We start from the raw sequence: 56,175 nt of genomic DNA, 5'->3' as shown, positions 1-56,175 counted from the left end.
TCATAGTGGATCGACAGGCCCTTAAAGAGGCCTGTGAGTTTGTTCGGCAAGCCGAGCAGCAGGACAACGCCGCGAAGAATCTCTGGGCCGAAGGCACGTCCAGCTTTCATACGGGGCTGGAAATCGCCGAGATCCTCGCGGACCTCAAGCTGGATCAGGATTCGCTGGTTGCGGCGGTTCTGTACCGAGGCGTGCGTGAAGGCAAGATTCCGTTGCCTGACGTCGAGCAGCGTTTCGGCGCGACCGTCGCCCGGTTGATTGACGGCGTGCTGCGCATGGCGGCAATCAGTGCCAGCCTCAGCCCTCGCCAGTCGTTGGTGCTGGGTACTCAGGTGCAGGTCGAAAACCTGCGCAAGATGCTGGTGGCCATGGTCGACGACGTTCGCGTGGCCTTGATCAAACTGGCAGAACGTACCTGCGCTATCCGTGCGGTGAAAAACGCCGCCGAAGAAAAGCGTAATCGCGTTGCCCGGGAAGTCTTTGATATCTATGCGCCGCTGGCCCATCGTCTGGGTATCGGCCATATCAAATGGGAGCTGGAGGATCTGTCCTTCCGTTACCTGGAGCCTGAGCAATACAAGCAGATCGCCAAGTTGCTGCATGAGCGTCGCCTTGACCGCGAACGCTTCATCAGCGATGTCATGTCGCAGCTGGACAACGAACTGCTGGCCACCGGCGTCAAAGCCGATATCAGCGGTCGCGCCAAACATATCTATTCGATCTGGCGCAAAATGCAGCGTAAAGGGCTGGATTTCAGCCAGATCTACGACGTTCGCGCCGTGCGCGTGCTGGTTCCGGAGATGCGCGACTGCTACACCGCGCTGGGGATCGTGCACACCTTGTGGCGGCACATTCCCAAGGAGTTTGACGATTACATCGCCAACCCCAAGGAAAACGGCTATCGCTCGTTGCACACCGCAGTTATCGGGCCGGAAGGCAAGGTGCTGGAAGTGCAGATCCGCACCCACGCGATGCACGAAGAGGCAGAGCTGGGCGTTTGCGCTCACTGGCGCTACAAGGGCACCGACGTCAAATCCGGCTCCAATCATTACGAAGAGAAAATTTCCTGGCTGCGTCAGGTCCTGGAGTGGCACGAAGAATTGGGCGACATCGGCGGGCTGGCTGAACAGCTGCGCGTCGATATCGAACCTGATCGTGTCTACGTCTTCACCCCAGACGGTCACGCGATTGACTTGCCCAAGGGCGCTACGCCGCTGGACTTCGCTTATCGGGTGCACACCGAGATCGGTCATAACTGCCGGGGCGCGAAGATCAACGGCCGTATCGTGCCGCTCAACTACAGCCTGCAGACCGGTGAGCAGGTCGAGATAATCACCAGCAAGCAAGGTACGCCGAGCCGCGACTGGCTGAACTCGAACCTGGGCTACATCACGACGTCGCGGGCGCGGGCGAAGATTGTTCACTGGTTCAAATTGCAGGCCCGCGATCAGAACGTTGCTGCAGGTCGAACCCTGCTCGAGCGCGAACTGGCTCGTCTGGCATTGCCTGCGGTGGACTTCGAGCGTCTCGCAGACAAAGCCAACATGAAGACCGCCGACGACATGTATGCGGCCTTGGGTGCTGGCGATCTGCGCCTGACTCAGCTGGTCAATCTGGCGCAACAACTGGTCGAACCAGAGCGCGGCAACGAGCAACTGGAACTGATCCCGCGCAAGGCCACCGGCTACAAGCCAGGCAAGCGCGGCGATATTCAGATCCAGGGCGTCGGCAACCTGATGACGCAGATGGCGGGCTGCTGCCAGCCGCTGCCGGGCGATGCCATCGTCGGCTATATCACCCAAGGCCGTGGCGTGAGTATTCACCGTCAGGACTGCGCCTCGGTACTGCAGTTGGGCGGTCGCGAGCCGGAGCGGATTATTCAGGTCAGCTGGGGCCCGGTGCCGGTGCTCACCTATCCGGTGGACATCATCATCCGTGCTTACGACCGCTCGGGCTTGCTGCGGGATGTCTCGCAGATCCTGCTCAACGAGCGGATCAACGTGCTGGCGGTCAACACCCGCTCTAACAAAGAGGACAACACGGCGTTGATGTCTCTGACCATCGAGATCCCGGGGCTGGATGCGTTGGGCCGGTTGCTGGGGCGCATCTCGCAATTGCCGAACATTATCGAGACGCGGCGTAACAGAACACCGTGATCGAGCTTGCACCGGTAGGAGCGAACTTGTTCGCGAGGCGATGGACCTGTGTATTCAGGAAGGTCGTCTCGCGAACAAGTTCGCTCCTACCGGTGGCAGTCTGACTGAACCAGGAACCCCATGTACTCTCTCCAAGACCTGCTCAACCTCATGGCCCGCCTGCGCGACCCTCAATACGGTTGCCCATGGGACGTGAAGCAGAATTACGCCAGCATCGTGCCGCACACCCTTGAAGAGGCATACGAAGTGGCCGACGCCATCGAGCGCGGTGACTTTGATGATCTCAAGGGAGAGCTGGGCGATTTGCTGTTTCAGGTGGTGTATTACAGCCAACTGGCCCGAGAAGAAGGGCGTTTCGAGTTTGACGGCGTCATCGATGGGATTACCCGCAAGCTGATTCGCCGTCACCCTCATGTTTTTCCTACCGGCGACTTGTACGCTCCTCTGGAAACCCCGCGCCTGACAGACGAGCAGGTCAAAGAGCGCTGGGATGAGATCAAGGCTCAGGAGCGCGCGGATAAAGCCAGTGCGCCCGAGCAATTGTCGCTGCTTGATGATGTGCCCGCCGTGCTGCCAGCCTTGTCCCGTGCGGTCAAGTTGCAGAAACGAGCCTCGCAGGTAGGTTTCGATTGGCCTTCAGCGCTGCCAGTAGTCGACAATGTTCGCGAAGAGCTGGATGAAGTGCTGGAGGCCATGGCCGACAACGACGCCGAGAGCATCGCCGAAGAAGTGGGTGATCTGTTGTTTGCTGCGGTCAATCTGGCCCGGCATCTCAAGGTTGATCCCGAAAATGCGCTGCGCGCCGCGAACAGTAAATTTGAACGCCGCTTCCGATTTATCGAACAGGCATTGCGCGACACCCAGCGTCCCATGGAAGATTGCACCCTCGAAGAAATGGACGCTCTGTGGGGCGAAGCCAAACGTCAGGAAAAGAAAGCGCCCAGCTGTGGCTGAGCTGCTGCCTCTGCATAAGTGAGTAGACAATGAGCATTTCCCTTCGCGATCAGTTACTCAAGGCAGGTCTGGTCAACCAGAAGCAGGCCAAACAGGTCGGCAAAGACAAGCAGAAAGAACAGCGTCTGGCGCACAAGGGCCAGATCGAAATCGATGACTCGCAGAAGCGTGCGGCTCAGGAAGCGGCGGCCGAGAAGGTCAAGCGCGACCAGGAGCTCAATCGTCAGCACCAGGAGAAGGTCGAGCAGAAGGCTCGGGCCGCTCAGGTCAAGCAGTTGATTGAAGGGTCACGTCTGCCAAAGCTGACGACCGAGGATTACTACAACTTCGTCGATGACAAGAAGGTCAAACGCCTGTCGGTCAACAACCTGATGCGCAGCAAACTGAGCAATGGCTCGCTGGCGATCGTCAGTCATGGCGGGGGTTATGAAGTCATCCCGCGTGAGGCGGCGTTGAAGATTCAGGAGCGCGATCCACGTCGCATCGTGATGCTCAGCGAGCCGACTGAAGAGAAAGCCGACGGCGATGATCCGTACGCGGCTTACAAGATCCCTGATGATCTGATGTGGTGATCTGACTCGTAACCAAACAAAACCCGCCAAGTGCGGGTTTTGTTTTTAAGGCGATTCTGATGTTGCGGATTACTGACTGCGTTGGTTTTCCTGCGCTTCGAGTTCCATCTTGTATCGCTGTGCATCGGACTCGATATGAAACATGCCGACCAGTTGATCCTGCTGGTAGACGTCCCAGATTTGAATGCCGTCGGCAATGCTTTCATGGGAGATATGGGCGTCGTCGCGTTCAGTTACTCTTACGGTCATCGTTCAAACTCCTGACGTGGACTGCGGCGATCTGTCGCAGGCCTCAGTTATAGAATTTGTTAGCTCGCTACGTAAATAGTTGGTTTTTTTCATGTTCGGTTGCAGCAGCGGGCGGGATGCTGGAGGCCTTGATTTATAAAGGCTACAGCGGGTCTGTCAGGTAAATGAAGATTATTTCATGTGGTTGTTTTCTGTAGGAGTGAGCTTGCTCGCGATAGTGTTTCATCAGGGGAAGTTTTTTGAATTGATGAATTTTTATCGCGAGCAAGCTCACTCCTACAGACAGAGCGCGATCTGACTGTCCGGGCTTTCACGAGCACAAAAAAGCCCCGCACGATGGCGGGGCTTTTTGATTGCGGTCAGGCGGCTATCAGCTGCCTTTGACCGCTTTGCCATTCACCGTGCCGTCCAGCAGCATGATGTTGTATTCCTTACCATCGGTTTCGACCTGTTGCAGGCGAACCAGCAGGTAGTCCCAGTCTTTGGCGAACCAGAGCACGGTAATACGCTTGCTTTGTGTCGGGTCACGTACGCGCTCGACCTTGATGGCGTCGATCTGGCCCGCTTTGGTAGCGACCTTCTCGGAGCCCAGCACGCGGAAGTCATAGGTATCAATCTCGTCACCGTCGACGACCTGATAGCTCATGCTCTTCTTGCCAGCCGCCACGTCGTGCTGCAAAGCCAGTTGATACGTGGATTTGTCCAGCACGCCGCGATTCAGAGGCAGTTTGACGGCGTCGCCGCGGTCACTGCCAGTGATGAACTTGTTGGACCAGTCGAACGCCAGATCAACCTTTTTCGACTTGCCCAGGCCGCCGCGCTCGAAGTTGTAGGTCTGCGGCAGCATGGTGTCTTTGTCGACTTTCAGCGTGCTGACTTCGGTCAGGCTGGCGATCATCATGGACGCCTTGAAATTCAGGGTCCAGACGCCGTTCGGGCCCGATTCCAGGCTGCGCGTAGCCGTGCCACTCATGGGCAATTGTTTCCAGTCGGCAGTGTAGCTGGCGGAGAATGGTTGCAGGTCTGCGGCCTGAGTGACAGGCAGTGCGAGCAGAGCGAAAGCGAACAGCAAAGCGCGACGCATAATATCTCCTAGGGTCGAATCAAGTGGCCATTGGCGGCGATCAACTGCCCGTCCAATAATGCGCCTTCTGTGCCAAGGCTCAAGCGGCCTTCGGCAAACCAGCGAATAGCCAATGGGTAAATATGGTGTTCCTGGACATGAACACGCTGGGCAAGAGAGCCAGGCGTATCGCCAGGCTCCACTGAAATCACTGATTGTACGACCAGTGGTCCGCCGTCGAGTTCCTCGGTGACGAAGTGCACGGTACAGCCGTGCTCGGCGTCGCCAGCATCCAGCACCCGCTGATGGGTGTGCAAGCCTTTATAGAGAGGAAGCAGGGAAGGGTGGATATTCAGCAGGCGCCCCTGATAGTGCCGGACGAAGCCAGCGGTCAGGATTCGCATGAAGCCCGCGAGGACAACCAGCCTGGGCTGGAAGGTGTCGATCAGCTCGATCAGCGCGGCATCAAAGGCCTCGCGACCATCGTAATCCTTGTGGTCAAGAACGCAGGTATCGATACCTGCGTCTCTGGCGCGCTGCAAACCGAACGCATCGGCGCGGTTGGAAATCACCGCGCGGATGCGGGCGGGGTGATCCCCGCCCTTGAAGCTGTCGATCATGGCTTGCAGGTTGCCGCCGGTGCCGGAAAGCAGCACCACTACATCGCAGGGTGCGGGCATCAGTGCGCCTTGAGGTTCTTCAGCTCGACTTGCGCAGCACCTTCGGCAGCGGTGGCGATCTGACCGATAACCCAAGGCTGCTCACCGGCTTCACGCAGAACGTTCAGCGCCGTTTCAACGTGCTCCTGAGCAACGCAGATCACCATGCCCACGCCGCAGTTCAGCACGCGATGCATTTCGTTTTCGGCAACGTTGCCTTGTTGCTGCAACCAGTCGAATACGGCTGGACGCTGCCAGCTTGCCACGTCGACTACCGCTTGGGCACCGGCCGGCAATACGCGAGGAATGTTGTCCAGCAGGCCGCCGCCAGTGATGTGGGCCATGGCTTTGACAGCGCCAGTGTCTTTGATCAGCTTGAGCAGAGGTTTGACGTAGATGCGGGTCGGTGCCATCAACAGTTCGGTCAGCGGCTTGCCGTCGAGCTGGATGTTTTCAATGTCTGCGCCTGCCACTTCGATGATCTTGCGGATCAGCGAGTAACCGTTGGAGTGCGGGCCCGAAGATGGCAGGGCGAGCAGGGCGTCACCGGCAGCGACTTTGGAGCCGTCGATGATGTCGGCCTTTTCCACTACGCCGACGCAGAAACCTGCCAGGTCGTAGTCTTCGCCTTCGTACATGCCTGGCATTTCAGCGGTTTCGCCGCCAACCAGCGAGCAACCCGCCAGCTCACAGCCAGCGCCGATGCCGGTAACCACGTCGGCAGCGGTGTCGACGTTGAGTTTGCCGGTAGCGTAGTAATCAAGGAAGAACAGCGGTTCTGCACCGCAGACCACCAGGTCGTTGACGCACATGGCGACCAGATCGATACCAATGGTGTCGTGCTTGTTCAGGTTCAGCGCCAGACGCAGCTTGGTGCCGACGCCGTCGGTACCGGAAACCAGAACGGGCTGCTTGTAGCCTGCCGGGATTTCGCAGAGGGCGCCGAAGCCACCCAGGCCGCCCATGACTTCTGGCCGCTTGGTGCGCTTGGCGACGCTCTTGATGCGTTCGACCAATGCTTCACCGGCGTCGATGTCTACACCGGCGTCTTTGTAGCTCAGGGAGGGTTGCTTGCTCATAATCCAGGCCTTTAGGGGGGATTCGGGGGATCGACCGTTACAGCGGGGCCTCTGAAAAGCTGCATGCAGTTTTTCGGGCCGCCACCATCGCCAGTCTGCGAAGGCGCGCGATTTTATCAGGCTTGGGCCTTAGCGGCCATCCTTAGGCCGACGGGCTGGCTCATTGAAAGCAAAAAAACTGTGTGTCAGTGTGCTGCCCCAGACTGTGTAAGGTGTAGCCTTCATCTTTAATGTGAATGTTTGGCTGCCTTTTGCGGTCTCACCCACGCCAGTCACTTCGACGCGGTTTCTTTTCTTGCCGCTTTTTTCCGTTCGGGAACTGTCCATGCGTCTTTCAAATCTGTTTTTTGCCGGCTGCCTGTCACTGCTCAGTCTGCCGAGCTTCGCTGAAACCGTGAACAATCTGTATCAAGTCCGTGAACCGGTCAGTGGCCAGTCTCCTGATGAGCGCAGCCGTGCCACTCAGGCTGCACTGGAAACCATGATCCTGCGTCTGACCGGCGACGCTCGTGCGCCAAAGGGCTCCTCGTTGGCCGAACTGCGCAAGGACCCGCAACAAGTCATCAGCCAGTACGGCTACGAAGCTGGCCCGCCGGAAACCTTGTTGGTGGATTTCGATCCGGCCAGCACTGACCGTGTGCTGCGTCAGGCCGGTTATTCATTGTGGGGTAGCAACCGGCCAACGATTCTTGGTTGGTGGCTGAACGATGCAACCGAAGGCTCCAACCTGGTGGGCGACGGTCAGAGCTCCGCCGAGCCACTGCGGCGTGCGGCCCAGCATCGCGCCTTGCCGCTGCGTCTGCCTCTGGCTGATCTTGAAGAGCAGGGCGTCGGCACCGCCAAGAACATCGAAGGCACTGATCCCACCGCATTGAAGCAAGCTTCGGAGCGGTATGGCGCGGACGCGTTGCTGGCAGTGCATGCCAAGGAAGACGCCGGGCAATGGCAGGGAAAATGGCGTTTGTGGATGGGCGATCAGCGCGAACAGGGTACTGCGACCGCGGCGACTTCCGAGGCGTTGGCTGACGCCGTGCTGCTGGCGGTCAGTGAACGCCTGGCACCGCGCTTTGTTGCCAAGCCTGGCGCCTCCAGCGGTTTGCTGATGCAGGTGCAGGGCATGACCCTTGAGCGTTATGCGCAACTGATGCAATTACTCGAACCGTTTGGCGCGCGTCTGAAACAGGTTGAGGGCGATCGCATCATTTATGAAGTCAATGGCACTGCCGAGCAACTGCGTTCGCAACTGTCGCTGGCCAAGCTGCAGGAAATCCCGGCATCCGAGGCTGCTCAGGCACCGACGGCTCCGGCTACACCTGAACAACCTGCTCCGGCACCGGTTGACGCTACAGCACCCGTTCAGGCGCCTGGGCCGACAATCGTTCCGGTGAGCGCGCCGCAAATTTACTTCCGCTGGTGACTTATCGCCGCGGCAAGCTGTCGGTTAAGAGCGCAAGACTGGATCTGTTGGAGCGAGCGGACGCCGCCCGCTCGCTCTTATCAAACAAAATATAACTACCTGATCTGAATGTTTTTCTGTAGGAGCTGCCGAAGGCTGCGAAGCATTTATCCTGACACACTGCGATCGCAGCCTTCGGCAGCTCCTAAAGGTCCTATGTTTGCCCCGAGACAGCGGTGTGTTATGGATGCTGGGTAGCTCCCTCAGGAAAACCCGTTTCATCTGTGGGACCGACCGGGAATTTTGTTTGCAGGCCAACGTAGATTCTCCAGCGGGCTTTTTATTTTAGTTGAGGGGCTTTGATGACTGACACACGGCGCTGGTTCTGGATTGGCGGAGTCGTTCTGCTGTTCCTGTTTGTGTTCTTGCTGCACGGGATCCTGACCCCCTTTCTGGTGGCGCTGTTGCTGGCCTACATGGGTGACCCGCTGACCGACAAACTGGAAAAACTGGGCTTGTCGCGGACCTTGAGTGTAGTGGCGGTATTCGGCCTCTTTACGCTGATCCTGATGGGCCTGCTGCTGATTCTGGTGCCGATGCTCGCCAAGCAACTGTTCCGCCTCTACGAGCTTGCCCCTCAGATGCTTGACTGGCTGCAGCACACGGCATTGCCGTGGGTGCAGACCAAATTTGGTCTGGCCGATGGTTTCTGGAAGTTCGACAAGGTCAAAGCGGCTATTTCGGAACACATGGGCCAGACCGGCGATATCGTTAGCGCTGTGCTGTCCAGGGCTACAGCTTCCAGCCTCGCACTGATCGGCTGGATCACTAATCTGGTGCTGATCCCGGTGGTGTGCTTCTACCTGCTGCGGGACTGGGACGTGATGATGGCCAAGATTCGTGGCCTGTTACCGCGCCACCGCGAAGAGCAGGTGGTCAAGCTTGCAGGCGAGTGCCATGAAGTACTGGGCGCATTCATTCGCGGGCAGTTGCTGGTGATGGTGGGCCTGGGCGTCATTTATGCGGCCGGGCTGATGCTGGTCGGGCTGGAGCTGGGGCTGTTGATCGGGGTTATCGCCGGTCTGGCCGCCATCGTGCCTTATATGGGTTTTGTGATCGGTATCGGCGCAGCGCTGGTGGCCGGGCTGTTCCAGTTTGGCGGTGATTTGTATCCGCTGTTGGGCATCGCCGCGGTGTTCATGGTGGGGCAGGCGCTTGAAGGCATGGTGCTCACGCCGTTGCTGGTGGGCGATCGCATCGGCCTGCATCCGGTTGCGGTGATTTTCGCGATCCTGGCAGGCGGTGAGTTGTTCGGCTTCACCGGTATTCTGCTGGCGCTGCCGGTGGCAGCGGTGATCATGGTTCTGGTACGCCATGCCCACGACCTCTATAAAGAGTCGGATGTTTACGGTGGCGCGGAAGATCCTGAGTTGTAGATCCCTTCTTTTGGATCCGTAGATACTTGTTGGAGCGGGCAAGCCTCGCTCCAACAAGGACAGCGCTCTACCATTGCGCCCAATTCACGCAAACCTTTGATTTTGCTTATGGTCTGGCGCATTGTGCCCCCAGCGTCACGGGTATAAACTTTGCGCACTTTACACAGAGGCCCCTTACGGTTCACTTGAGCCGTTCAGCCAGCATGAAACCTATTCAGCTGCCCCTGGGTGTGCGTCTGCGTGATGACGCCACCTTCATCAACTACTATCCCGGCGCCAATGCTGCGGCACTCGGCTACGTCGAGCGCCTGTGCGAAGCCGAGGCTGGCTGGACCGAGAGTCTCATCTATCTATGGGGCAAGGACGGGGTAGGGCGTACCCATCTGTTGCAGGCCGCGTGCCTGCGTTTCGAGCAAATGGGCGAACCGGCGGTTTATCTTCCGCTGGCCGAAGTGATCGATGAAGGCGTCGAACTGTTCGACAACCTTGAGCAGTACGAACTGGTCTGCCTTGATGACCTGCAAGCCATCGTCGGCAAGCCGGAATGGGAAGAAGCTCTGTTTCACCTGTTCAATCGCCTGCGTGACAGCGGCCGTCGTTTGCTGATTGCCGCCTCACAATCCCCGCGCGAACTCCCCGTCAAACTGCCTGACCTCAAATCTCGCCTGACCATGGCGCTGGTTTTCCAGATGCGTGGTCTGTCGGATGAAGACAAGTTGCGTGCTCTGCAGCTGCGTGCATCGCGACGCGGGCTGCACCTGACCGACGAGGTCGGGCATTTCATCCTGACCCGGGGCACTCGCAGCATGAGTGCTCTGTTCGATTTGCTGGAAACCCTCGATCAGGCTTCTTTGCAGGCTCAGCGTAAACTGACCATCCCTTTCCTTAAAGAGACGCTTGGGTGGTAGACCCCGCGTTGCTGCTGCAAACCGCATCGGCGCTGCGTGCCGCACAGCGCATTCTGATTATCACCGGGGCAGGACTTTCAGCCGATTCCGGGTTGCCAACCTATCGTGGCGTTGGCGGCTTGTATAACGGCGAGACTGATGATGGCGTGCCGATTGAAATGGCGCTGTCCGGGCCGATGCTGCGTCGTGACCCTACGCTGTGCTGGAAATACATCGCCGAACTGGGCAAAGCCTGCCTGGGTGGCCAGCCGAACGCTGCTCACTATGCGATTGCAGAGTTGCAACACAAGAAACCGGATTGTTGGGTACTGACGCAGAACGTCGACGGCTACCATCGCGCCGCAGGAAGCCCGCCAGATCGCCTGATTGAAATTCATGGCCAGATGGCGCCGCTGTTCTGTCAGTCATGTGCAGCCGAAGATCCGGAATTGAGTGTGCATTTGCAGCGGCCACTTCCTCCTCTTTGCCGATTGTGTGGTGGCGTTCTGCGACCACCCGTCGTTTTGTTTCAGGAGATGTTGCCTGAGCAAGCGATGCAAACACTCTATGATGAGATGGCAAAAGGCTTTGATGCAGTGCTGAGCATCGGTACCACGGCCAGCTTCCCCTACATCCATGAACCTGTAATCAGAACAAGGGTTTGCGGCGGTTTTACGGCGCAAATTAATTTGACGCCTACCGATCAGAGCGCACAAATGGACGCGTTTTTTGCCTGCCGGGCAGTACATGTCATGGGCGAACTGGTAAGTCACATTTAGTTCGATTGAATTTGCAAATCAGAATGATAGTGGGCATAGTCGCGGCTTCTTAATATTTATCAGCCACGGTCGTGCCCATGCTAGTTCGCTTCGCACCCCTCGTGCCTCTCGCACTTGTTACCCTGCTTATAGGTTGCGCCGCCAATTCACCGGTCTCGCAACAACAGCAAGTACAGCAGCAAACCGCCAAATCAGTCAGCGTTTCTAGCGCTAACATCCGTTCAGACCGCTCGGTCCTGCAGGAAGAGTTGGCGACTGAAGCTGAGCTGGCCCGTTTCTCTGACAACAAGCCTTACCAGCTGCCGGTTCTGGCTGACAGCATTCTTGAACGTGGCAAGTCTCTGATCGGTACCCGCTACCGTTTCGGTGGTACTTCTACCAAGTCTGGCTTTGATTGCAGCGGTTTCATCGGTTATCTGTTCCGCGAAGAGGCTGGCATGAGCCTGCCGCGTTCTTCCCGTGAAATGATCAACATTGATGCGCCTCTGGTTAAACGCACTGACCTTGAGCCTGGTGATCTGCTGTTCTTCAGCACTGCCGGTCGCGGTCGCGTCAGCCACGCTGCAATCTACCTGGGCGACAACCAGTTCATCCACTCCAGCAGCCGTCGCAGTGGTGGTGTTCGCGTCGATAGCCTGGATGATGTGTACTGGAGCAAGACGTTCATCGAAGCCAAACGCGCTTTGGCCATGGAGTCGCCGACGGCTGCTCCGGCCCAGACGACAGCGATGACCGCAACTACGCTCAAGACACCAGCGGTCAAGAAGCGCAAGCACAAATAATTAGCGTCCCGTACAAAGACAGGCTATAAGCCTGTCTTGTGCTTTTCGGGCTCCCGGCAAAGTAAGCCGCATCCACATCGGGTTGTTGTGTTTATGTCGATTACGCTACGCCTTGCGGTCATCTCTCTTGCAGCGTTACTGGGTGCTTGCGCCAGCGCGCCGCCGCCCCAGCCCCGGGTCGTTCAGCGCCCGGTCATCGTTGCTCCCGCCGAAAACCCCAACCCTGCTGCCGAAGATGTACTGTTCCGTGCGCTCGGGCTGGTGGGAACCCCTTATCGTTGGGGCGGCAACACGCCTGATTCGGGTTTTGACTGCAGCGGTCTGATCGGTTTTGTTTACCGTGACGCAGCGGGTATTGCGCTGCCACGTTCAACCCGCGACATGATTGTGATGCGCGCACCCAGCGTCGGGCGCGAGCAGCTGCAATCCGGTGATCTGGTGTTCTTCGCCACAGGCGGTGGTTCTCAGGTCAGCCATGCGGGTATTTACGTTGGCGAGGGTCGCTTCGTCCACGCACCTGCTACCGGCGGCACCGTGAAACTCGACAGCCTCGACAAGCCTTATTGGCAGAAGGCTTATCTGGATGCCAAACGGGTGATTCAACCTTCGAATCTGGCGCGTAATCAGTAATACAGGTCGCAGATCACGTTCTTCCGCTGGTTTCTCATCCCCTGAGTGTCAGCTGGATTTGCACTGACTCGTACATCGTCATCGCGAGCAAGCTCACTCCTACAGTTGGAATTCGATCTTCTGTAGGAGTGAGCTTGCTCGCGATGACGTCAGTGGATTCACCGTAATCTGAAGGCATGCCCCCGATCCAGCGATCCTTGGCGCTAAGGCTTCACACCCGCCTGTTGTGCCTTCGCTCCCGTCACCCGCCAGATCTTGTTGCCGACATCATCCGCCACCAGCAAACCACCCTGATGGTCATTCACCACCCCAACCGGGCGGCCCTGGGCTTTTTCATCGGCGTTGAGGAAGCCGCTCAGGAGGTCGATCGGCGTACCGGCTGGTTTGCCGTCTTTGAACGGCACGAATAGCACCTTGTAGCCACTGTGTGGCTTGCGGTTCCAGGAGCCGTGCTGGCCGATGAACAGCCCTTCATTAAACGGTGCAGGTAAGGTTTTGCCGTCTGCGAAGACCAGACCTAGCGAGGCTGTGTGCGGGCCCACGGCGAAGTCAGGCGCAATCGCCTTGGCCACCAGCTCCGGATTTTGTGGCTTCACGCGTTCGTCCACATGCTGGCCGTAATAGCTATAGGGCCAGCCATAGAAGCCGCCGTCCTGAACCGAGGTCACGTAGTCGGGCACCAGGTCGCTGCCGATTTCGTCACGCTCGTTGACTGCTGTCCACAACTTGCCGGTGGTCGGTTCCCAATCCATCCCATTAGGGTTGCGCAGGCCTGAGGCAAAGATGCGATGGGTCTTGGTGTTCGGATCAACTTCCCAGATGGCGGCACGGCCTTGCTCGGCCTCCATGCCGTTCTCCGCCACATTGCTGTTGGAGCCGACGGTGACGTACAGCTTGCTGCCGTCTTTGCTGGCGATGACGTTTTTGGTCCAGTGGTGATTCAACGTGCCGCCTGGCAAATCGACGACTTTGGTCGGCTGAGCGCTGATCGACGTTTGGCCAGGCTGATAAGGGAAGCTGATCAAGCGGTCGGTATCGGCAACATAAAGTGTGTTGCCGACCAGCGTCATGCCAAAAGGCGAGTTAAGGTTTTCCAGAAACACGGTGCGGGTTTCGGCGACGCCATCGTGATCCTTGTCACGCAGCAAGGTGATGCGATTGGCGCTGGGTACGCCAGCTCCGGCGCGGCCCATGACTTTCTTCATCACCCAGCCACGAATGCCTTTGTCATCGTCGGGCTTGGCGGGCGAGTTTGTTTCAGCAACCAGCACATCGCCATTGGGCAGTACATACAGCCAGCGCGGGTGGTCAAGGTTTTCAGCGAAGGCCGCGACTTGCGTGCCCGGGGCGGCAACCGGTTTGCCACCTTTCGGCCAGCCGACGGCCGGAGCGATGTTGACCGTCGGGATCAGCGTCTTGTTCGGCTCAGGCAGTTTAGGCGATGGGCCGGTGCCATCCGTGACTTGCAGGGTAGAGGACTCACCACAGCCCGCCAGGCCAGCGGCGAGCACGAGCAAGACGGCATAGTGCGGTTTGAGCTTGAACATGGTCGATCTCCGTAACGGGCAGTGGTGCAGTAAGTGGTAGAGGTGCGTAGACGGGTGAGGTTCAACCCCTGTGTTGATTGACGCTCCCACCCCAACGCTCTAACCTGCGCGCTTGTTTCAGGTGCTCGACGTCAGCAGCGTTTCTGCGGGCAGGTCGAGTGAAACAGGGAAGCCGGTGCATTCGCCTTCATGCGACCTATTCCGGCGCTGCCCCCGCAACGGTAAATGAGTGAAAGTTGTGCAATCTGCCACTGTGCTCCGGCATGGGAAGGCGCGCAATCGGGTTCGCCCGCTCATGAGCCCGGAGACCGGCCTGATCCATCCAACAGCATCACGGCGGGCGATGCTCTGCGCATGACCTGTGGTCGTGCTGTCAGTTTTTGCTAAGCCTTCCGTCTGCTTTCGCGTGCCCTCAAGCGGAGAGCTGAGATGAACGAATCCCCTGAACGTGACGAACGCCATCTGGCGCGCATGCTGCGCAAGAAAGCCGTCATGGACGAACGTATTGCCAGCGCCCCTAACGAATGCGGTTTGCTGCTGGTCCTCACCGGTAACGGCAAAGGCAAGAGCAGCTCTGCGTTCGGCATGCTCGCCCGAGCCATGGGCCACGGTATGCAATGTGGCGTGGTGCAGTTCATCAAAGGCAGCAACAGCACGGGCGAAGAATTCTTTTTTCGGCGTTTCCCGGAGCAGGTTCGCTATCACGTCATGGGCGAGGGCTACACTTGGGAAACTCAGGATCGCCAGCGTGATATCGCCGCTGCCGAAGCCGCCTGGGAAGTGTCTCTGGAAATGCTCCGCGATCCGTCCATTGGCCTTGTGGTACTGGACGAACTGAACATTGCCCTCAAACACGGCTACCTGGACATCGAGCGGGTACTCAGCGATCTGCAGGCGCGTCCACCCATGCAGCACGTGATTGTTACCGGGCGCGGCGCCAAACCGGAAATGATCGACATGGCTGACACGGTTTCCGAGATCACCGTGGTCAAGCACGCCTTCCAGGCGGGTATTCGCGCTCAGAAAGGCATCGAGCTGTGAGCAGACTTTCATGAGTGAGCCGCGTCATTGTCCAGCGGTATTGATTGCCGCACCTGCTTCGGGCCAGGGTAAAACCACGGTTACCGCTGCGTTGGCTCGCCTGCATCGCAATCAGGGCCGCAAGGTTCGCGTGTTCAAGTGCGGGCCGGATTTCCTTGATCCCATGATTCTCGAGCGAGCCAGCGGTGCGCCGGTGTATCAGCTCGATTTGTGGATGGTCGGTGCTGATGAAAGCCGTCGTCTGTTGTGGGAAGCCGCGGGCGAAGCTGACCTGATCCTGATTGAAGGCGTGATGGGCTTGTTTGACGGCACACCGTCCAGCGCTGATCTGGCACGTCACTTTGGCGTGCCGGTATTGGGTGTGATTGACGGTACGGCCATGGCTCAGACCTTTGGTGCGCTGGCCTTGGGCCTGGCGCGCTATCAGCCTGATTTGCCGTTCGCCGGTGTATTGGCTAACCGCGTCGGCACTGTGCGTCATGCGCAGTTGCTCGAAGGCAGCCTGACGGAGGGCCTGCGCTGGTACGGCGCGTTGTCCCGTGAAACCGGAATTGAACTGCCCAGCCGTCACCTCGGACTGGTGCAGGCCAGTGAATTGAACGACCTGGATTTGCGCCTCGACGCAGCTGCTCAGGCGTTGGCCAGTACCTGCGAAGTCGCCTTGCCGCCTGCCGTGACGTTCGCTGCACCGGACATCATCCCGGCCCAGCCTTTGCTTGAAGGCGTGCGTATAGCCGTGGCTCACGACGAAGCCTTTGCCTTCACTTATGGCGCGAGCCTGGACTTGCTGCGGGCGATGGGCGCAGAACTGATGTTCTTCTCGCCGATCCGCGACAGCGTTTTACCCGAGGCGGACAGTCTCTATTTGCCGGGTGGTTACCCCGAATTGCATCACGTTGCATTGAGCCAGAACACGCCCATGCTGACTGCAATCCGCGAACACCACCAAGCAGGCAAGCCGCTGCTGGCTGAATGCGGCGGCATGTTGTATCTGCTGGATGCCTTGACCGATGTTGACGGGCTGCGCGTTGAACTGGTCGGTTTACTCGCAGGTGAGGCCGTGATGCAGAAGCGTCTGGCGGCGCTGGCGCTACAAAACGTCGCATTGCCCGAGGGTGAGTTGCGCGGCCACACTTATCACCATTCCTTGACCAGCACCGAGCTGCAACCCATTGCACGGGGCCTGAGCCCTAATGGCGGGCGCGGCGCGGAGGCGGTCTATCGTGAGGGGCGCATGACGGCGTCCTATGTGCATTTCTATTTCCCTTCCAATCCCCAGGCGGTTGCGGCGCTTTTCAAACCATGAGTGATCAAGCGTACAGCGCCGAAGAACGTGCTGCGGTCTATCGTGCCATCGCTGAGCGGCGTGACATGCGGCATTTCAGCGGGGGCAGCGTGGCACCGGAGTTACTGACGCGCCTGCTCGAAGCAGCGCATCAGGCGCCCAGTGTGGGGTTGATGCAGCCGTGGCGCTTCATTCGCATCACCGACCGGGCGTTGCGTGCAAGCATTCAGGCTCAGGTCGAGAGCGAGCGGGTTCGTACCGCCGAGGCGCTGGGCGAGCGTGCCGATGACTTCATGAAACTCAAGGTCGAGGGCATCAACGACTGTGCGGAAGTGCTGGTGGCGGCGCTCATGGACGATCGCGAAAAGCACATCTTTGGTCGCCGTACGTTGCCGGAAATGGACCTGGCGTCATTGTCATGCGCCATTCAGAACATGTGGCTGGCTGCCCGCGCCGAAGGGCTGGGTATGGGCTGGGTATCGTTGTTCGAGCCACAGGCTCTGGCGGATCTGCTCGGCATGCCCGCAGGTGCCAAGCCGTTGGCGATCCTGTGCCTGGGGCCGGTGAGCGAGTTCTACCCGGTGCCGATGCTGGTGATGGAAGGCTGGGGCAAAGAGCGTCCGTTGAACGAAATGCTGTTTGAGAACCAATGGGGAGTCGGTCAATGAGTGTGGCGCTGTTGAGTGTTGCCGGGGTAGCGCTGGATGCGTTGCTGGGTGAGCCCAAACGCTCCCATCCGCTGGTTGCATTCGGGCGTTTCGCTGATCGCATCGAACAGCGCTTCAATTCTGCCGGGCGCGGTTGGCGCAGCCATGGTGTAACCGCCTGGGTGATTGCCGTCATCCCGTTGACCCTGTTGGCGACGCTGTTGAGCTGGCTGCCCTATATTGGCTGGCTGGTGGAAATTCTCGCGCTGTATTGCGCCCTCGGTTTACGCAGTCTGGGCGAACACGTCGAGCCTGTGGCTCAGGCGCTCCGTTCGGACGACCTTGAGGAGGCGCGACGTCGCGTCGGCTATCTGGTCAGCCGCCAGACCTCGGAGCTGGACGCCACTGAAGTCGCCCGTGCCGCCACCGAGTCGGTGCTGGAGAACGGCAGCGACGCCGTATTTGCTGCCTTGTTCTGGTTTGCCGTCGCGGGTGTGCCGGGCGTGGTGTTGTACCGCTTGAGTAATACGCTGGACGCCATGTGGGGGTATCGCAACGAACGTTTCGAACGGTTCGGCTGGGCGGCGGCAAAGATCGATGACGTGCTCAATTACATTCCTGCAAGGCTGGTGGCGTTAACTTACGCGCTGCTGGGCAAGACCCGTCTGGCCTTGCGCTGCTGGCGTACACAAGGCCCGACATGGGACAGCCCCAACGCCGGGCCAGTGATGGCCGCGGGTGCCGGTGCGCTGGGTGTCGAGCTGGGCGGTGCCGCGATTTATCACGGCGAATTGCATCAGCGTCCGCAGTTGGGTGAAGGCCTGCCCGCTGACGCAAACTCCATTGATCGCGGTTGGCAACTGGTGCAGCGCGGTGTGTGGTTATGGTTGCTGGTGTTGTGCGTGGGGGCTGAGTTTTATGCTTGAGCATGGCGGTCGCCTGCGCAAGGCAGCACGAGAGTACGGCATCGACGAAGCCGACTGGCTGGACCTCTCCACGGGTATCGCGCCGTGGGCCTTTCCAATTCCTGCTATCCCGGTAACGGCGTGGAACCGCCTGCCTGAAGCCGATGACGGTCTGGAACAAGCCGCCTGCACGTATTACGGTGCCGCGCGTGCGCTGCCGGTGTCGGGTTCTCAGGCAGCCATTCAGGCCCTTCCGCGCCTGCGCAGCACTGGCAAAGTCGGTGTACTGTCGCCCTGTTATGCCGAGCATGCCCATGCCTGGCGCAGCGCGGGCTTTCTGGTGCGCGAAGTACTTGAGCATGAAGTGGACTACTTTCTCGACAGCCTTGATGTGCTGGTGGTGGTCAACCCCAATAACCCCACGGGGCTGGTGCTGACTTCAGAGCGTCTGTTGAAGTGGCACGGGCGGCTGGCGCAGCGGGGCGGCTGGCTGGTGGTCGACGAAGCCTTCATGGATAACACGCCGGACCTGAGCCTTGCTGCTCATACGGGGATGGAGGGTTTGATTGTCCTGCGTTCATTCGGCAAGTTCTTCGGCCTTGCCGGTGTGCGGTTGGGGTTTGTGCTGGCTGAGCCACGCTTGCTCAAGTCCCTGGCTCAGGACATTGGCCCCTGGACTGTCAGCGGTCCCGCGCGGATTATCGGCCAGGCGTGCCTCAAGGATGTTCAACGGCACGCTGAACAACGCCTTCGAACTGATCAGGCCAGCCAGCGGCTTGCGCAATTGCTCACGCGCCATGGACTGAAACCAGCGGGTGGCTGTGCATTGTTTCAACGGTCGATCACTGCGAACGCTGGGTTGTTGCATGATTTCTGCGCCCGGCGCGGCATTCTGCTGCGCCTGTTTGTCAGTGATAACCCGCTCAATGGCAGCCTGCGCTTTGGTCTGCCTGACGATGACGTCCAATGGCAGCGCCTGGAAACAGCGCTACGCGAATTCAATCAGAGCCTATCCAGCCAGGAGCAGCCATGACGACCTTGATGGTGCAAGGCACTACGTCCGACGCGGGTAAAAGCACGCTGGTAACGGCACTGTGCCGCTGGTTGACCCGTCAGGGTGTTGCCGTTGTGCCGTTCAAACCACAGAACATGGCGCTCAACAGCGCGGTCACCGCCGATGGTGGTGAAATCGGGCGCGCTCAGGCGGTGCAGGCTCAGGCGTGCTTCCTTGAACCCCACACCGACATGAACCCGGTGCTGCTCAAGCCCAACAGCGATACCGGCGCGCAGGTGATTATTCACGGCCGCGCGGTGACGACCATGAATGCGGTGGCGTATCACGGCTATAAAGAGATCGCCATGAAAGCGGTGCTGGAGTCACATGAGCGTCTGGGCCGTACCTACCCGGTGATCATGGTCGAAGGCGCAGGCTCACCCGCCGAAATCAATCTGCGCGCCAATGACATTGCCAACATGGGCTTTGCCGAAGCGGTGGATTGCCCGGTGCTGCTGATCGCCGATATCAATCGTGGCGGGGTTTTTGCTCATCTGGTTGGCACACTGGAGTTGCTCTCGCCCAGCGAACAGGCGAGGGTCAAGGGTTTCATCATCAACCGCTTTCGCGGTGACATTGCTTTACTGCAACCGGGGCTGGACTGGCTCGAAGCGCGCACGGGCAAACCGGTGGTCGGCGTGCTGCCTTACGTGATGGACCTGCATCTGGAGGCCGAAGACGGTCTTGATCAGCGCCAGACCGACAAGGTCGAGCAAGTGCTCAACGTGGTGGTGCCGATTCTGCCGCGCATCAGTAACCACACCGATTTCGACCCACTGCGCCTGCACCCGCAGGTCAACCTGCAATTCATCGGGCCGGGGCAAACCATCCCTTCGGCCGACCTGATCATCCTGCCCGGCTCGAAAAGCGTGCGCAGCGATATGGCTTACCTGCGTGCCAACGGCTGGGATACCGCCATTGCCAGGCACCTGCGCTATGGCGGCAAGTTGCTGGGGATTTGCGGTGGTTTGCAGATGCTCGGCGAGCAGTTGCATGATCCTTTGGGCCTTGAGGGCGCGCCGGGTTCCAGCACAGGTCTTGGGTTGCTGGCGATGAGCACGGTGCTCGAAGAAGAGAAACAGCTACGGAACGTGAAAGGCCGTCTGTTGCTGGAAGGCGTGCAGATCAGCGGCTATGAAATTCATGCAGGGGTGACCACTGGCGCAGCGCTGGAGCGCCCGGCGGTGCAACTGGACGATGACCGTTGCGACGGTGCGCAAAGTGCTGATGGGCAGATTTTCGGCACTTACCTGCACGGGCTGTTCGAGACGCCCGAGGCGTGCAGTGCCCTGTTGCGCTGGGCCGGTTTGCAGGACGTGCAGCAAGTGGATTACCACGCCTTGCGCGAACGCGACATCGAGCGCCTGGCGGATCTGGTTGAGAACCATCTGGATGGCAAGCTGCTGCGCGAGTTGTGTGGGTTGGATGTGAGCCAGGTCAAACAAAACTCCGGCTCACTGAATTGAAATGCATTTCTGTAGGAGTGAGCTTGCTCGCGATTCGATTTTTTCTTTCGATAAATTATCGCCTGACCTGACGCTATCGCGAGCAAGCTCACTCCTACAGAAAATGCATTCCAAGTTAGATGGATGCATTTTTTCTTAAGAGAGACGCCCACACATGCAGCAACTAATCCTCGGTGGCGCACGCTCCGGCAAGAGTCGACTGGCTGAAGGTCTCGCCAGTGACTCGGGGCTGGAAGTGATTTACGTCGCCACCAGCCAGCCCGTGGACGGCGAATTGAATCAGCGTGTCGCACTGCATCGCGAGCGACGCCCCGACACATGGGGCCTGATTGAAGAGCCTCTCGAGCTGGCGCGGGTCCTGCGGGATAACGCCAGTGCCGACCACTGTTTGCTGGTGGATTGCCTGACCTTATGGTTGACCAATCTGCTGATGCTTGAAAACCCTGAGCGTCTGGCGCAAGAGCGCCAGGCGCTGCTCGACTGCCTCGCGCAATTGCCGGGCGAAATTATTTTTGTCAGCAACGAAACCGGGCTGGGCGTGGTGCCCCTCGGTGAGCTGACCCGTCGCTATGTCGATGAAGCCGGTTTACTGCACCAGGCTCTGGCCGAACGGTGCCAGCGCGTTGTGCTGACCGTGGCTGGCTTGCCTCTGACACTGAAAGGATCCGCATTATGAGTAACACCTGGTGGCTTGAACCTGCCCGGACGATTGACATTTCGGCGAGGGAAGAAGCCCTGGCGCGGCAACAACAATTGACCAAACCCACCGGTTCCCTCGGGCAACTGGAACGTGTTGCAGTGCAACTGGCCGGGTTGCAGGGGCGGGTAAAACCCAAGGTTGATGCCGTGTGGATCGCGATTTTTGCTGGAGATCACGGCGTAGTTGCGGAGGGTGTTTCGGCATATCCGCAGGAAGTGACCGGGCAAATGCTGCACAACTTCGTCACCGGCGGAGCGGCGATCAGCGTATTGGCGCAGCAGTTGTCGGCGCAACTGGACGTAGTGGACCTGGGCACGGTGACCCCTCTGGATCTGCCGGGTGTGCGTCATTTACGGATCGGTGCCGGTACGGCGAACTTCGCCAAAGGACCGGCCATGAGCCATGAGCAAGGCCTGCTGGCGTTGCAGGCCGGGCGCGACAGCGTGCTGCGCGCCAAGGCGGTGGGCATTGAACTGTTCGTCGGTGGCGAGATGGGGATCGGCAATACCGCTGCGGCCAGTGCGGTGGCCTGTTCGCTACTCGACTGTGCGGCGCAGCTGTTGGTCGGCCCGGGTACGGGGTTGAATGCTGCGGGCATCAGCCACAAGACCGAGGTCATCGAGCGTGCATTGGCATTGCATGCCGAGCACACCGGGGATCCGTTGCAAAGCCTGTTCTGCCTGGGTGGTTTCGAGATTGCCGCGCTGGTGGGCGCGTATCTGGCTTGCGCCCAGGAAGGTATTGCCGTGCTGGTCGACGGCTTTATCTGCAGTGTCGCGGCGCTGGTGGCAGTACGCTTGAACTCTTCGTGTCGTGACTGGCTGTTGTTCGGCCATCGTGGTGCTGAACCGGGCCATCGTTATTTGCTGGAAACCTTGCAGGCCGAGCCGCTTCTGGATCTGGGCCTGCGGCTTGGCGAAGGCAGCGGCGCAGCACTGGCGGTGCCGCTGGTGCGCCTGGCCTGTCAGTTGCACAACGGCATGGCGACTTTCGCTGAAGCGGCTGTAGCGGATCGTCCTGCATGATCTTGCATCTGGACATGCTGCGTCACGGCGAGACAGAGCTGGGCGGGGGTATGCGTGGCAGTCTGGACGATGCATTGACTGACACCGGTTGGACACAGATGCGCGCTGCGGTGGCTGAGTGCGGTCCATGGGACCGAATCATCAGTTCGCCGCTGCAACGTTGTGCCCGGTTTGCCGAAGAGCTGGCTGAACGTCTGGCGTTGCCGCTGAGCTTCGAGCCGGGTTTGCAGGAGTTGCATTTCGGCGATTGGGAAGGGCGTAGCGCTGCGCAGCTGATGGAAACCGATGCCGAGGGTCTAGGCCTGTTCTGGAACGATCCGTACGGCTTCACGCCACCCAACGGCGAGCCGGTAATCGAGTTTTCGTCACGGGTGTTGGCTGCTGTCGAAAAACTGCATCAAGCCTATGCGGGCGAACGTGTGTTGTTGATCAGCCATGGCGGAGTGATGCGCCTGTTGCTGGCAAAGGCTCGCGGCCTGCCTCGCGAGCAGTTGCTGCAAGTGACGGTTGGGCACGGCGCGCTGCTGGCGATTACTGTTGCCAGCGGCTGCGTATTGAACACGACCGGTGAGCTCCTACAGGATAGGGGGCCAAGTTGTGGGTATGAGACCGAGGAAACCTGACATGTTGCCGTTCTGGATTGCCCTGCAGTTCCTCAGCAGTTTGCCCGTCAGTTTGCCTGGCATGCCCAAGCCTCAGGAGCTGGGGCGTTCGCTGCTGTTTTATCCATTGGTTGGCGTTTTGTTCGGTACGATCCTGATGGGGCTGAATGCACTGCTCGACGGTGCCCCCGTTATGCTGCATGCGGCAATACTGTTGACTGTGTGGGTATTGCTCAGTGGCGGACTGCATCTGGATGGCCTGGCGGACAGCGCCGATGCCTGGCTGGGTGGTTTCGGAGATCGCGAACGCACCCTGAGTATCATGAAAGACCCTCGCAGCGGACCCATTGCTGTGGTCACGCTGATTCTGGTGCTGCTGCTCAAATTCACCGCACTGCTGGCGCTGATCGAAAGCGAGAACTCCATAGCGCTGCTGCTGGCTCCTGTTATCGGTCGAAGTGCCATGCTCGGTCTGTTTGTTTGCACGCCTTACGTCAGAGCTGGCGGGTTGGGACAGGCGCTGGCTGACCATTTGCCACGTTCGGCGGGTAAACAGGTGCTGTTGGTCTGCGCAATAGGCTGCGTGCTGGTTGCCGGTTTATCGGGTTTGTATGCTTTGGCGGCAGCGGCTGCCTGTTTCTTCTGGCTGCGACACCTCATGTTCAAGCGCCTGGGTGGCACTACCGGGGATACGGCAGGTGCACTGCTGGAGTTGCTGGAAGTCGCGGTGTTGCTGGCAGTGGTTCTGGCCTGACAGACCAAACTCCCATCTGACAAACTGCAATTTCCCGATTAAAACCTCTCCTACAGGTCGCAATGTCGATTCGATCAGATTGACACCCCCATCCACCACCGCGTAGCTTTTACACATTCTGTTACGGGTATATCCACGTAATTTTTCCGCATGCGTGAGCTGGAGAATAAAAATGACATCCGTCTGGCGTACCAGTGGCTGGATCCTTTTGGGCAGTGCCTTGATTCTGGCGCTGTCACTGGGTACGCGACATGGTTTTGGTTTATTCCTCGCACCGATGAGTGCCGACTTCGGATGGGGGCGCGAGGTCTTCGCGTTCGCGATCGCCTTCCAGAACCTGATGTGGGGGCTGGCTCAGCCGTTCGCCGGGGCATTGGCCGACCGTTTTGGAGCGGCCAAAGTGGTGTTTATCGGCGGCATTCTTTATGCGGCAGGTCTGCTTTTGATGAGCACGGCTGACACGCCTTTAAGCCTCTCGCTGAGTGCCGGCCTGTTGATCGGCATTGGCCTGTCCGGTACTTCATTTTCGGTGATTCTGGGCGTGGTCGGCCGAGCGTTGCCTGCTGAGAAGCGCAGCATGGGCATGGGGATCGCCAGCGCTGCTGGCTCATTCGGTCAGTTCGCCATGCTGCCCGGTACCCTCGGATTAATAGGTTGGCTGGGCTGGTCGAGTGCACTGCTGGTGCTCGGCGTACTAGTGGCGCTGATTCTGCCGCTGGTGATGATGCTCAGAGACAGCCCGGCGCCACTGGTTGGCGGCGAACAGACTCTGCGCGAAGCGTTGCACGAAGCCTGCTCGCACTCAGGCTTCTGGCTACTGGCCTTGGGTTTTTTCGTCTGTGGGTTTCAGGTGGTGTTCATCGGTGTGCATTTGCCTGCGTATCTGGTGGATCAGCATTTGCCCGCCAAGGTCGGCACGACGGTGCTGGCACTGATCGGCCTGTTCAACATTTTCGGAACCTATACCGCGGGTTGGCTGGGCGGACGTATGTCCAAGCCACGCCTGCTGACCGTGCTGTATTTGCTCCGTGCGGTGGTGATTGTGTTGTTCATCACACTGCCGCTGAGTGAGACCTCAGCCTACCTGTTCGGTGTCGCGATGGGCCTGCTGTGGCTGTCCACTGTCCCGCTGACCAATGGCACCGTCGCGACGTTGTTTGGCGTGCGTAACCTGTCGATGCTCGGTGGTATTGTGTTCCTGTTCCATCAATTGGGCGCCTTCCTTGGCGGTTGGCTGGGCGGTGTCGTGTATGACCGAATGGGGAACTACGATTTGATCTGGCAAGTGTCGATACTGCTGAGTCTGCTGGCGGCTGCATTGAACTGGCCTGTGCGTGAGCGGCCGGTTGCCCGGTTGCAGGCTCGTGCGGCATGAGCCGGATGTGGCTCTGGGGCGCGGGGCTGGTGGGCGTGTTGACGCTGGCGTTGATCTGGTGGGCGTGGCAAAACGTCGGGCTGGCTGCCTTGCAGTTAGGCATGGGCGCGTGCCTCTAGGCATTTCTCCGGGCGCGGGTTAGTTTGTCCTGCAGACAATAATGGATGACTGCGCCGCAAAGGCGCTCGGGATGCCCTATGCACATTCGCTGGATTGCTTTGCCGGTTCTCATGTTCGCGTTAGGCGGCACTGCCATGGCCGCCGATTGCCCGCCCCTGTTGCAGGGTGAATTGCCCAAGTTGCGCGCCAAGGAAAATATCAACCTGTGCGAACGCTTTGCAGGCAAGCCGATGCTGGTGGTCAATACTGCCAGCTTCTGTGGCTTCGCCCCTCAGTTCAAAAGCCTGGAGGCGTTGAACCAGCGCTTCAAGGGGCAAGGCCTGGAAGTGTTGGGCGTACCGTCCAATGACTTCAAACAAGAATCCAAAGACGGTGAGGAAACGGCCAAGGTCTGCTACGTCAACTACGGCGTGACCTTTACCATGACTGAGCCGCAGCCCGTCAGGGGCGACGACGCTACCCACCTGTTCAAAGTGCTGGCCGAGCAGAGCAATGCGCCGCGCTGGAACTTCTACAAGTACGTGGTGGACCGAAAAGGCAACGTGGTCGCCAGTTTCTCCAGCATGACCACACCGGATGATCCGGAGGTGATCGCGGCGGTTGAAAAGGCCATTGCCTCGAAACCGTGAAACCAGATGCATGAAAAAGCCCCGCAACCATTGCTGATTGCGGGGCTTTTTATTGACTGCAAGACGGCTGGATTAGCCCGCTGCTGTCGATGACTCAGAAGCGATAGGTGATCGAGCTACCCAGGCCATGGGCGGTGTTGCGGTAATTAGCGTTATAAGTGCCTTTGGACGGGTTGGTGTCGCGAATCTTGGCCTCATCCTCGCGCAGGTACGAATACGCCACGTCGATGGTCAGGTTGTCGTTAGGACTCCAGCCAGCACCAAAGCTGATTGCCTTGCGGTCACCCGTAGGGATACGAGGCGAACGGTTGGTGTTGTTGGTTGGCGATTGATCCACCGAGAAACCGGTGCGCAAGGTCCACTCTTTGTTGACCTTGTAGGATGCGCCAATGGCGTGAGCCCAGGTATCATGCCAGTTCTGTGGTTCGGTGATAGTGCTGAAGTTGGCGGAGATAGGGCCAGGAACGCCGCTATTTTCGACGGTGATGTCTTCCAGGCGGCTCCAGCGAGTAAACGTACTGCCTGCGTAAAGAGTCCAGTTTGCGTCCAGCTCGTGAGTCACCGAGAAGTCCACGGATTCAGGCGTCGTCAGGTCTAGCGAAGCATCGTATTTCTGGCCGCTCAATTGGCCCAGAGCCTGGCCTTCGACTTTGGTTTTGCCTTCCAGCTTGTATTTGACCTTGGAGTGGTAGGTTGCGCCAAGGCGAGTGCTGTCAGTGGCTTGCACCAGGATACCGACGTTGAAACCCAGAGCGGTGTCATCGCCTTTGATCTTGACGCTGCCGTCGTTGGTGCCACGGCTGAACGGGTTGATCGTAGAAGCCGTCAGCTCACCATCAATGCGGTTGATGGTCGGACCGAAACCGATGGAAACCTTGTCGTTGAAGGCATAGCTGACAGTAGGCTGGAAGGTGACAACCTGGACGTGGCTCTTGTCGGCGAAGTAGCGACCGGCAAACCCATTTTCGTAATCAGTGACCAGACCAAACGGAACGTAAACCCCGACGCCGAATGCCCAATGATCATCAATCGGCTTGACGTAATACCCCATCGGAACTCCGACGACCGGTACCATATCGCCATCATTGCTACCGCCAAAAGAGCTGCTGGCGTCATCAATTTTGGTTTTTGCAATGATTGCCGCGGCGCCAACGCTGACTTGTTCGCGCTTGAGACGGGACATACCGGCTGGGTTGCCGAATACAGTGCTTGCATCATCGGCAGATGAGGAGCGGCCCGCAAAACCGGTACCCATTCCGCTGATGCTTTGTTCGTTGATGGCAAAGCCAGCAGCGAAGAGTTGGGAGGCAGCCAGGCTGACAGTGAGGCCGAGTGTGGTCTTGAGCATTACTTTTTTCATTATTAGAACTCCATGTTGATCACCGCGCGGAAATTACCAACATTTTTCAGAATGCGCCATAGTCCGAATGGCCTGATCTAGAGCGTTTTTTGTAGGACAATCCAATTAAAATGTGGGGATCTGCATCTATCGTGATTGAGGCGAAAGTCATTCACGCCGGGTGCAAAAGTGGCGTTACGCAGGTTTGCCAGGCGCTCATGAAATCGCGTAATCGGCCTTGGGGTTGAAATATTTCGCGCCATATTTTGGCCATAACGCGGGGATCTTCATCAGCAGGCAGACAAAGTCCGTGGGCTTCGACCATCAACCAGGCGATAGCGGTTGAGTAGCGCAGGTTGACGGTCAGCTCCAGATGCGGTCCGGTCAGGAATGCATGCTGACTGGCAAGTCCTCGAACCCGGCTGGCCAATTCCGGATCGAGCGCCAGGTAGTTGTCCCAGAGCTGCCGATGACGGCATTCGGAAATACTGTAAAGGCCGTGTCCGCGTCGGCTGTCCAGTGCGGCTCCCAGGTCGGACTGGCTGGCGGCAACGGCGAGCAGGAACGATTCGGCGCGTGGGCTGTGACGGTCCAGATAAAGCAGAGTGGGCCGGATCACGTGGCGGGATAAATCTCTGGCGGCAATTCCCATGACATCCTCGGGAAAAAGTGACCGGCGGGCCCGGACGTATGGCAGCGGCATTCAGGATCAGACCCGTCGGAAGCGACCACGGCCGCTTGAGTTGAAGTGTAGTGTCATATTTCGCCTGTAAAGGACTGTATTTAAATTAATTCCTGCCAGTTGTCGGTTTCCATATAACGCTTGGCGATAGGCTGCGAGGTCAATCCCGGGGCGAAAAAAAGCCCCGCCGTTATCGGGCGGGGCTCCTTATACCAGCGTAACGAGGTGGCTCAGGCGGTCAAAGCCTGGCGCGTACGCTCGATCACTGCCTGCAGCGGCTCTGCGCTGGAGTACTGATCGGGGTACAGGCGCTCGGTGTGGCGAGCAATGCCGTGTTCGTTAACGATGGTGAAACTGAAGCAGCCTTTGCGAGCGGCCATAATCAGGCAGTTCATTGGTGCAAAAGCGTTAGTCAGTGTATGGATTGCGTGTTGGGTCTGGTGATGAGTAGTCATGATTATTGGTGTTTCCTAAAACGACACGGAACAATGCCGTGCAAAAATAAAACGTTCCAGTAAACGCGGGCGATCCTGATCTGCAGGATGTGGCTGGGCGAAGAACCTGTCTGGAACAAAAGCAGCCAGTTGAAGCGCGCTTTATCGTATGGCGCTTGGGCTGACCGGTAGGTACTTAGGAGGGCAGGCAACACAACAAGAGCAAAGGTTCGACGCTCTGGGTGCAGATCCTGATCAATTGCAGGCTGGTTCTGTCAGGCCATGGATATTTGCACTGCCACTCCCGTCTGCGGGTAGTCGGCATGCAGTCCATGTCTGGAAACCATCGAGGTGGTCGATCCCTTGTTGTCGGCAGGTTCCTCGTATTAAGAGGAGTGCTTACCGGGGGACTTTTTCGACCGTAAATTGACTTTCAGCTTGGTACTAACGGCGACGATGGTAACGGAGTTGCTCCTTTATGGGAAGGCCATTGGTGAAAAAATGTACAAGGAGTGATGCCCGTTCGTCGTCGTTTATGCTTTTTTGCTGCAGCTCTGGTTGAGATCGGCTTGCAATTGCAAGCTTTTCATAGCGAGATTTTTGAGAGCCGATCAAAGTGCGATGCTGACTTGTGCACATTGGCGCAACTTGCTGCCACATCACTGTCATATACGCGCCTAAGGGCTTGATTTACCGTGGTGAATTATTAAGTCAATGAAAAACATCAAATTTTTTTACTGGTGAAAAAATCGTCAGTTTGAGCGCAAGCCCCATTCTATATGCGTTTGCGAGGCGTGAAGGGGGGTTGTCCACTGAGTTATCCACAGCTTCTGTGGATTGTCCCAAGCGCTTGCTCTATTACGCGGCTTTGACTGCTTGCCTCTTTACCTCAGCGAGAAAAAGTGTAGAGTTGCGCGCCTCCTGATTTGCCCCCGTTGTGTTTATGAAGTCTCGCCCTGAACAACCGCACGAATCTCAACACGCCGTGACCAGTGAACCTGTACGCCTGTCTTTGCGTGTGGCGTTATGGTTGCTCGATAACCCGCGCCTGAGCCAGAAGCCCAGCATCAAACATTTTGCCGGCAGGTTGCTCAAACAACCTGCTCGCAGTGGCGTGGTGGTTGCGCAAAGCCGGCTGGGCCAGATTCTCTGTAAAGATTGTGGCAACACGCGTGACCGCCGCATCGGGCACGAGCTCTTGCGTCAGGCGGCCCGTGCCGGTGACTGCAGCGCTCAATTCGAATATGGTCGATTGTGCGCACAGGCGCCGATCAATGAGCCACAGCAGGCGCGTCACTGGCTGGAACTGGCTTCTGCCAAGGGCTCGCAGGACGCCCGACACTTGCTTCGGCAGCTCGACTGCCGTTAGTCCGCGATAAGCACGCCAGTAATCCGCTGCCGACACCAACCCCGCATCGCGCATAATGCCGCAGCACGAATTCGGCATCTGGAGTCCCTATGGCATTGGATTTGAACAGCCTGCTGCTGGGTCTTGGCGCAGCAGCTCTGCCGCTGCTGGCCCTGGCCTGGCAGTTGCAGCGCAAAATCACCCGGCAACAAGCCGACACAGCGTTGCTCGATGAGCGCCTGAGCACTGCCCAGATGGCTCAGGACGGATTGAATGCGCAACTGGATGCCTGCCGCGATGAAATCAGTGATTTGAGTCAGGCTAACTCCGTCAAGCAAGCCGATCTGGCGGCTACCCGTCGCGAAGTTGAGCTCCTGCGCCGTGAGCGTGATAGCGCTCAGGTTGCTGCTCAGGACTGGAATCACGAACGTGCTGATAAAGAAGCTGAGTTGCGTCGCCTTGATGTGCAGTGCGCGGCGCTCAGCGCCGAATTGCGTGAACAGCAGGAAAACCACCAGCAGCGCCTGACTGATCTGCAGAGTTCCCGGGATGAACTGCGCGCTCAATTCGCGGAAATGGCCAGTAAGATTTTTGATGAGCGCGAACAGCGTTTTGCCGAAACGAGCCAGCAGCAACTGGGTCAGTTACTCGATCCTCTTAAAGAGCGCATTCAATCCTTTGAAAAACGCGTGGAGGAGAGCTACCAGGCTGAGGCCCGAGAGCGTTTTTCCCTGGGTAAGGAGCTGGAGCGGCTGCAGCAACTCAACCTGCGGCTCAGCGACGAAGCGACCAACCTGACACGCGCGCTTAAAGGACAGAAAACCCAGGGTAACTGGGGGGAGCTGATTCTGGAGCGGGTTCTGGAGCATGCCGGCCTCGAGAAAGGCCGCGAGTACCAGACTCAGGTCAACCTGAAAGGTCCGGATGGGGAGCGTTTTCAGCCCGATGTGCTGATCATGTTACCCGGTGATAAACAGGTAGTGGTCGATGCCAAGGTCAGCCTCACCGCTTATCAGCAGTACATCAGTGCCGATGACGATGTGATCGGGCAGACCGCACTGAAGCAGCACGTACTGTCGTTGCGTAATCACGTGAAGGGCTTGTCCGGCAAGGACTACAAGCGTCTGGAAGGGCTGCACAGCCTTGATTTCGTTTTATTGTTTGTGCCGATCGAAGCCGCTTTTTCGGCGGCCTTGCAAGCTGAGCCTACTCTTTTTCAGGAAGCGTTTGATCGAAATATCGTTATCGTCAGCCCTACGACGTTGCTCGCCACGTTGCGAGTTATCGACAGTTTGTGGAAGCAAGAGCGGCAAAGCCAGAATGCCCGGGAAATTGCCGAACGCGCAGGCTGGCTGTACGACAAATTCGTACTGTTCATTCAGGATCTGGATGAAGTCGGCAGCCGGTTGCAGCAACTGGACAAAGCCTACAGCGCCGCCCGCAACAAGCTGACGGATGGCCGAGGCAACCTTGTCAGCCGTAGCGAACAGCTCAAGCTGCTGGGCGCCCGGGCCAGCAAGAACCTGCCAGCCGACTTGCTGGAAAAGGCAATGACGGATGAAGAAGGGCTGCTGAGGTTGCCGGAGTAATTACTGGCGGCATTTCGTCCTAGGACCGGCTTTAGCCGGGAAGAGTCCGCAGTGAAAACTGAACCTTTCCCCGCAGAAATACCGCTTTCTGGCGAAAGCCGGTCCTACGGCATCGGCATCTACACCCCACCGTCTGTCGCATAGCCACGCGAGAGCGACACAAGAAATGTCACATTGAACACATCGTGAAAGATGTTTTTCCGCAAGACTGCATTCGCAGGCGTAAAGTGTGAGTTGGCACTATTATTTGTAACACGCGGCTTGAAAATCAGTCGTCGAGTATTCCCTAAGGGGGCTTTATGGACACTAAATTGCAAGATTGGCTTCATGATCTCGGGGTTGCTTTAGGTTTGATCGAGCGCCCCAAGTTACAACCTGTACCTGTGCGCACTGACGATAAACGGCGTCGCCAGCCTCAGCGTCGTTAATCAATAGCCGCGCCATCCTTCCCGGGACGCCTCCGCGTCCCGCTGTAGCATCAGGTTTTTGATCTCCTGCAATTTCTCGCACCCGTCAAATGGCGTTGCTCATTTGTGACAACGGCTATTTGTGCTGGCTGATGAAGATGTGATCAATCAGCGCCATGACCGTGGTAGTTTCCGGGTGCTTCAAGGCCTCTTCTTTTTCTCGTTTCTTGAAGTTGATCCCGGAGCTGTGGAGTTTTTTGAAGAGTTCGTCGATGTCTTCTTCATCAAGGACCAGATCCTCAAGGGTCTGATTTTCCCTGATGACCGACTTGTCGACGAGAATGACCCCGAGCGCGTCCACCACATGTTGCCGAATTTCATTACGATCCATGAAAGCACCCTGTTTTTCGTTGGAGGATCAGCCCTAACTTCCATAAAACAGAGGGTGTTTCCGTTCGGTTATGCATCGGCTATATCAAGCGTTACGAGGGTTGGCACTCTGTTGGCCCAAGCGCGTCCATGCTCCTGCACCAGTTAAGGCTAGCTCATAACTGCCACTATCTCGGCCATCCGTCGTGTTCACCGACAAATAAAAAAGGATGCCAAGGCATCCTTTGTGAAGCTGCTTGCATCGCTCAGCGATGAACCACGCCCGGCAAGACGCAGAGCATCTCGTAAAGCAGATTTGCGCCCAATAAAGATGTGTTACCCGTGGTGTCGTAAGGCGGCGAAACTTCCACCAGGTCGCAGCCAATCAGATCCAGCCCCTGACAGCCGCGGATAATCTCGATTGCTTGAATGGTCGTGAGCCCGCCGATTTCCGGGGTGCCAGTTCCTGGAGCCCAGGCGGGGTCAATGCCATCGATGTCGAAGCTGAGGTAAACCGGGCCGTCGCCTACTTTTTCCCTGACTTCAGCCATCAGCGGCGCGAGCGATTTGTGCCAGCACTCCTCAGCCTGGACTACACGGAAACCCTGTTTGCGACTCCAGTTGAAGTCTTCAGCGGTGTAGCCCTGAGCACGCAAGCCAATCTGAACGACGCGGTCGCAATCCAGCAGGCCTTCTTCTACGGCTCGACGGAACGTGGTGCCGTGAGCGATTTTCTCGCCAAACATGTGGTCATTGACGTCGGCATGGGCGTCGATATGAACCAGGCCTACTTTGCCGTGTTTCTTGTGGATGGCACGCAGAATCGGCAGCGTGATGGTGTGATCGCCCCCCAGAGTCAGCGGGATCACGTCGTGGCTTAGGATTTCGTCATAGGCCTCTTCGATAATGCGTACCGCGTCCAGCAGGTTGAAGGTATTGATGGCGACGTCACCAATATCCGCGACTGACAGCGAATCGAACGGCGCAGCTCCAGTGGCCATGTTGTAAGGGCGGATCATCACCGACTCGGCGCGAATTTCGCGTGGACCAAAGCGGGTCCCTGCGCGCAGTGAAGTGCCGATATCCAGCGGCACTCCGACGAATGCCGCATCCAGACCCGCTGCAGTTTGCAGATGCGGCAAGCGCATCATGGTGGCGATACCGGCGAAGCGCGGCATTTCGTTGCCGCCCAGTGGCTGGTGAAAAATCTTGTCCACGAGATTGCCTCAGCGTTGATTTCAATGAGATGGATTTTGCGAAGCCCGTGCGGCAGGAACAATCGCTGAGGCAAAATACTTAGTTCAGGAATTTCAGAACTAAAGGCGTTTTGGGCTAAGATTCAAGCTGTTCCGGGTGGTTGTCGGAGCGAGGTTTGCCCGAGAATTGGCGATCACATGCACCGAATTTCGGTGGTCAGCATGATTCATTCGCGGGCAAGCCTCGCTCCAACAGATCCGGTATCACCTCTAGATATATATTCCGGACCGTCCATGCCCAGCGCTCTACCTGACCTCAAACTCCTGCGGATTTTCGCCAGCGTGGTCCGTCATCAAGGTTTTGCCAGTGCGCAGCAGGAATTGAACCTGTCGACGTCGGCTATCAGTACTTACATGAGCCAGCTGGAAGCGGCGCTGGGAATTGTCCTGTGTCATCGGGGGCGGGGTGGGTTCAGCCTGACCAGCAAAGGCGAGCTGTTTCATCAGGAAACCCTGCGCCTGCTCGGCGAGCTGGAAGGGTTCGAACTCTACGCCGCAGCGCTCAAGGGTGAGCTGCGTGGCACCTTGAATCTCGGCGTGCTGGACTCTACCGTCAGTGACCGGGCTTTGCCGTTTGCCGAGGTGATTGGTGCGTACAGCGCAGAACACCCCGCCGTGCATTTGCATTTGTCGGTGATGAGCCCCTATGAGCTGCAACTGGGTGTGCTGGATAACCGGCTGGATCTGGCCATCGGTTCGTTCTCCACGCGTATGAACGGCTTGCTGTATCAACCTTTGTATCGCGAACAGCACTGGCTTTATTGCAGTAATCGCCATGCCTTGTTTACCGAAAGGCGGATTCCCGAGCCGGTCATTGCTCAACAGCGGATGGTTGGGCGCGGTTACTGGAGCCAGGCGGAATTGGCTCGGCACGGCTTCAAACACAGTGCGGCAACCGTGGAAAGTATGGAGGCGCAGCTGATTCTGGTGCTCTCCGGTGCTTACATCGGCTATTTGCCCGAGCATTATGCGCAGTCATGGGTTGATTCAGGTCACCTGCGGGTATTGTTGCCAGCGACCTTCGGTTATCAGGCGCCGTTCTCCATGATCGTGCGGCGCGGACGTAGCCGTGAGCCGTTGATCCAGACCTTTCGCGACTTGCTCAAAGCGCAACTGAATCCCGTCTGAGGAACCCTGATGCCCCGCCTTCGTTGCGACCGTTGTCTGCGTCCTGAAAGCCATTGTCTGTGCCCGTTGATCCCACAATTGGACAGCCGCACCCGTGTACTCATCCTGCAGCACCCCAGTGAGGCAAATCATGCGCTGAACACCGGGCGACTGGCCGCGCTGGGGCTGACCAATGCGCAGTTGGTTGTGGGCGAAGTGTTCGAGGAGCCGCAGGCGTTGTTCAATCCACCGGGTTATCGGGCCTGTCTTTTATTTCCGGGGGAGGGCGCGCAGACGTTGGTGACGCAGTCAGTGGACAGTTTGCCCATACTGTTGGTGGTTCCTGATGGCACCTGGCGCAAGGCGCGCAAACTGTTGCATCTCAATCCACATCTCGCAGCATTGCCCAGGGTGACGCTGGGCGCCGTGCCCTTATCTCGTTATCGCTTGCGCAAAGCGCCGGGTCCGGATGCATTATCGACCCTGGAAGCGATCACCCATGCTTTGCAGATCATTGAGGCACCCCGTTCATTCGCACCTCTGCTGGTGCCGTTCGAATCGCTGATCGACGCGCAGATTGCAGCCATGGGCGATGAAACCTATCAACGTAATCACGTTGAACCGCGTGACGCCGGGGCTGACTAAAAAACACTTGTCGGCTTTCTCGCTACCCAACTGTAACTGTGTCGTCGGGCTTGTAACGCCTAGACTGTCTTTTTGCTTTAGTCCGGGAAATTTTTCATGCATGTTTCTTCTGGTCGCTGGGTCTATGGCCTTTGTCTGGCGCTGCTGACAGCTTTTTTATGGGGCATTTTGCCGGTCAAACTCAAGCAAGTGCTGCAGGTGATGGATCCGGTAACGGTGACTTGGTTCAGACTGTTGGTCTCCGGGGCTTTACTGTTCATCTGGCTTGCAGCAAAACGCAAGTTGCCGAGTTTTAAGGTGCTGGGTACTCGAGGCAAGGTGCTTGTTGGTCTGGCGGTGTTCGGTCTGGTTGGTAACTACATCCTGTACTTGCTGGGGTTGCAGATTCTCAGCCCCGGCACTGCGCAACTAATTATTCAGGTTGGCCCGATCCTGTTGTTGATTGGGAGTGTTTTCCTGTTCAAGGAGCGTTTTACCCTCGCTCAGGGGTTTGGCCTGGCGGTGCTGCTGGTCGGCTTTGCACTGTTCTTCAATCAGCGGCTCGAAGAGCTCCTGACGTCCATGAGCCAATACACCACGGGTGTATTGATTGCCTTTCTGGCGGCCACGGTCTGGACGTTCTACGGCCTCAGCCAGAAGCAATTGCTGACCGTGTGGAATTCGTTCCAGGTGATGATGGTGATCTACCTGTTTTGCGCGTTGGTGATCACCCCGTGGGCGCACCCGATGGAGGCGCTGCAACTCAGCCCGGTACAAGGCTGGATCTTGCTCGCGTGCTGCCTGAACACGCTGGTGGCCTATGGCGCGTTTGCCGAGGCGTTGGCTCACTGGGAAGCTTCGCGGGTCAGTGCAACACTGGCTTTGACGCCGTTGGTGACCTTCGCCTCAGTGGCTGTCGCCGCATGGCTATGGCCGGATTACGTCAAGAATGAAGAGATCAATGCGTTGGGGTACGGTGGGGCGGTGCTGGTAGTGGCCGGGTCGGCCGTGGTTGCTCTGGGGCCTTCGTTACTGGCTGGCCTGCGCGCGCGAAAAGCCAGGCTGGCCAGTCAGAATTAACGTTTGCCGAGCTGTTCAGCCTGCTTCAGCCATTGCTGGCGTTGCTCTTCGCCGGATGTTTGCACGGGAGCAAATTCGGTGAGGCGTTTGGTTTTGATGCCACAGAAGGCCAATACGGTGCGGACCATTTGTCGATGCGCAGGAGCACCATAGACCCAACGGAAGTAGCGCGGCGGGGTGTCCATGGTGACCAGCAGCTCTGCTGTACGGCCTTTGAGTAACTCATTGGCCGGGCTCTTGCGACCGTGACTTTTGAACGCAAAGCCCGGCATCAATACCCGATCCAGAAAACCCGTGAGCAAACTCGGCAGGCCTCCCCACCAGACCGGGTAAACGAACACCAGATGCTGGGCCCAATGGATCTCCCGCTGGGCCTCCAGCAAGTCATGTTCGAGGACCTGACTTTGCTGATAGCCGTTGTGGAGTACGGGGTCAAAATCCAGCTCGCTCAGTTTCAGCATGCGCACCACATGACCGCCGCTGCGTGCGCCCTGGGCATACGCTTCTCCCAGCGCATGCCCGAAGCTGGCCGCTTTCGGCGTACCGAAAATCATCAGGATACGCTTGCCGTCCCCTTCCAGTCGGGTCGCCCCATGCCTGCCCTCAACCATTGCTGCCTGCCTCAAGCATGTTTTCCGGACGTACCCACGTGTCGAACTGCTCATCCGTGAGATAGCCCAACGCCAATGCCGCCTCGCGCAGAGTAAGGCCTTCGCTGTAGGCTTTTTTGGCAATTTGTGCGGATTTGTCGTAACCGATATGCGGATTCAGCGCCGTTACCAGCATCAGGCCGCGCTCAAGGTGTTCCGCCATCTTTTCGGCATCAGGTTCCATGCCCGCGACACAGTGCTCATTGAAATTGCGGCAACCGTCGCCCAGCAGTCGGATCGACTGCAGCAGGTTGTGGATGATGACCGGTTTGAACACGTTCAGTTGCAGGTGACCCTGACTCGCGGCGAAGCCAATAGTGACGTCGTTACCCATGACCTGGCAGGCCAGCATCGACAATGCCTCGCATTGGGTAGGGTTGACCTTGCCGGGCATGATCGAACTGCCAGGTTCGTTGGCAGGCAGCTTCACTTCGGCAAAACCTGCTCGTGGTCCTGAACCCAGCAAGCGCAGATCGTTGGCGATTTTCATCAACGTCCCGGCCAGGGTTTTCAGCGCGCCAGACAAGGCCAGCAGCGGTTCGTGACCGGCCAGTGCCGCAAACTTGTTGGGTGCGGTAACGAATGGCAGGCCAGAGAGGGCTGCGAGTTCAGCCGCGACTGCTTCAGCGAAGCCGTGGGGCGAATTCAAACCTGTACCGACCGCGGTGCCACCCTGAGCCAGTTCGCACACGGCGGGGAGGGTGGCGCGGATGGCTTTCTCGGCGTAATCCAGTTGTGCCACGTAGGCCGACAGCTCTTGACCGAAAGTGATCGGCGTCGCGTCCATCATGTGCGTGCGCCCGGTTTTCACCAGTTTCATGTGGCGTGCCGACTGCTCGGCCAGGCCCGTGGACAGCTCGGCAATGGCGGGCAGAAGCTGTTCTTTGACGGCCTGTGCGGCGGCAATGTGCATGGCCGTCGGGAAGCAATCGTTTGAGCTTTGCGAGCGGTTGACGTGGTCGTTGGGATGAACCGGCGACTTGCCGCCGCGGCCTTGGCCAGCCAGTTCATTGGCGCGCCCGGCAATGACCTCGTTGACGTTCATGTTGCTTTGGGTGCCGCTGCCGGTTTGCCAGACCACGAGAGGAAATTGAGTATCCAGATCGCCAGCGAGCACTTCATCGGCGGACTGTTCGATCAGTCGGGCAATGTCTGCGGGCAGGTCGCCATTGCGGTCATTGACGCGTGCAGCAGCTTTCTTGATCAGGGCCAGCGCATGCAGTACAGGGAGTGGCATGCGTTCATCGCCGATGGCGAAATTGATCAGTGAACGTTGAGTCTGAGCTCCCCAGTAAGCGTCATCCGGAACGTCGATCGGGCCAATGCTATCGGTTTCTGTGCGGCTCACTGGACTCACTCCTTAAGTATTGAATGCGCAGTTTAGGCCCTGTGATCCGATCTGGGTTCCCCCAATCGCGTTTTTAACCGCTCGGACAGTCAGGGGTTGAGCCAAAAGCAAACATGGGCGCAGAATGGTCGGCCTTGGGGTTCTGCCTCGCCTGCTAGAAAGGAAACTTGATGACCCGTCTTCGCGCCATCTGTACTGCGGCTGTTCTGGTATGTGCCAGCGGCCAGGTTCTTGCCGATACCGCCAGCCACAACGCCAGTGCTGAAACCTTCTTGAAGCTGGCCAACGCCGACAAGCTGGGCACCCCGGTGTACATGCAAGTGCAGCAGATGTTTGCTCAGCGTTTCGCCGAAACCAAAGCGCCAGAAGCCAAGAAGGCCGTGCTGGAAACCTACCAGGCCAAGGCCAACGCCGCGCTGGATCAAGCCATTGGCTGGAACAAGCTGAAGCCTGACATGGTCAAGCTCTACACCGCCAACTTCACCGAGAGTGAGCTCAAGGATCTGGTTGCGTTTTACCAGTCGCCACTGGGCAAGAAAGTGCTGACCAAGATGCCTGAGTTGACTCAGCAGTCTGCACAACTGACTCAGGGCAAGCTGGAAAGCGCTGTTCCGGTGGTTAACAAGTTGCTCGCCGACATGACCACTGAACTGGAACCGGCCAAGAAGGCCGCTCCTGCTCCTGCCAAAAAGCCCTGATAAGCGAAGCCCGTCATGACTATGCAAACGCGAATCGAGTCAGCGCTGGCTGTGTTTCAACCATTGCATCTGCAAGTGCTTGATGAGAGCCATATGCATAGCCGTGGCGAGCAGACTCATTACAAGGCTGTGATCGTCAGTGAGCAGTTCGAAGGGTTGAACGCTGTCAAGCGGCACCAGAAGGTCTACGGCATTCTGGGCGGCTTGATGGGTGAGTTTCATGCTTTGGCTTTGCACACTTACACGCCGATCGAGTGGGCGAAAACTGGCGCTGCGCCGGTTTCGCCTGTTTGTGCGGGTGGGGAATGACGTTCTAACAGCGGTTTGTGTACATATCCGATGTTGGGTAACGGCTGATATTGGTTGCGCTTTTACAGCGCCTCACTTTTGAACAGCCCAAAAGTAAGCAAAAGGCTCTTGCCCCATCACTTGGCACCTCGCTGGCTCGGTGTACCCGCCCGCAGATCTGAAACCGTGGGCCGCCGCAACGGGCCATCCATGGCCCAATGCGGCTAACCCGGCGTCCTGCCGGGTTACCCACGGTTTCAAACCCGCGTTCGGCCAGCGTGATTTAACGGGGCGCCTCAGATCAAAATCAAAAGCGCGGCGGCCTGACAGCCGACCTGTTTTCTTGGGTTTGCCGACATTCTGTAGGAGCTGCCGAAGGCTGCGGGGCTGTGTGTCAGACAACGAATGCGTTGGCCTTGCCGACGTCTCGCGAACAAGTTCGCTCCTACCATTCCGAGGCGCTACAGCTGCCTTTGATCTGCCTTTGATTTTGATCTTAGGCGCCCCGTTAAATCACGCTGGCCGAACGCAGATTCTGAACCGTGGGCAACCCGGCAGGACGCCGGGTTAGCCGCATTGGGCCATGGATGGCCCGTTGCGGTGGCCCACGGTTGAGGATGTGGGTGCGGTACACCGAGCGACAGCGAGGTGCCGAGTGGTGGGGCAAGAGTCTTTTGCTTACTTTTGGCTGGGCCGGCTTCCGGAATCAAAAGTGAGGCGCCGTAAGGGCGCAACCAATATCAGCCGTTACCCAACTAACGGATATTCATACAAGTCCAAGCCGCTGCGCTGTTTGATTCACTCCCCCCAATCCCACCCATCCCCCCATCTTTGCTAGAATCCGCCCCGCGCTGCACACCCTGCGCGTTTTTATTCAATTATTTTCTATCCGGTAGGCCCTTTGCGAGGGTCGCCACCTGGAGATACACATGACACAACAGCCGATGAATCAGCCGATCGTCGTTGCGGCGCTATACAAATTCGTCACCCTCAGCGACTACGTCGAACTGCGCGAGCCGCTGCTGCAGGCGATGGTCGACAACGGCATCAAAGGCACCTTGCTGATCGCCGAAGAAGGCATCAACGGCACCGTTTCCGGCAGCCGTGAAGGCATCGACGGGCTGCTCGCCTGGCTCAAGAACGACCCGCGCATGATCGACATCGATCACAAGGAATCGTACTGCGACGAACAGCCGTTCTACCGCACCAAGGTCAAACTGAAGAAAGAAATCGTCACCCTGGGCGTCGAAGGTGTGGACCCGAACAAGGCCGTCGGCACCTACGTCGATCCCAAAGACTGGAACGCCATCATCAGCGATCCGGAAGTGCTGGTCATCGACACCCGTAATGACTACGAAGTGTCCATCGGCACGTTCGAAGGCGCCATCGACCCCAAGACCACAAGCTTTCGCGAGTTTCCCGAGTACATCAAGGAACACTTCAACCCGCAAGTGCACAAGAAAGTTGCGATGTTCTGCACCGGCGGCATTCGTTGTGAAAAAGCGTCCAGTTACATGCTGGGCGAAGGTTACGGCGAGGTGTTTCACCTCAAGGGCGGTATTCTCAAGTACCTCGAAGAAGTCCCGCAGGATGAAAGCCTGTGGCGTGGCGAGTGTTTCGTGTTCGACAATCGGGTTACCGTCCGTCATGACCTGACCGAAGGCGACTACGATCAATGTCATGCGTGCCGCACCCCGATCAGCGCAGAAGACCGTGCCAGTGAGCACTACTCGGCCGGTATCAGTTGCCCGTATTGCTGGGACAGCCTGAGCGAGAAGACTCGCCGCAGCGCCATCGACCGGCAGAAGCAGATCGAACTGGCCAAAGCCCGTAACCAGCCACATCCGATTGGTCGCAATTATCGTTTAGAAGACCGCCAGCCAGACGAGGCCTGATCCATGACCACCCGCCTGCTTTATGTGATGGACCCTATGTGCTCCTGGTGCTGGGGGTTTGCTCCTGTGGCGCAAGCGCTGGTTCAACAGGCGCAGGCGAGTGGTGTGACCTTGCATCTGGTGATGGGTGGTTTGCGCACCGGCAGCGGGGCGGCGCTCGACCCCACTACCCGCCGGTACATTCTTGAGCATTGGCAAGCGGTGGAGAAAAGCACCGGGCAGACGTTTCGTTTTGAGGGCGCGTTGCCCGACGGTTTCGTCTATGACACCGAGCCCGCATGCCGGGCTATCGTCGCGGCGCGGCATCTGGAGCCGGAGTTTGCCTGGAAGTTGGTCGGGTTGATCCAGAAGGCATTCTACGTTGAGGGGCGTGACGTAACCCGTGCTGCGGTGCTGACTGAACTTGCCGAACAGGCTGGCTTGCCGCGTATCGAGTTTGCCGCAGCGTTCGACAGCGCCGAGCAACTGGCTGCCACTCAAGCAGACTTCGCTTGGGTACAGGATTTAGGCATCGCTGGTTTCCCGACCTTGCTGGCTGAACGCAATGGGCAACTGGCGTTATTGACCAATGGCTATCAGCCGCTGGAAGTATTGGCCCCTTTGCTGGGCCGCTGGCTCGAGCGTGCTGCCAGTGCCTGAGTCTCCTCTCCAGAGCACCGCTGATCAGGACGACGCCTGTACCACATTCAACAGTTTGAGCTGGGCGCAGATCCGTCGTCTGGCTTCACGGCATAAAAAGGCGCTGTGGATTGCCAATGGCGTGGCAGTGTTGGCCACGCTGTGCACCGTGCCGATTCCGTTGCTGTTGCCATTGCTGGTGGACGAAGTGTTGTTGGGCCACGGCGACAGCGCGTTGAAGTTCATGAATAACTTCCTGCCTGACAGCCTGCAGAAACCAGTCGGTTACATCGCCTTGATGCTGCTGTTTACCTTCGGTCTGCGCATTGGCGCGCTGGTGTTTAACGTGGTACAGGCCAAGCTATTTGCCCGGCTCTCCAAAGATATCGTCTACCGCGTACGTGTTCGTCTGATCGAGCGCCTCAAGCGAATCTCTCTGGGGGAGTACGAAAGCCTGGGAGGCGGTACGGTCACCGCGCACCTGGTGACCGATCTGGATACGCTGGATAAATTCATCGGCGATACCCTGAGTCGGTTTTTGGTCGCGATGCTGACGCTGACCGGTACCGCATCGATTCTGATGTGGATGCACTGGAAACTGGCCCTGCTGATCCTGCTGTTTAACCCGTTGGTTATCTACGCCACGGTGCAGTTGGGCAAGCGGGTCAAGCACCTGAAGAAGCAGGAAAACGACAGCACTTCGCGTTTCACTCAAGCGCTGACCGAAACTCTGGATTCTATTCAGGAGGTTCGCGCAGGTAATCGGCAGGGGTATTTCTTGGGCCGACTTGGCGTACGCGCCCGGGAAGTCCGGGATTATGCGACCTCTTCACAGTGGAAAAGCGACGCGTCCAATCGCGCCAGTGGGCTGTTGTTCCAGTTCGGCATCGATGTGTTCCGCGCTGCGGCCATGCTGACGGTGCTGTTTTCCGACCTTTCGATTGGCCATATGTTGGCGGTGTTCAGCTACCTGTGGTTCATGATTGGCCCGGTCGAGCAGTTGCTCAACCTGCAATACGCTTATTACGCGGCGGGTGGGGCGCTGACCCGGATCAACGAACTGCTGGCACGTGCTGATGAGCCGCAGTATCCGGGCGGTGTCGATCCGTTCGCGGGGCAAAAAACCGTTGGGATTGAAGTCCGTGGTTTGAGCTTCGGTTATGGCGAGGAGAACATTCTCGATCAGTTGAACCTGACGATTGCCCCGGGTGAAAAAATTGCCATCGTGGGTGCCAGTGGCGGCGGTAAAAGTACGCTGGTGCAATTATTGTTGGGGCTCTACACGCCCCAATCCGGCACGATCAGCTTCGGTGGTGCGAGCCAGCAGGAGATTGGTCTGGAGACTATTCGCGAGAACGTTGCGGTGGTGCTTCAGCACCCGGCGTTGTTCAACGATACCGTCCGCGCCAATCTGACCATGGGCCGCGAGCGCAGTGATGACGCGTGCTGGCAAGCGCTCGAAATCGCCCAGCTTGAACAGACCATACGCGGGTTGCCGCACGGGCTCGACAGTGTTGTGGGGCGTTCGGGTGTGCGCTTGTCGGGGGGGCAGCGCCAACGGCTGGCCATCGCTCGAATGGTCTTGGCTGATCCGCGGGTCGTCATCCTCGACGAAGCCACCTCGGCACTCGATGCGGCGACTGAGTACAGCCTGCATCAAGCCCTGTCACGATTCCTCAGTGGGCGCACGACGTTGATCATTGCTCACCGCCTATCTGCGGTTAAGCAGGCAGACAGAGTGCTGGTGTTCGACGGCGGGCGTATAGCCGAGCAGGGCGACCACCAGCAATTGATCGCTGAAGGCGGGCTCTACGCAAAACTCTACGGGCACCTGCAGCACATTTAATTTCCATGACCACTTGCCAATAGCGCGTTTAGGGTCTTTCTTAATAGTAAGTTCTCACCGCAGTAACAGCACTCGCTCATCTGATTCACACTCGCTTATCCATCTTTATGTGCACTGCCTCGCGATTCCACAATGCGGGGCGGTAGCGTGTTTCAAATTTGATAATTTGCACGACCGGTTTTATGGATTTGGCCTAGGCTCTGCTCAGGACGAAATAAACGCAGCTTGTTGAGCATCTGGCACCGCTTATGAAAGGGAACCCATGAAGCAAACGCGGATCCTCGAAAAGCCCCGCCTGCTGGGCATCGTATGGCCATTTATCGCCGTTGCGCTGTTTCAGGCCCTGTTGGGCTGCGTCAGCCTTTACATGCTCTCGGCCGTACGCAGTTATGTCGGCGGCGAAAGCCTCTGGTCCAAGGGCCAGAAAGACGCCATCTATTATTTGAATCTCTATGCCAACGGCCACGACAAGATCAATTACCTGCGCTACGAACAGGCAATTTCCATCCCTAAAGGTGGACATACGTTGCGTATCGCGCTGGATAAACCCGTACCGGATATCGATACAGCGACGGACGGTATTCTGCAGGGCGGTAATCATCCTGATGATGTGGCCGGGATTATCTGGCTGTACGTAAACTTTCGGGAATTTGGCTACATGAAAAAGGCCATCGACCAGTGGCGCCTGGGCGATGAGTACCTGATGCAGCTGGACGATGTCGCGCAGCGGATGCATGAGCAGATTTCATCGGGCGAAGCCACCGATGCCGACATCATTAACTGGCGTGGGCAGATCACAGCAATCAATGAGAGTGTCACACCGGTAGCGCGTGCATTCAGTGATGCGCTGGGCGAAGGCTCAAGGGAAATCTTGCGGCTGTTGCTGATGATCAATCTGGCGACAGCGGTGGTGTTGATTATTCTCGCCTTGCTCAGAACTCACAAATTGCTGGCTCAGCGCCATGCTTTTGCCGACGCTCTGCAAGTGGAGAGAGAGCGCGCTCAGGTGACGCTGGAGTCCATCGGTGACGGGGTTATTACCACCGATGTTGAGGGTGCCATTGTTTACATGAACCCCGCTGCCGAAAATCTGACCCACTGGAAAAACGTCCAGGCCAGCGGGTTGCCGCTCGCTGCGCTGTTCAATCTGCTGGACGAAAATGATCAGAAGGACAGCTCGACGCTCATTGAGCATATTCTGAGTGGCAAGCTCAGTGGTGGCAGTGAACATTCCAAGTTGATCCAGCGTCTGGACGGCAGCACCGTTTCAGTGGCACTTGTAGGTTCTCCGATTTTCACCGATGGCAAAGTCAGCGGCACAGTCCTGGTGTTGCACGATATGACGCAAGAGCGGCAGTACATTGCCAATCTGTCCTGGCAGGCGACACATGATGCGCTCACCGGGCTGGCCAATCGGCGAGAATTCGAATATCGCCTGGAGCACGCGCTCAATGATCTGGCACGGCAACCCAGCAACCACTCGGTGATGTATCTGGACCTCGACCAATTCAAACTGGTCAATGACACCAGTGGTCATGCGGCAGGTGATGAGTTGTTGCGTCACATCTGCACGATATTGCAGCAGGGCCTGCGGGAAGGCGACACTTTGGCCCGGTTAGGTGGGGATGAGTTCGGTATTTTACTGGAGCATTGTCCTCCAGACACTGCACAAATCATCGCAGAAAACCTGCGTCAGACGGTTCAGAGCCTGAACTTTGTCTGGAAGGGCAGGCCATTTCAAAGCACGGTCAGCGTGGGGCTGGTGCATATTTCGCATGTTCCCACGACGCTTGAGGCATCGCTGCGTGCGGCGGACATGGCGTGTTATATGGCCAAGGAAAAAGGCCGTAATCGAGTGCAGGTCTACCACGCTGATGACTCTGAAGTGTCGTTGCGTTTTGGTGAAATGGCCTGGGTTCAGCGCTTGCACATGGCGCTGGATGAGAACCGGTTTTGTCTGTTTGCCCAGCAGATTGCGGCTATCGGTCATCACGGGGCAAATGACAGCGGGCATATAGAGATTTTGCTGCGCCTGCGCGATGAGACGGGGCGCATGATCCTTCCAGAGAACTTCATCCCGGCCGCCGAGCGCTACGGTCTGATGACTTCGCTGGATCGCTGGGTGGTACGTAACGTCTTCAAAATCATTGCGCAGTGTCAGGATGATGAAGGCTACAGCGGCCCTATGGTGGTCTGTGCGATCAATCTTTCCGGGGCGAGTATTGGCGATGAGGCCTTTCTCGACTACCTGAAGCAGCAATTCAGTATTTTCGGTATCTCTCCGTCGCTGATTTGCTTCGAGATCACCGAAACCATTGCGATTGCCAATCTGGGCAGTGCAATTCACTTCATCAACGAGCTGAAGGCTTTGGGCTGTCAGTTTTCCCTCGATGACTTCTGCGCTGGCATGTCTTCGTTCGCCTATCTCAAACATCTGCCGGTGGATTACCTGAAGATCGATGGCAGTTTCGTCAAGGACATGCTCGATAACCCGATCAACCGTGCGATGGTGGAGGTGATCAATCACATTGGGCATGTCATGGGCAAACGTACGATCGCTGAATTTGTCGAGACACCACAGATCGAAATTGCTTTGCGCGAGATTGGAGTTGACTTCGCTCAGGGGTATCTGATTGAACGTCCTCAACTGTTTACGTGTGAAAGCCTTCACGCTCGCCCTTCAAGGGCAGCCCCACTTTTGTTCAGCACGCCAGGAACATTTCGCTAAGCCATTAACTTACTAAAAGGAGTTACACAGTGATCGATACTTTCAGCAGGACCGGTCCGCTCATGGAAGCCAGCAGTTATCCGGCATGGGCACAGCAACTGATCAAAGATTGCAGTTTCGCCAAATCCAGAGTCGTCGAGCACGAACTGTATCAGCGCATGCGGGATGGGCGGTTGAGTCCAAAAATCATGCGCCAGTACTTGATTGGCGGTTGGCCGGTGGTCGAGCAGTTCGCCATTTACATGGCTAATAACCTGGCTAAAACCCGGTTTGCCCGCCATCCCGGTGAAGACATGGCGCGACGCTGGTTGATGCGCAATATACGCGTAGAGCTCAACCATGCTGACTACTGGGTCCATTGGGCAGAGGCACACGGTGTCAGCCTTGATGATCTCAAGGCTCAGCACGTGTCACCCGAATTGCATGCGCTCAGCCACTGGTGCTGGCACACCAGTTCGTCTGATTCACTGGTTGTAGGCATGGCGGCCACCAATTACGCCATCGAGGGGGCTACGGGTGAGTGGGCGGCGGTGGTCTGTTCGTCCGACGTGTACGCCGACGGCTTTCCCCAGGAATCGCGCAAGCGCGCGATGAAGTGGCTGAAGATGCACGCCCAGTATGACGATGCGCATCCATGGGAGGCGCTGGAAATTATCTGCACCCTGGCGGGTAATAACCCCAGCGTGCAGTTGCAGACAGAGCTGCGGCAGGCCGTTACCAAGAGCTACGACTACATGTATCTGTTTCTCGAACATTGCATGCAGTTGGAAAAAGCCAAATCGGTTCGCACTCGCGTAGCCGAACTGGAAACCTGATTTTTACCCGGCCATTGCCAAGCGATTGCGTCCTTGTCGTTTGGCGACATACAGCGCGATATCGGCACGCCGCATGAGACTGTCCGCAGACTCTGCTGGCAACAGCGTCGAGCAGCCAAGACTGATGGTCAGTTCCAGCGAGCTGTCCAGGCCTGGATGCAGCAGGCCGTGAGTCGATCGACGCAAGCGCTCACCCATCAAGCCCGCAGCGTCGCGATCAGTGTTGGAAAGCACGATCAGAAACTCTTCGCCACCGTAGCGAAAAATCCGGTCGATGTTTCTCAACTCGCTTTTGATCGCATGGGCGACGGATTTGAGTACGTCGTCGCCTGTGGCGTGACCGTAGGTATCGTTGACTCGTTTGAAGTGATCAATGTCGAGCATCAGTATCGACAGCGGGTGTGAGTGGCGCCGGGCAAGCTCGATTTCGCGTGTCAGCGTCTGATCCATCGCAATGCGGTTGCCGGTATCTGTCAGCGGGTCGCGTAACGCACTTTGCATCGCGGCCCGATAGAGCAGCGCGTTGCGCAGAGGGAACAGCATGCACGTCATGAGTGACTCCAACGCCGCGAATTCCTGCTCGTTGAAGCGTTTACTGCGTTCGAAAGTAAACAGTCCTACCGGTTCACCATCATTGCTCAGGTTGTAGCTGACACTGTGTGGGGCGTGTTCACCCAACTGCAAGTGCAGGTCACTTTCGGCATATTGGTAGGTCAACCCATTGAGGGGTATCAGACGTTGAACCCCCTGAAAAAACAGGGTCAGGATTCGTTCGGCTTCCAGGCTGGTCTGCAGCTGCAGGTTCAGTTGCTGCATCAGCTGTTCCAGATCGACTGGCGGCTGAACGGTCTCCTGAACCTGTCGCTGGTACATGCCCAGGCGTTTCAATTTAGCAGCGTCAAAATCGATGGCGTTAGACGGGGTAGGAGAAATCATGGCTTCATTCCTCAGCGTGCAGTGCTGGATTAGCTGAGTCAGAGCGAAAGTCGTGCCAGTCCTGAGTTTTTAATACAGGTCTTTAAATTCAATGGCTTGGGGATTCTAGTCGGGCGAATTTTGACTCTTGGTGACATAACCTTGACTTGTAGAACTCGTTAGTCACCCGTCAGCGACGGTTTTCTGTCGTGGCGGGTGATTAAGCAGGTCAGTCACTGAGCGTTAAAGGCCTGACCGTTGACGTCGCTGCTGTCCGGTCCCATCAGATACAGGTACACCGGCATGATTTCTTCCGGGGTCGGATTGTTCAGCGGGTTCTCTGCGGGGTAAGCCTGCGCACGCATGCTGGTGCGCGTGCCGCCAGGATTGATGCTGTTGGAGCGGACTGGAGCTACGGTATCGAGTTCGTCGGCAAGGGTTTGCATCAGGCCTTCGGTCGCAAATTTCGAGACCCCGTAGGCGCCCCAATAAGCGCGACCTTTGCGTCCGACGCTGCTGGAAGTGAATACCACCGAGGCGTCCCGAGACAGTTTGAGCAGCGGCAGTAACGCACTGGTCAGCATGAACATCGCATTGACGTTGATGTGCATGACGCGCATGAAATTCTCGCCGGACAACTGCTCCAGTGGCGTGCGGGGACCGATGATCGAGGCATTGTGCAGCAGGCCGTCAAGTCGGCCGAACTCGTTTTCGATCATGGCTGCCAGTTCATCGTATTGATGGGGCTGGGCCGTTTCCAGATTGAAGGGGATAACGGCAGGCTTGGCATGGCCAGCGGCTTCGATTTCGTCGTACACCTGAGTCAGGTTAGCTTCGGTCTTGCCCAGAAGCAGTACAGTCGCGCCATGTGCCGCGTAGGTTTTCGCAGCAGCAGCACCAATGCCGCGTCCTGCGCCGGTCACCAGAATGATCCGGCCAGTGAGCAGGTCGGGGCGAGGGGAGTAATCAAACATGGGTTACCTCTTGAAACCGGGTTGTCGGCCTGCGCAATCCCTGTGGGAGTAGGGCTTGCCCGCGATAAGGGCGCCGCAGACATGAAGTCAATTGCGTCCAGCTTTATCGCGGGCAAGCCCGGCTCCCACAGGTCCGCGCTTTGCATGCAGTTCTGAAGCGCCTTCAGCAGCTACAAAGCGCGTTATCCAGCACCTTGCGCAGTTCCAGCGGGTGATCTACTACCACGTCTGCGCCCCAATGATCGGGGTTGTCGTTGGGGTGAATGTAACCGTAGCGAACCGCCGCCGTTTTAGTGCCTGCGTCTCGGCCTGATTCGATATCGCGCAGATCATCCCCTACAAACAGTACGCTTGCCGGATCCAGATCAAGCATTTTGCAGGCGAGGGTCAATGGTTCAGGGTCGGGTTTGCTCTTGGTGACATGATCAGGGCAGATCAATAAGGCCGAGCGTTGCGAGAGCCCGAGCTGATCCATGATCGGCTGCGCAAAACGTACCGGTTTATTGGTGACGACGCCCCAGATCAGGTTGGCCTTTTCAATATCAGCCAACAGTTCTGCCATGCCGTCGAACAGTTTGCTGTGTACGGCGCAGTCGCGCTGATAGCGCTCCAGAAACTCCAGGCGCAACGCCTCGAACCCTTCAGCCTCAGGCGACATAGCGAACGTTGCAGCGACCATCGCTTTGGCACCGCCGGAAATCTCGTCCCGGATCAGTTTGTCTTCAACCGCCGGGAAACCGCGCTCTGCCAGCATCGCCTGGCAAATGGCGATGAAATCCGGGGCGGTGTCGAGCAGGGTGCCGTCCATGTCGAATAGAACTGCTCTCAAACGCATGGTTACGCCTCCCGAAGCGTCTGGATCATGTAGTTGACGTCTACGTCCGAAGCCAGCTTGTAGTGCTTGGTCAGCGGATTGTAGGTCAGGCCGATGATGTCTTTGACTTGCAGGCCTGCGGCACGGCTCCAGGCGCCTAGCTCGGACGGGCGAATGAATTTCTTGAAGTCGTGGGTGCCGCGCGGCAGCAGGCCCATGATGTATTCGGCGCCGACGATGGCGAACAGATACGCCTTCGGATTGCGGTTGATGGTCGAGAAGAACACCTGGCCGCCGGGCTTGACCATGCGGTAGCAGGCGCGAATCACCGACGAGGGATCTGGCACGTGCTCAAGCATTTCCAGGCACGTTACGACATCGAACTGCTCGGGCATCTCTTCGGCCAGGTCTTCAGCCGTGATCTGACGGTATTCGACCTGAACGCCGGATTCCAGTTGGTGCAGTTGGGCGACGGCGAGCGGCGCCTCGCCCATATCAATACCGGTTACTGTCGCGCCGCGCAGTGCCATGGCTTCACTGAGAATCCCGCCGCCACAGCCGACGTCCAGAACCTTCTTGCCCGCCAGATTGACACGCTCGTCGATCCAGTTGACCCGCAACGGGTTGATATCGTGCAGCGGCTTGAATTCGCTGTTACGGTCCCACCAGCGATGGGCCAGGGCCTCGAATTTGGCGATTTCTGCGTGATCGACGTTGCTCATGGAATGTCCTCTTGAACTCAAAATACGTGCAGCGGGCTGGCGATTGAAAACGCCAGCCCGGTCTTATTCGGTGTGCCCGGAAATTCGCTTGCCCCAGGCTTTGGCGGTGTCGCAGAGCGCCTGCTCATCCATACGTGTCAGGCGGCGATCATCGAGCAGTTGCTTGCCAGCGACCCATACATGGCTGACACAGTCGCGGCCGGTGGCATATATAAGCTGTGAAACCGGATCATAAATCGGTTGGCGGGCCAGACCGGACAGGTCAAAGGCGACGATATCCGCAGCCTTGCCGATTTCCAGAGAGCCCACTTCGTTCTGGATGCCCAGTGCCCGTGCGCCATTCAGGGTTGCCATACGCAATGCGCGGTGGGCGTCCAGTGCGGCAGCCGAGCCTGCAACAGCTTTGGCCAGCAGTGCGGCGGTTCGGGTTTCTCCGAGCAGGTCCAGATCGTTGTTACTGGCTGCACCGTCGGTGCCTATCGCAACATTGACGCCCGCCTGCCACAGTCGTTCGACCGGGCAAAAGCCGCTGGCCAGTTTCAGATTCGATTCCGGGCAATGGATGATGCTGGAGTTGCTTTCTACCAGCAACGCGAGGTCGTCATCGCTGATTTGTGTCATGTGTACCGCTTGAAAGCGCGGACCTAGCATGCCCAGACGGTTCAAGCGTGCCAAGGGGCGCTCGCCTGTCTGTGCTACAGCTTGCTCGACTTCAAAGGCAGTCTCGTGAACGTGCATCTGGATCATGGCGTCCAGTTCATCGGCGATGACCCGGATCCTCTCCAGATTTTCGTCGCCAACGGTGTAGGGGGCATGAGGGCCGAACGCGATCTTGATGCGTGGATGGTGGGCCAGATCATTGAACAGTTGCACGCCAATGTGCAGCGCTTCGTCGGTATTGCGTGCGCCGGGAATCTGGAAATCGAGGACCGGCACCGTAATTTGCGCACGGATCCCGCTGTTGTGAACGCGATCAGCCGCCACCGAGGGGTAAAAGTACATATCTGAAAAACAGGTGATGCCGCCTTTCAATTGCTCGGCGATCGCAAGATCAGTGCCGTCGCGTATGAACTCCTCGTCGACCCACTGGCTCTCCGCGGGCCAGATATGGTCCTGCAGCCAGGTCATCAGCGGCAAATCGTCGGCCAGACCTCGGAACAAGGTCATCGCCGCGTGGCCGTGAGCATTGATCAGTCCTGGGCTGAGCAGCATCTCGGGCAGTTCCAGGGTTTGCAGCGCCGGCTGTTTCAGCGCTTCGGCGCGAGGGCCGATGTAAGCGATGCAACCGTCGCGGATGCCCAGCCCATGATCCTTGAGCACCACGCCAGCAGGTTCGACCGGCACCAGCCAGGCGGGCAGGAGCAAGAGGTCGAGCGGGGCAGCGGCGTTAGGCATGACTGGGCTTCCGGGGCTTATTATGGGGACGGAGCAGTATACCCGAGCGTCTTCGTCGACGGCTCGCTATAATCGGCCGCTTTTGATGTCCGGCTTGGGTTTTTTGAGTATGGGGTGTGCTATGCGCGATCGATTGTTGGCTGCTGAAAAGGTGAAAGCCATCGATTGGCGGGATGACGCTCTGTATCTGCTGGATCAGCGCATCTTGCCGTTCGAAGAAACATGGCTCGCTTACGACAGCGCGGCCGGAGTTGCCGAGGCAATTCGTTCAATGGTTGTACGGGGTGCTCCGGCGATCGGTATCAGCGCCGCTTACGGTGTGGTGCTGGGGGCTCGTGCCCGGATCGCCGCGGGAGGTGACTGGGTCGCCGCTCTGGAGGAGGATTTCCGGCTGCTGGCAGATTCGCGCCCGACGGCCGTCAATCTGTTCTGGGCGCTAAACCGGATGCGCGATCGGCTGCAGCGCCTCAAAGAGGGAGAAAATCCTCTGGTAACGCTGGAGGCCGAAGCTGTCTCGATCCACCTCAGTGACCGTGAAGCCAATCTGACCATGGCTCAACTGGGCGCGGACATGATTCGCAAACATCAGGGCAACCTGCAGGCGGTGCTGACCCACTGCAATACCGGTGCATTGGCCACCGGCGGTTTCGGTACCGCGCTGGGCGTGATTCGCGCCGCGCATCTGGAAGGCATGATCGAGCGTGTCTACGCCGACGAAACCCGGCCCTGGTTGCAAGGCTCCCGTCTGACTGCTTGGGAGCTGGCTAATGAAGGTATCCCGGTGACCCTTAATGCCGATTCGGCAGCCGCTCACTTGATGCGAACCAAAGGTATTACCTGGGTGATCGTAGGTGCCGACCGGATTACCGCTAATGGCGATGTGGCCAACAAGATCGGGACTTACCAATTGGCCGTTGCTGCAATGCATCACGGCGTGCGTTTCATGGTTGTGGCGCCGAGTTCGACGATCGACATGGACATGGCCAGCGGTGAGGACATCGTTATTGAGGAGCGTGACGGTCGTGAGTTGCTTGAGGTCGGCGGTCAGCGAGTCGGCGCCGATGTCGACGCATTCAACCCGGTATTCGACGTGACGCCTGCTGATCTGATTGACGTAATCGTCACTGAAAAGGGGATTGTCGAGCGTCCGGATACGGCAAAAATGGCTCAATTGATGTGCCGCAAACGGCTGCATTGATCGCTTGAGCGACCAGTGAAAGTTTTCGTCGCAAGGGCGCTAAACGGGCCTGTAAGCGTTTCTCAGCAATCTTGCGACGGACAAGCTCGTTTTCAGGGCTTTCAAAGGATAGGTGCTTAGCGGCGATTGTGGTAACATCCGGCGGTTTCCAGGGACGCTTGCGGTAGTCGTCCCTACTGCGCAGATCCAGGGCATAACTCGTTGATTTGTCGTAAGTCGTTGCCAGGCAAACGTGCCGGTAGCGGCGAGCTTCGTTCCTCCCGAATGGATGTACGAAGTTTCACCAGAAAAAGGAATCGAGCTTCTCATGGGCGAACTGGCCAAAGAAATCCTCCCGGTCAATATCGAAGACGAGCTGAAGCAGTCCTACCTCGACTACGCAATGAGCGTAATCGTCGGGCGGGCACTGCCCGATGCACGCGATGGCTTGAAGCCCGTGCACCGGCGTGTGCTGTTCGCAATGAGCGAACTGGGTAACGACTGGAACAAGCCGTACAAGAAATCCGCCCGTGTGGTCGGTGACGTTATCGGTAAGTATCACCCGCACGGCGACACTGCCGTATACGACACGATCGTTCGTATGGCACAGCCATTCTCGCTGCGCTATTTGCTGGTAGATGGTCAGGGTAACTTCGGTTCGGTCGACGGCGACAACGCTGCGGCCATGCGATACACCGAAGTACGTATGACCAAGCTGGCTCACGAGCTGCTGGCTGACCTGCATAAAGAGACCGTGGACTGGGTGCCGAACTACGACGGCACGGAAATGATCCCGGCCGTCATGCCGACCCGTATTCCCAACCTGTTGGTCAACGGCTCCAGCGGTATCGCCGTGGGCATGGCGACCAACATCCCGCCGCACAACCTGGGTGAAGTCATCGACGGCTGTCTGGCGCTGATCGACAACCCGGAAATCTCCATCGATGAACTGATGCAGTTCATCCCGGGCCCGGACTTTCCGACTGCCGCGATCATCAATGGTCGTGCCGGTATCGTCGAAGCCTATCGCACCGGTCGTGGCCGCATCTACATGCGTGCCCGTTCGATGGTTGAAGACATCGACAAGGTCGGTGGTCGTCAGCAGATCGTTATTACCGAGCTGCCGTATCAGTTGAACAAGGCCCGTCTGATCGAGAAGATCGCCGAGCTGGTTAAAGAGAAGAAGCTCGAAGGTATCACCGAACTGCGCGACGAGTCCGACAAGGACGGTATGCGCGTCGTGATCGAGCTGCGTCGTGGTGAAGTGCCTGAGGTCATCCTCAACAATCTTTATGCCCAGACCCAGCTGCAAAGCGTTTTCGGTATCAACATCGTTGCGCTGATCGATGGCCGTCCGCGAATCCTCAATCTCAAGGATCTGCTGGAAGCCTTTGTTCGTCACCGTCGTGAAGTGGTCACCCGTCGTACCGTATTTGAACTGCGTAAAGCCCGCGAGCGTGGTCATTTGCTCGAAGGTCAAGCGGTAGCCCTGTCGAACATCGATCCGGTTATCGCCCTTATCAAAGCCTCGCCGACACCTGCAGAAGCCAAGATCGGGTTGATTTCGACCCCTTGGGAGTCCAGCGCAGTCGTGGAAATGGTCGAGCGCGCCGGTGCGGATTCATGCCGTCCGGAAAACCTTGATCCACAGTACGGTCTGCGTGACGGCAAGTATTTCCTGTCGCCAGAACAGGCCCAGGCCATTCTCGAATTGCGTCTGCACCGCCTGACCGGTCTTGAGCATGAAAAACTGCTCACCGAGTATCAGGAAATCCTCAGCCAGATCGGCGAACTGTTGCGCATCCTCAACAGCGCCGTGCGTCTGATGGAAGTGATCCGCGAAGAGCTGGAACTGATCCGCGTCGAGTACGGGGATGTTCGTCGCACTGAGATTCTTGATGCGCGTCTGGACCTGACACTGGGCGACATGATTCCTGAAGAGGAACGCGTCGTTACGATTTCCCACGGCGGCTATGCCAAGACTCAGCCTCTGGCGGTTTATCAGGCGCAGCGTCGTGGCGGTAAAGGCAAATCGGCTACCGGCATCAAGGATGAGGACTACATTGCTCACCTGCTGGTTGCCAACAGTCACACCACGCTGCTGATGTTCTCCAGCAAAGGTAAGGTGTACTGGCTCAAAACCTACGAGATCCCGGAAGCGTCCCGCGCTGCCCGTGGCCGTCCGTTGGTCAACCTGTTGCCATTGAGCGACGGCGAGTACATCACGACCATGCTGCCGGTCGACCTGGAAGCCATGCGCAAGCGGGCTGACGAGGAGGAAGAGGCTGGCATCGAAGGTGAGATCGACGACGCAGAGAACAGCAACGAGACCGAAGAAGAGCGTAAAGCACGCATCAAGGCTGCTGACAAGAAGAAGGCTCCATTCATCTTCATGTCCACCGCCAACGGTACCGTGAAGAAAACCCCGCTGGTGGCCTTCAGCCGTCAGCGTAGCGTGGGCCTGATCGCACTTGAGCTGGACGAAGGCGACATCCTGATTTCCGCAGCCATCACCGATGGCGAGCAGGAAATCATGCTGTTCTCTGACGGCGGCAAGGTAACGCGCTTCAAGGAATCTGACGTTCGCGCCATGGGTCGTACTGCTCGCGGTGTTCGCGGCATGCGTCTGCCAGAAGGGCAGAAGCTGATTTCGATGTTGATCCCGGAAGAAGGCAGCCAGATCCTGACTGCTTCCGAGCGTGGTTACGGTAAGCGTACGGCGATCACCGAGTTCCCTGAGTACAAGCGTGGCGGTCAGGGCGTTATTGCCATGGTCAGCAACGAGCGTAACGGTCGACTGGTCGGCGCGGTACAGGTACTCGACGGCGAAGAAATCATGCTGATCTCCGATCAGGGCACTCTGGTTCGTACCCGTGTCGATGAGGTTTCCAGTCTGGGTCGTAACACTCAGGGCGTCACGCTGATCAAGTTGGCCAGCGACGAGAAACTGGTCGGCCTGGAGCGCGTGCAAGAGCCTTCGGAAATCGAAGGCGAAGAGCTGGTAATCGGTGAAGACGGTGAAATCATTGAAGGCGAAGCGTTGAGCATTGCTGACGAAGACGTATCCGCCGACGAGCTGCAAGCCGACGCTGCCCCGGATGAAGAAGAACCGCAGGAGTAACGCACAGCCTGCGGGAACGCGGTTTTTTCTGTAGGAGTGGGGGGGGGGGGGGGGGGGGGGGGGGGGGGGGGGGGGTGGTGGGGGGGGGGTTGGGGGGCGGGGGGGGCGCGGTGCAACGCGGGGGGGGAGGCGGCTGGGGCCCGG

Annotated in this window: 54 protein-coding genes and 1 riboswitch (1 of these 55 only partly in view); of the genes, 37 read left to right on the top strand and 17 right to left on the bottom strand. The window is 57.9% G+C overall.

From position 1 onward, the window contains the following. The 3 genes from relA to ACYASS_RS08550 form a co-directional block, all read left to right on the top strand. A protein-coding gene (gene relA, locus ACYASS_RS08560) for a GTP diphosphokinase (RefSeq protein WP_463585805.1) crosses the window boundary here: on the top strand, positions 1-2,156 show its 3' portion. The gene continues 88 nt to the left of window position 1, outside the view; the window shows 2,156 of its 2,244 coding nt (coding positions 89-2,244); the start codon falls outside the window, past its left edge; it ends in the stop codon at positions 2,154-2,156. A gap of 120 nt (positions 2,157-2,276) precedes the next feature. Next, a complete protein-coding gene (gene mazG / locus ACYASS_RS08555) occupies positions 2,277-3,110 on the top strand; it encodes a nucleoside triphosphate pyrophosphohydrolase (protein ID WP_463585804.1) in 834 nt (277 codons plus the stop codon). Between the two features lie 29 nt (positions 3,111-3,139). Next, positions 3,140-3,682 carry a DUF2058 domain-containing protein gene (locus tag ACYASS_RS08550; RefSeq protein ID WP_243245355.1) on the top strand — a complete coding sequence of 181 codons (543 nt, stop codon included), beginning with the start codon at positions 3,140-3,142 and terminating at the stop codon, positions 3,680-3,682. A 69-nt stretch (positions 3,683-3,751) separates the two neighbouring features. On the opposite strand, the gene ACYASS_RS08545 is transcribed toward ACYASS_RS08550, so the two are convergent. From ACYASS_RS08545 to purM, 4 genes are all read right to left on the bottom strand, one after another. Next, positions 3,752-3,931 (bottom strand): hypothetical protein, encoded by a 180-nt coding sequence (locus ACYASS_RS08545; protein ID WP_243245354.1) that lies wholly within the window; start codon positions 3,929-3,931, stop codon positions 3,752-3,754. Positions 3,932-4,301: 370 nt separating this feature from the next. Next, positions 4,302-5,015 carry a DUF3108 domain-containing protein gene (locus tag ACYASS_RS08540; protein ID WP_243245353.1) on the bottom strand — a complete coding sequence of 238 codons (714 nt, stop codon included), beginning with the start codon at positions 5,013-5,015 and terminating at the stop codon, positions 4,302-4,304. An 8-nt stretch (positions 5,016-5,023) separates the two neighbouring features. Continuing rightward, positions 5,024-5,674: a phosphoribosylglycinamide formyltransferase gene (gene purN, locus ACYASS_RS08535; protein WP_463585803.1), complete on the bottom strand. Its 651-nt coding sequence runs from the start codon at positions 5,672-5,674 to the stop codon at positions 5,024-5,026. Continuing rightward, positions 5,674-6,732 (bottom strand): phosphoribosylformylglycinamidine cyclo-ligase, encoded by a 1,059-nt coding sequence (purM, locus tag ACYASS_RS08530; RefSeq protein ID WP_243245351.1) that lies wholly within the window; start codon positions 6,730-6,732, stop codon positions 5,674-5,676. Before purM ends, purN begins: the two co-directional genes overlap by 1 nt. A 325-nt stretch (positions 6,733-7,057) precedes the next feature. Between purM and ACYASS_RS08525 the strand changes: the two genes are divergently transcribed. From ACYASS_RS08525 to ACYASS_RS08500, 6 genes are all read left to right on the top strand, one after another. After that, complete coding sequence (locus ACYASS_RS08525; protein ID WP_463585802.1) at positions 7,058-8,149, top strand: DUF2066 domain-containing protein; 1,092 nt, start codon at positions 7,058-7,060, stop codon at positions 8,147-8,149. Positions 8,150-8,490: 341 nt separating this feature from the next. Beyond that, on the top strand, positions 8,491-9,564 hold the full coding sequence (locus tag ACYASS_RS08520) for an AI-2E family transporter (RefSeq protein ID WP_243245349.1): 1,074 nt from the start codon (positions 8,491-8,493) through the stop codon (positions 9,562-9,564). 203 nt (positions 9,565-9,767) lie between these two features. After that, on the top strand, positions 9,768-10,472 hold the full coding sequence (gene hda / locus ACYASS_RS08515) for a DnaA regulatory inactivator Hda (protein ID WP_027902380.1): 705 nt from the start codon (positions 9,768-9,770) through the stop codon (positions 10,470-10,472). After that, positions 10,466-11,230, top strand: coding sequence for an NAD-dependent deacylase (locus ACYASS_RS08510; RefSeq protein ID WP_463585801.1), 765 nt, complete (start codon positions 10,466-10,468; stop codon positions 11,228-11,230). Before hda ends, ACYASS_RS08510 begins: the two co-directional genes overlap by 7 nt. A 77-nt stretch (positions 11,231-11,307) precedes the next feature. Then, positions 11,308-12,012: a C40 family peptidase gene (locus ACYASS_RS08505; RefSeq protein ID WP_463585800.1), complete on the top strand. Its 705-nt coding sequence runs from the start codon at positions 11,308-11,310 to the stop codon at positions 12,010-12,012. A 93-nt stretch (positions 12,013-12,105) separates the two neighbouring features. Beyond that, a complete protein-coding gene (locus ACYASS_RS08500) occupies positions 12,106-12,642 on the top strand; it encodes a C40 family peptidase (RefSeq protein ID WP_087272374.1) in 537 nt (178 codons plus the stop codon). 203 nt (positions 12,643-12,845) lie between these two features. Here the strand turns inward: ACYASS_RS08500 and ACYASS_RS08495 are convergent, their stop codons facing one another. Continuing rightward, positions 12,846-14,189 (bottom strand): PQQ-dependent sugar dehydrogenase, encoded by a 1,344-nt coding sequence (locus ACYASS_RS08495; protein WP_463585799.1) that lies wholly within the window; start codon positions 14,187-14,189, stop codon positions 12,846-12,848. 102 nt (positions 14,190-14,291) lie between these two features. Continuing rightward, positions 14,292-14,520, top strand: a riboswitch (cobalamin riboswitch). 98 nt (positions 14,521-14,618) lie between these two features. Between ACYASS_RS08495 and cobO the strand changes: the two genes are divergently transcribed. The 13 genes from cobO (at position 14,619) to ACYASS_RS08430 (ending at position 25,792) form a co-directional block, all read left to right on the top strand. Continuing rightward, positions 14,619-15,230 (top strand): cob(I)yrinic acid a,c-diamide adenosyltransferase, encoded by a 612-nt coding sequence (cobO, locus tag ACYASS_RS08490; RefSeq protein WP_122665871.1) that lies wholly within the window; start codon positions 14,619-14,621, stop codon positions 15,228-15,230. A 10-nt stretch (positions 15,231-15,240) separates the two neighbouring features. Next, on the top strand, positions 15,241-16,536 hold the full coding sequence (locus ACYASS_RS08485; protein ID WP_463585798.1) for a cobyrinate a,c-diamide synthase: 1,296 nt from the start codon (positions 15,241-15,243) through the stop codon (positions 16,534-16,536). Continuing rightward, entirely contained in the window at positions 16,533-17,183 is a 651-nt protein-coding gene (gene bluB / locus ACYASS_RS08480) for a 5,6-dimethylbenzimidazole synthase (RefSeq protein ID WP_463585797.1), read from the top strand. Before ACYASS_RS08485 ends, bluB begins: the two co-directional genes overlap by 4 nt. Continuing rightward, entirely contained in the window at positions 17,180-18,088 is a 909-nt protein-coding gene (cbiB, locus tag ACYASS_RS08475) for an adenosylcobinamide-phosphate synthase CbiB (protein ID WP_463585796.1), read from the top strand. Before bluB ends, cbiB begins: the two co-directional genes overlap by 4 nt. Next, positions 18,081-19,100, top strand: coding sequence for a threonine-phosphate decarboxylase CobD (gene cobD / locus ACYASS_RS08470; protein WP_463585795.1), 1,020 nt, complete (start codon positions 18,081-18,083; stop codon positions 19,098-19,100). Before cbiB ends, cobD begins: the two co-directional genes overlap by 8 nt. Continuing rightward, positions 19,097-20,587, top strand: coding sequence for a cobyric acid synthase (locus tag ACYASS_RS08465; RefSeq protein ID WP_463585794.1), 1,491 nt, complete (start codon positions 19,097-19,099; stop codon positions 20,585-20,587). The genes cobD and ACYASS_RS08465 overlap by 4 nt, the downstream gene beginning before the upstream one ends. 154 nt (positions 20,588-20,741) lie before the next feature. Continuing rightward, positions 20,742-21,263: a bifunctional adenosylcobinamide kinase/adenosylcobinamide-phosphate guanylyltransferase gene (gene cobU / locus ACYASS_RS08460; protein ID WP_463585793.1), complete on the top strand. Its 522-nt coding sequence runs from the start codon at positions 20,742-20,744 to the stop codon at positions 21,261-21,263. After that, positions 21,260-22,312: a nicotinate-nucleotide--dimethylbenzimidazole phosphoribosyltransferase gene (gene cobT, locus ACYASS_RS08455; protein WP_463585792.1), complete on the top strand. Its 1,053-nt coding sequence runs from the start codon at positions 21,260-21,262 to the stop codon at positions 22,310-22,312. Before cobU ends, cobT begins: the two co-directional genes overlap by 4 nt. Further along, entirely contained in the window at positions 22,309-22,935 is a 627-nt protein-coding gene (gene cobC, locus ACYASS_RS08450; RefSeq protein ID WP_463585791.1) for an alpha-ribazole phosphatase family protein, read from the top strand. The genes cobT and cobC overlap by 4 nt, the downstream gene beginning before the upstream one ends. Position 22,936: 1 nt before the next feature. Continuing rightward, the gene (locus tag ACYASS_RS08445) at positions 22,937-23,668 is read left to right on the top strand and encodes an adenosylcobinamide-GDP ribazoletransferase (protein WP_463585790.1); all 732 of its coding nucleotides are present in this window, start codon (positions 22,937-22,939) and stop codon (positions 23,666-23,668) included. A 172-nt stretch (positions 23,669-23,840) separates the two neighbouring features. Next, on the top strand, positions 23,841-25,043 hold the full coding sequence (locus ACYASS_RS08440) for an MFS transporter (protein ID WP_243245333.1): 1,203 nt from the start codon (positions 23,841-23,843) through the stop codon (positions 25,041-25,043). Then, entirely contained in the window at positions 25,040-25,162 is a 123-nt protein-coding gene (locus tag ACYASS_RS08435) for a hypothetical protein (RefSeq protein ID WP_279290951.1), read from the top strand. The genes ACYASS_RS08440 and ACYASS_RS08435 overlap by 4 nt, the downstream gene beginning before the upstream one ends. A 78-nt stretch (positions 25,163-25,240) precedes the next feature. Beyond that, positions 25,241-25,792, top strand: a complete 552-nt coding sequence (locus tag ACYASS_RS08430; protein ID WP_463585789.1) for a glutathione peroxidase — start codon at positions 25,241-25,243, stop codon at positions 25,790-25,792. Positions 25,793-25,886: 94 nt separating this feature from the next. Here ACYASS_RS08430 and ACYASS_RS08425 read toward each other — a convergent pair whose 3' ends face one another. From ACYASS_RS08425 to ACYASS_RS08415, 3 genes are all read right to left on the bottom strand, one after another. Next, positions 25,887-27,152 carry an OmpP1/FadL family transporter gene (locus tag ACYASS_RS08425; RefSeq protein WP_463585788.1) on the bottom strand — a complete coding sequence of 422 codons (1,266 nt, stop codon included), beginning with the start codon at positions 27,150-27,152 and terminating at the stop codon, positions 25,887-25,889. A gap of 151 nt (positions 27,153-27,303) precedes the next feature. Continuing rightward, on the bottom strand, positions 27,304-27,783 hold the full coding sequence (locus tag ACYASS_RS08420) for a hypothetical protein (protein WP_463585787.1): 480 nt from the start codon (positions 27,781-27,783) through the stop codon (positions 27,304-27,306). 260 nt (positions 27,784-28,043) lie between these two features. Next, positions 28,044-28,268 (bottom strand): hypothetical protein, encoded by a 225-nt coding sequence (locus tag ACYASS_RS08415; RefSeq protein WP_122665857.1) that lies wholly within the window; start codon positions 28,266-28,268, stop codon positions 28,044-28,046. Positions 28,269-29,190: 922 nt separating this feature from the next. Between ACYASS_RS08415 and ACYASS_RS08410 the strand changes: the two genes are divergently transcribed. The 3 genes from ACYASS_RS08410 to ACYASS_RS08400 all read left to right on the top strand — a co-directional run bounded on the left by ACYASS_RS08410 (position 29,191) and on the right by ACYASS_RS08400 (position 31,612). Further along, a complete protein-coding gene (locus tag ACYASS_RS08410; protein WP_463585786.1) occupies positions 29,191-29,616 on the top strand; it encodes a tetratricopeptide repeat protein in 426 nt (141 codons plus the stop codon). 203 nt (positions 29,617-29,819) lie between these two features. Then, a complete protein-coding gene (locus tag ACYASS_RS08405; protein ID WP_463585875.1) occupies positions 29,820-31,184 on the top strand; it encodes a DNA recombination protein RmuC in 1,365 nt (454 codons plus the stop codon). 299 nt (positions 31,185-31,483) lie between these two features. Further along, positions 31,484-31,612: a PA1414 family protein gene (locus ACYASS_RS08400; protein ID WP_264760712.1), complete on the top strand. Its 129-nt coding sequence runs from the start codon at positions 31,484-31,486 to the stop codon at positions 31,610-31,612. 115 nt (positions 31,613-31,727) lie between these two features. Here the strand turns inward: ACYASS_RS08400 and ACYASS_RS08395 are convergent, their stop codons facing one another. Next, positions 31,728-31,982 carry a hypothetical protein gene (locus ACYASS_RS08395; protein ID WP_122665852.1) on the bottom strand — a complete coding sequence of 85 codons (255 nt, stop codon included), beginning with the start codon at positions 31,980-31,982 and terminating at the stop codon, positions 31,728-31,730. Between the two features lie 244 nt (positions 31,983-32,226). Further along, positions 32,227-33,177, bottom strand: coding sequence for an agmatinase (gene speB, locus ACYASS_RS08390; protein WP_463585785.1), 951 nt, complete (start codon positions 33,175-33,177; stop codon positions 32,227-32,229). A 273-nt stretch (positions 33,178-33,450) separates the two neighbouring features. Here speB and ACYASS_RS08385 point away from each other — a divergent pair, with 273 nt between their 5' ends. From ACYASS_RS08385 to ACYASS_RS08375, 3 genes are all read left to right on the top strand, one after another. After that, complete coding sequence (locus ACYASS_RS08385) at positions 33,451-34,344, top strand: LysR family transcriptional regulator (protein ID WP_122665851.1); 894 nt, start codon at positions 33,451-33,453, stop codon at positions 34,342-34,344. A gap of 9 nt (positions 34,345-34,353) precedes the next feature. Beyond that, the gene (locus ACYASS_RS08380) at positions 34,354-34,968 is read left to right on the top strand and encodes a tRNA-uridine aminocarboxypropyltransferase (RefSeq protein WP_463585784.1); all 615 of its coding nucleotides are present in this window, start codon (positions 34,354-34,356) and stop codon (positions 34,966-34,968) included. 96 nt (positions 34,969-35,064) lie between these two features. Next, positions 35,065-36,027 carry a DMT family transporter gene (locus tag ACYASS_RS08375; RefSeq protein WP_463585783.1) on the top strand — a complete coding sequence of 321 codons (963 nt, stop codon included), beginning with the start codon at positions 35,065-35,067 and terminating at the stop codon, positions 36,025-36,027. Here the strand turns inward: ACYASS_RS08375 and ACYASS_RS08370 are convergent. Together ACYASS_RS08370 and ACYASS_RS08365 are read right to left on the bottom strand one after the other, a co-directional pair. Continuing rightward, positions 36,024-36,638 carry an NAD(P)H-dependent oxidoreductase gene (locus ACYASS_RS08370; RefSeq protein WP_463585874.1) on the bottom strand — a complete coding sequence of 205 codons (615 nt, stop codon included), beginning with the start codon at positions 36,636-36,638 and terminating at the stop codon, positions 36,024-36,026. The two genes, ACYASS_RS08375 and ACYASS_RS08370, sit on opposite strands and share 4 nt — an antisense overlap. Continuing rightward, a complete protein-coding gene (locus ACYASS_RS08365) occupies positions 36,631-38,025 on the bottom strand; it encodes a class II fumarate hydratase (protein WP_463585782.1) in 1,395 nt (464 codons plus the stop codon). Before ACYASS_RS08365 ends, ACYASS_RS08370 begins: the two co-directional genes overlap by 8 nt. A 170-nt stretch (positions 38,026-38,195) precedes the next feature. Here ACYASS_RS08365 and ACYASS_RS08360 point away from each other — a divergent pair, with 170 nt between their 5' ends. From ACYASS_RS08360 to ACYASS_RS08330, 7 genes are all read left to right on the top strand, one after another. Then, entirely contained in the window at positions 38,196-38,723 is a 528-nt protein-coding gene (locus ACYASS_RS08360) for a DUF2059 domain-containing protein (protein WP_087272298.1), read from the top strand. 15 nt (positions 38,724-38,738) lie between these two features. After that, on the top strand, positions 38,739-39,032 hold the full coding sequence (locus ACYASS_RS08355) for a BolA family protein (RefSeq protein WP_243245324.1): 294 nt from the start codon (positions 38,739-38,741) through the stop codon (positions 39,030-39,032). A 923-nt stretch (positions 39,033-39,955) separates the two neighbouring features. Continuing rightward, complete coding sequence (gene trhO / locus ACYASS_RS08350; RefSeq protein WP_463585873.1) at positions 39,956-40,906, top strand: oxygen-dependent tRNA uridine(34) hydroxylase TrhO; 951 nt, start codon at positions 39,956-39,958, stop codon at positions 40,904-40,906. A gap of 36 nt (positions 40,907-40,942) precedes the next feature. Beyond that, a complete protein-coding gene (locus tag ACYASS_RS08345) occupies positions 40,943-41,545 on the top strand; it encodes a DsbA family protein (protein ID WP_243246820.1) in 603 nt (200 codons plus the stop codon). Then, the gene (locus ACYASS_RS08340; protein WP_463585872.1) at positions 41,532-43,370 is read left to right on the top strand and encodes an ABC transporter ATP-binding protein; all 1,839 of its coding nucleotides are present in this window, start codon (positions 41,532-41,534) and stop codon (positions 43,368-43,370) included. Before ACYASS_RS08345 ends, ACYASS_RS08340 begins: the two co-directional genes overlap by 14 nt. Before the next feature lie 262 nt (positions 43,371-43,632). Beyond that, complete coding sequence (locus ACYASS_RS08335; RefSeq protein ID WP_463585781.1) at positions 43,633-46,098, top strand: EAL domain-containing protein; 2,466 nt, start codon at positions 43,633-43,635, stop codon at positions 46,096-46,098. 62 nt (positions 46,099-46,160) lie between these two features. Further along, a complete protein-coding gene (locus tag ACYASS_RS08330; RefSeq protein WP_279291022.1) occupies positions 46,161-46,913 on the top strand; it encodes a TenA family transcriptional regulator in 753 nt (250 codons plus the stop codon). A 3-nt stretch (positions 46,914-46,916) separates the two neighbouring features. On the opposite strand, the gene ACYASS_RS08325 is transcribed toward ACYASS_RS08330, so the two are convergent. The 5 genes from ACYASS_RS08325 to ACYASS_RS08305 form a co-directional block, all read right to left on the bottom strand. After that, positions 46,917-47,849: a GGDEF domain-containing protein gene (locus tag ACYASS_RS08325; protein WP_463585780.1), complete on the bottom strand. Its 933-nt coding sequence runs from the start codon at positions 47,847-47,849 to the stop codon at positions 46,917-46,919. Positions 47,850-48,061: 212 nt separating this feature from the next. Then, positions 48,062-48,802 (bottom strand): YciK family oxidoreductase, encoded by a 741-nt coding sequence (locus ACYASS_RS08320; RefSeq protein WP_463585779.1) that lies wholly within the window; start codon positions 48,800-48,802, stop codon positions 48,062-48,064. Between the two features lie 163 nt (positions 48,803-48,965). Next, positions 48,966-49,637 (bottom strand): N-acetylmuramic acid 6-phosphate phosphatase MupP, encoded by a 672-nt coding sequence (gene mupP, locus ACYASS_RS08315; RefSeq protein ID WP_243246548.1) that lies wholly within the window; start codon positions 49,635-49,637, stop codon positions 48,966-48,968. A 2-nt stretch (positions 49,638-49,639) separates the two neighbouring features. Continuing rightward, the gene (gene ubiG / locus ACYASS_RS08310; protein ID WP_122665838.1) at positions 49,640-50,338 is read right to left on the bottom strand and encodes a bifunctional 2-polyprenyl-6-hydroxyphenol methylase/3-demethylubiquinol 3-O-methyltransferase UbiG; all 699 of its coding nucleotides are present in this window, start codon (positions 50,336-50,338) and stop codon (positions 49,640-49,642) included. Between the two features lie 63 nt (positions 50,339-50,401). Beyond that, positions 50,402-51,733 carry a TRZ/ATZ family hydrolase gene (locus ACYASS_RS08305; protein WP_243246549.1) on the bottom strand — a complete coding sequence of 444 codons (1,332 nt, stop codon included), beginning with the start codon at positions 51,731-51,733 and terminating at the stop codon, positions 50,402-50,404. Positions 51,734-51,854: 121 nt separating this feature from the next. Between ACYASS_RS08305 and mtnA the strand changes: the two genes are divergently transcribed. Next, on the top strand, positions 51,855-52,931 hold the full coding sequence (gene mtnA / locus ACYASS_RS08300; protein ID WP_243246550.1) for an S-methyl-5-thioribose-1-phosphate isomerase: 1,077 nt from the start codon (positions 51,855-51,857) through the stop codon (positions 52,929-52,931). 307 nt (positions 52,932-53,238) lie between these two features. Beyond that, complete coding sequence (gene gyrA / locus ACYASS_RS08295; RefSeq protein WP_463585778.1) at positions 53,239-56,031, top strand: DNA gyrase subunit A; 2,793 nt, start codon at positions 53,239-53,241, stop codon at positions 56,029-56,031. Positions 56,032-56,175 lie beyond the last annotated feature (144 nt).

Source organism: Pseudomonas sp. HP_14, assembly GCF_055283875.1.
Note: the sequence above shows the minus strand (reverse complement) of the source record. Positions and strands in the feature narration are given on the sequence as shown.

Excerpts from the sequence above, each read along its gene's own strand:
- mazG (WP_463585804.1), top strand. The coding sequence starts at position 2,277 with ATGTACTCTCTCCAAGACCTGCTCAACCTCATGGCCCGCCTGCGCGAC.
- ACYASS_RS08550 (WP_243245355.1), top strand. The coding sequence starts at position 3,140 with ATGAGCATTTCCCTTCGCGATCAGTTACTCAAGGCAGGTCTGGTCAAC.
- ACYASS_RS08545 (WP_243245354.1), bottom strand. The coding sequence starts at position 3,931 with ATGACCGTAAGAGTAACTGAACGCGACGACGCCCATATCTCCCATGAA.
- ACYASS_RS08540 (WP_243245353.1), bottom strand. The coding sequence starts at position 5,015 with ATGCGTCGCGCTTTGCTGTTCGCTTTCGCTCTGCTCGCACTGCCTGTC.
- purN (WP_463585803.1), bottom strand. The coding sequence starts at position 5,674 with ATGCCCGCACCCTGCGATGTAGTGGTGCTGCTTTCCGGCACCGGCGGC.
- purM (WP_243245351.1), bottom strand. The coding sequence starts at position 6,732 with ATGAGCAAGCAACCCTCCCTGAGCTACAAAGACGCCGGTGTAGACATC.
- ACYASS_RS08525 (WP_463585802.1), top strand. The coding sequence starts at position 7,058 with ATGCGTCTTTCAAATCTGTTTTTTGCCGGCTGCCTGTCACTGCTCAGT.
- ACYASS_RS08520 (WP_243245349.1), top strand. The coding sequence starts at position 8,491 with ATGACTGACACACGGCGCTGGTTCTGGATTGGCGGAGTCGTTCTGCTG.
- hda (WP_027902380.1), top strand. The coding sequence starts at position 9,768 with ATGAAACCTATTCAGCTGCCCCTGGGTGTGCGTCTGCGTGATGACGCC.
- ACYASS_RS08505 (WP_463585800.1), top strand. The coding sequence starts at position 11,308 with ATGCTAGTTCGCTTCGCACCCCTCGTGCCTCTCGCACTTGTTACCCTG.
- ACYASS_RS08500 (WP_087272374.1), top strand. The coding sequence starts at position 12,106 with ATGTCGATTACGCTACGCCTTGCGGTCATCTCTCTTGCAGCGTTACTG.
- ACYASS_RS08495 (WP_463585799.1), bottom strand. The coding sequence starts at position 14,189 with ATGTTCAAGCTCAAACCGCACTATGCCGTCTTGCTCGTGCTCGCCGCT.
- cobO (WP_122665871.1), top strand. The coding sequence starts at position 14,619 with ATGAACGAATCCCCTGAACGTGACGAACGCCATCTGGCGCGCATGCTG.
- ACYASS_RS08485 (WP_463585798.1), top strand. The coding sequence starts at position 15,241 with ATGAGTGAGCCGCGTCATTGTCCAGCGGTATTGATTGCCGCACCTGCT.
- bluB (WP_463585797.1), top strand. The coding sequence starts at position 16,533 with ATGAGTGATCAAGCGTACAGCGCCGAAGAACGTGCTGCGGTCTATCGT.
- cbiB (WP_463585796.1), top strand. The coding sequence starts at position 17,180 with ATGAGTGTGGCGCTGTTGAGTGTTGCCGGGGTAGCGCTGGATGCGTTG.
- cobD (WP_463585795.1), top strand. The coding sequence starts at position 18,081 with ATGCTTGAGCATGGCGGTCGCCTGCGCAAGGCAGCACGAGAGTACGGC.
- ACYASS_RS08465 (WP_463585794.1), top strand. The coding sequence starts at position 19,097 with ATGACGACCTTGATGGTGCAAGGCACTACGTCCGACGCGGGTAAAAGC.
- cobU (WP_463585793.1), top strand. The coding sequence starts at position 20,742 with ATGCAGCAACTAATCCTCGGTGGCGCACGCTCCGGCAAGAGTCGACTG.
- cobT (WP_463585792.1), top strand. The coding sequence starts at position 21,260 with ATGAGTAACACCTGGTGGCTTGAACCTGCCCGGACGATTGACATTTCG.
- cobC (WP_463585791.1), top strand. The coding sequence starts at position 22,309 with ATGATCTTGCATCTGGACATGCTGCGTCACGGCGAGACAGAGCTGGGC.
- ACYASS_RS08445 (WP_463585790.1), top strand. The coding sequence starts at position 22,937 with ATGTTGCCGTTCTGGATTGCCCTGCAGTTCCTCAGCAGTTTGCCCGTC.
- ACYASS_RS08440 (WP_243245333.1), top strand. The coding sequence starts at position 23,841 with ATGACATCCGTCTGGCGTACCAGTGGCTGGATCCTTTTGGGCAGTGCC.
- ACYASS_RS08435 (WP_279290951.1), top strand. The coding sequence starts at position 25,040 with ATGAGCCGGATGTGGCTCTGGGGCGCGGGGCTGGTGGGCGTGTTGACG.
- ACYASS_RS08430 (WP_463585789.1), top strand. The coding sequence starts at position 25,241 with ATGCACATTCGCTGGATTGCTTTGCCGGTTCTCATGTTCGCGTTAGGC.
- ACYASS_RS08425 (WP_463585788.1), bottom strand. The coding sequence starts at position 27,152 with ATGAAAAAAGTAATGCTCAAGACCACACTCGGCCTCACTGTCAGCCTG.
- ACYASS_RS08420 (WP_463585787.1), bottom strand. The coding sequence starts at position 27,783 with ATGGGAATTGCCGCCAGAGATTTATCCCGCCACGTGATCCGGCCCACT.
- ACYASS_RS08415 (WP_122665857.1), bottom strand. The coding sequence starts at position 28,268 with ATGACTACTCATCACCAGACCCAACACGCAATCCATACACTGACTAAC.
- ACYASS_RS08410 (WP_463585786.1), top strand. The coding sequence starts at position 29,191 with ATGAAGTCTCGCCCTGAACAACCGCACGAATCTCAACACGCCGTGACC.
- ACYASS_RS08400 (WP_264760712.1), top strand. The coding sequence starts at position 31,484 with ATGGACACTAAATTGCAAGATTGGCTTCATGATCTCGGGGTTGCTTTA.
- ACYASS_RS08395 (WP_122665852.1), bottom strand. The coding sequence starts at position 31,982 with ATGGATCGTAATGAAATTCGGCAACATGTGGTGGACGCGCTCGGGGTC.
- ACYASS_RS08385 (WP_122665851.1), top strand. The coding sequence starts at position 33,451 with ATGCCCAGCGCTCTACCTGACCTCAAACTCCTGCGGATTTTCGCCAGC.
- ACYASS_RS08380 (WP_463585784.1), top strand. The coding sequence starts at position 34,354 with ATGCCCCGCCTTCGTTGCGACCGTTGTCTGCGTCCTGAAAGCCATTGT.
- ACYASS_RS08375 (WP_463585783.1), top strand. The coding sequence starts at position 35,065 with ATGCATGTTTCTTCTGGTCGCTGGGTCTATGGCCTTTGTCTGGCGCTG.
- ACYASS_RS08370 (WP_463585874.1), bottom strand. The coding sequence starts at position 36,638 with ATGGTTGAGGGCAGGCATGGGGCGACCCGACTGGAAGGGGACGGCAAG.
- ACYASS_RS08360 (WP_087272298.1), top strand. The coding sequence starts at position 38,196 with ATGACCCGTCTTCGCGCCATCTGTACTGCGGCTGTTCTGGTATGTGCC.
- ACYASS_RS08355 (WP_243245324.1), top strand. The coding sequence starts at position 38,739 with ATGACTATGCAAACGCGAATCGAGTCAGCGCTGGCTGTGTTTCAACCA.
- trhO (WP_463585873.1), top strand. The coding sequence starts at position 39,956 with ATGAATCAGCCGATCGTCGTTGCGGCGCTATACAAATTCGTCACCCTC.
- ACYASS_RS08345 (WP_243246820.1), top strand. The coding sequence starts at position 40,943 with ATGTGCTCCTGGTGCTGGGGGTTTGCTCCTGTGGCGCAAGCGCTGGTT.
- ACYASS_RS08335 (WP_463585781.1), top strand. The coding sequence starts at position 43,633 with ATGAAGCAAACGCGGATCCTCGAAAAGCCCCGCCTGCTGGGCATCGTA.
- ACYASS_RS08330 (WP_279291022.1), top strand. The coding sequence starts at position 46,161 with ATGGAAGCCAGCAGTTATCCGGCATGGGCACAGCAACTGATCAAAGAT.
- ACYASS_RS08325 (WP_463585780.1), bottom strand. The coding sequence starts at position 47,849 with ATGATTTCTCCTACCCCGTCTAACGCCATCGATTTTGACGCTGCTAAA.
- ACYASS_RS08320 (WP_463585779.1), bottom strand. The coding sequence starts at position 48,802 with ATGTTTGATTACTCCCCTCGCCCCGACCTGCTCACTGGCCGGATCATT.
- mupP (WP_243246548.1), bottom strand. The coding sequence starts at position 49,637 with ATGCGTTTGAGAGCAGTTCTATTCGACATGGACGGCACCCTGCTCGAC.
- ubiG (WP_122665838.1), bottom strand. The coding sequence starts at position 50,338 with ATGAGCAACGTCGATCACGCAGAAATCGCCAAATTCGAGGCCCTGGCC.
- ACYASS_RS08305 (WP_243246549.1), bottom strand. The coding sequence starts at position 51,733 with ATGCCTAACGCCGCTGCCCCGCTCGACCTCTTGCTCCTGCCCGCCTGG.
- mtnA (WP_243246550.1), top strand. The coding sequence starts at position 51,855 with ATGCGCGATCGATTGTTGGCTGCTGAAAAGGTGAAAGCCATCGATTGG.
- gyrA (WP_463585778.1), top strand. The coding sequence starts at position 53,239 with ATGGGCGAACTGGCCAAAGAAATCCTCCCGGTCAATATCGAAGACGAG.